This is a genomic window from Shinella sp. 20P9.1.1 (genome assembly GCF_057798995.1).
In genome coordinates this window covers 336412-391812 of record NZ_JBYOLC010000004.1, presented here as the reverse complement: position 1 = coordinate 391812, position 55401 = coordinate 336412, and the positions used below count along the sequence as shown (strand labels likewise).

Genomic DNA, 55401 nt, shown 5'->3' with positions numbered 1-55401 from the left:
GCCGCAAGGGCGGTGCCGCTGGAAGGGGCGAGCTCGCCGCCTTCGCTCTCGTTGTCGTCGTCGCCGCCGTCGTCTTCGCCCGGAGCCGCCTCTTCGGCGTCCTCGTCCTCGATGACATTGATGCCCATGTCGGAGAGCATGGACATCGTGTCCTCGATCTGCTCCGAGGTCACTTCCTCGGACGGCAGAACCGAATTCAGCTCGTCCATGGTCACATAGCCGCGCTTCTTGGCGGCCTTGATCATCTTCTTGACGGCATCATCGGAAAGATCGAGAAGAGGGCCGTCGGATGCGCCTTCGCGTTCGTTTTCGACTTCCTCGTTCTCTTTGACCTTTGTCGCCATTTATTTCGTCGCTTTCTTGAGCATCCAGTTTTCAAGCGGTCAGGGTTTCCGCAGCCGAGCGCCCTTCGGCTTGCGCAATCGCCTCTCGGCGCTCCTGACCTAACGGATTGACAATTAAATCCTGATTAACCACAGCCCGGCCCGCCGGCGTGTGGACGTGTCGCCAAGGCGACACAATTGACATGACTTCCCGATCCGCCGTACCCATTCCTTCTCAGCCAACAATGGTGATTCCCAGAATTTTCGGTTCCGTCAAGCTTTTCCGGTAAAAAAGCCGTAAAAGGCTCCGATTCGGGTTCGCGAACATGAAAGTCGACGGATCCGGGAGATTGAGCCTTCATGTAGGCGTAAATCCCGAAAAGGCAAGAGCCAACCGCGCCTCGCCCCGCACACCCGTCCGCGCCCCGATTCGCACGCCAAGGTTTAAACGGGCCTTTCAGAACGAGCGCCCATCCACCTTGTTGATCGTCAATGTCTCAAGATCGATCGCCGGAATACAGCGCAGATTGACCGCCGCCATCCTGTTCCCCTTGGGATCGGACCCTTCGCCATAGGGCGCAATCCCGCACTTGGCGCAGAAGTGGTGCTGGATGACGTGGCGATTGAACGTGTAAGTCGAGGCGTTCTCCTTCGGCGTCGTCAGCCGCAGGTTTTCCGCCGGCACGAAGGCAAGCAGCCCGCCGCGCCGCCGGCACAGGGAACAGTTGCAGTCGAGCCCGCTGTCGAAGTCGCCCTCCACCTCGAAGGCGATATTTCCGCAATGGCAGCTTCCTTCGTACTTCATACCAAATCCTCCTTTAATGCCAGTCCATCACAACCTTGCCGGAATTGCCCGAGCGCATCGCCTCGAAGCCGTCCCGGAAGTCGTCGATCTTGATGCGATGGGTGATGATCGGCGACAGATCGAGCCCACCCTGCACGAAGGCGATCATCTTGTACCAGGTCTCGAACATCTCGCGGCCATAGATGCCCTTCAGCGTCAGCATCTTGAAGATCACCTTGTTCCAGTCGATACCAAAACCATCGGGCGCGATGCCGAGAATGGCGATCTTGCCGCCATTGTTCATCGTGTCGATCATCGAGCGGAAGGCCGGCGGCGCACCGGACATTTCGAGGCCGACATCAAAACCCTCGGTCATGCCGATCTCGTTCATGACGTCCTTCAGGTCCTGGCTGGAGGCATCGACGACATAATCGATGCCGACCTTACGCGCGAGATCGAGGCGGACGGGATTGATATCGGTGATGACGACCTTGCGCGCCCCGGAGCGCTTGGCGACCATCGCCCCCATGATGCCGATCGGCCCCGCACCGGTGACGAGCACGTCCTCGCCGACGAGATCGAAGGACAGCGCGGTGTGCACGGCATTGCCGAAGGGATCGAAGATCGCCGCCACCTCGTCGGGCACATCATCGGGGATCGGCACGACATTGTATTCGGGGATGCAGACGAACTCGCCGAAGGAGCCCGGCCGGTTGACGCCGACGCCCTTGGTGTAGTGGCAGAGATGCCCGCGCCCGGCGCGGCAGTTGCGGCACTTGCCGCAGACGATATGCCCCTCGCCCGAGACGCGCTCGCCGACCTTGTACTTGGTGACGGACGAGCCGACCTCGGCGATCTCGCCGACGAATTCATGGCCAACGACCATCGGCACCGGAATGGTCTTCTGCGCCCATTGGTCCCAGTTCCAGATATGCACATCCGTGCCGCAGATCGCCGACTTTTTCACCCGGATCAGCACGTCGTTCGGGCCGACCTCCGGCACCGGCACAGTCTCCATCCACAGGCCGACTTCGGGTTTTGCTTTAACCAGCGCGCGCATCATGTTCGACATGACGAAACCTCCGCAAGGGATTCAGAAGACTCAGGCAATCACGCCCAGTTCACGTCCGACTTCAGCAAAGACCTGTATAGCCTTGCGAACATCCGCCTCGCTGTGCGCCGCCGACATCTGGGTGCGGATGCGCGCCTGGCCGCGCGGCACTACGGGGAAAGAAAAGCCGACGACATAGACGCCCTTTGCCAGCATGCGGCTTGCCATGTCCTGCGCGAGCGTTGCGTCGCCGAGCATGACGGGAATGATCGCATGCCCCTCTCCCGCCAGCGTGAAGCCGAGCTTGGTCATCTCGCTGCGGAACAGATCGGCATTGGCATAGAGACGCCGCCGCAGCGCATCGCCATTGTCGATGAGATCGAAGACCTTGAGCGAGGCGGCTGCGATGACCGGGGCCAGCGTGTTCGAAAACAGATAGGGCCGCGAGCGCTGGCGCAGCCATTCGACCACCTCGCGCTTGCCCGACGTATAACCGCCCGAGGCGCCACCGAGCGCCTTGCCGAGCGTGCCGGTGATGATATCGACACGGCCCTCGACGCCGCAATGTTCGGCCGAGCCGCGGCCATGTTTGCCGACGAAGCCGACGGCATGGCTGTCGTCCACCATGACCATCGCGCCGTATTTTTCAGCCAAGTCGCAGACGCCGCCGAGATTAGCGATGATGCCGTCCATCGAGAAGACACCGTCGGTCGCGATCATCTTGAAGCGGCTGCCCTCAGCCTTCTTCAATTCCTCTTCCAGCGCCGCCATGTCGTTGTTGGCATAGCGGAAGCGCTTCGCCTTGGAGAGGCGCACGCCGTCGATGATCGAGGCATGGTTCAGCGCGTCGGAGATGATGGCGTCCTCCTCGGACAGCAGCGTCTCGAAGAGACCGCCGTTTGCATCGAAACAGGAGGAATAGAGGATCGTATCTTCCAGCCCGAGGAACGAGGAGATGCGTGCCTCGAGCTGTTTGTGCTCCTCCTGCGTGCCGCAGATGAAGCGCACCGAGGCCATGCCATAGCCGTAGCGATCGAGTGCCGCCTTGCCGGCCTCGGCCAGTTCCGCATTGTCGGCGAGGCCGAGATAGTTGTTGGCGCAGAAATTCAGCACGCGCTCACCCGATGCGACGGCGATCTCACCCGCCTGCTTGGACGTGATGACGCGCTCCGATTTATAGAGGCCTGATGATTTCAGGCCGGCGATTTCGGATTGCAGATGGGTGATGAAGGCGGAGGTCATGGCGGGCACTCGCAAATACCGGAGGGAACGAAAGGCTTAGGCCGTACGCTGGGCATAGGCGGACAGCAGCGGCTCGAAATCCTCCATCGCGGGGAATTTCTCATAGCTGTGTTCGGCTGGCGTGGCCGCCCAGGCGAGCTTCTCGCTCATATAGGTCTCGACGAAGGGACTGTACCAGCCGGTGTCCTCCAGCATGGTCGGCCGCACATTGACGAAGAAATCGAGGCCCTGCGGCCGGGTGAACATCCAGGTCATGCAGTCAGGGCAGAAATGATGCCCCGCTTCCCGGCTCGCCCCGGCAACGACCGGCTCGCCCTCGACGACGGCAAAACCCTCCGTCGGGATGGCCGCGCTCAGCGAATAGGCGCTGCCGGACATGCGCTGGCAGCCGGTGCAATGACAGGCCATGGTGATGAGCGGCGGCGCGCTGATGCGGATTTTCACCCGCCCGCAGCGACACGCGCCATCAAGCGGCAGTTTCGGTCGGTCCATGGGCTCGGCTCCCCTTCCGATTGCGCCGGCTTGTCTTTTTAGATCGTAATGCCGGCGAATGGCTCCACGATGATAGTTCTAGCGCAGCAAAAGCCGGCGTAAAGGGTTGCCGCCTGCCTTTCCAAACTTTCAGGTCCGTTCGCAGGCGATCAGCAGGAACATCGGCCGGTTGAGCTCGACCTGCCATTCCGGATGCGCGGCAAGCTGCGCTTCGCTCGGCCGCCACTCCTCGACATGGCGGATCACAAAGCCGGCCGCGATCAGCGCATTCAGCGTCGTGCCGAGCGTGCGATGGTGCTTGACGACGCCCTTGGCGAGCCAGTCCGTCGTGCGCGGTCCCTCGACCAGATAACCGTCCACCGGCCAGACCGTGCGCCCGCCGACCTCGGCCCAATCCGGCGTCGACGGCGCCATGTAAAGCGGGTGCTCGATGGTGAAGACGAAGGGCGCCCCCGGCACGAGGGCGGCATGGATAGTGCGAATGAGCCGGTCGAAATCCGCGATGTAGTGAAAGGCGAGCGAGGAATAGGCGAAGTCGAAACTGCGCTGCGGCAGGTCCAGATGATCGAGATCGGCAATCTCGTAACGCACGGCCGGCGACAGCGTCTCAACCTTCGCCCGCGCGATCATGTTTTCCGAGAGGTCGAGGGCCAGAACGCTCTCGGCCCCCTCGCCCGCCGCATAGCGTGCGAACCAGCCGAAGCCGCAGCCGAGATCGACCACCCGCCTGCCTTTCAAATCCGGCAACAGGGCACGCACCGATTCCCACTCCGCAGCACCGGCCAGGCCATGCACCGAACGCGGAAGACTGCTGTAGCCCTCGAAGAAGGCAGGCTGATCGTAGATATTCTGGGCCATGGGATAATTCCTTTCGGCCCCGACATACCCCCGTTCCGTCGATCGGCAAAGCCGCACTTTCTGGCAACCTCTTTTGCGCAGGGTTGACAGGAGCGCCCCGCCGCTATCGGGTGGCACCCGCGAAAGGATGCAGGCGATGACGATACTCGACAGGTTTTCCCAGAGGGACCGCGTGGCGCTGGTAACCGGCGGCGGACGCGGTCTCGGCTTCGAGATCGCCAAGGGCTTGGCGGAGGCCGGCGCCCATGTGGTGGTGACGGGCCGCACACGCGCGACGCTTGAGGAAGCCGTGGCGAAGATCGCGGCGGCCGGCGGCAGCGCCTCGTTTGCGGCCTTCGACATCGCCGACCGCGCCGCCCAGCGCGCGGCCCTTGCCGAAATCGAGGACAATCACGGCCGGCTCGACGTGTTCGTCAACAATGTCGGCGCGCGCGACCGCCGGCCACTCGCCGACATGGACGATGCGGCAATCGACGAACTGATCCGCACCGATCTCTCCGCCGGCGTCAGCCTGTCGCGCGATGCCGCGGCCCTGATGAAGCGCAACGGCCACGGCCGGCTGATCACCATCACCTCGATCGGCGGCCATGTCGCCATGCCGAACGACGGCGTCTATCCGGCCGCCAAACACGGCCTCACCGGCCTGATGCGCAGCATGGCCGTCGAATATGCCCCGCACGGCATTACCAGCAACGCCATCGCCCCCGGCTGGTTCGCCACGGAAACCAATGCCGCGATGGCCGCCAACGACGACCTCATGCCCTTCGTGCGTCAGCGCATTCCCGTCCAGCGCTGGGCGCGTCCCGACGAAATCGCCGGTGCGGCCCTGTTCCTCGCCAGCGACGCCGCCTCCTTCGTCAACGGCCATGTGCTGGTCGTCGATGGTGGCATGACGGTCAGGATGTAACCGGTTATCCCGCCGCCGCGGCCTCCAACGGCGCGATATCCAGCTTGACCATCTTCAGCATCGCCTCGGTGACGCGCCTGACCTTGTCCTGATCGGGATCACTCATCAATTCGCCGAGCCGCGTCGGGGCGATCTGCCAGGAAAGGCCCCAGCGGTCCCGCAGCCAGCCGCATTGCTCCACGGAGCCGCCCTCCTTCAGCGCATCCCAGAGCCGATCGAGATCGCCCTGCGTCTCGCATTCGACCATGATGGAAAAACTGTGGTTGAACGGATCGAGCGGGCCGGCCTCGATGGCCATGTAGCGCTGGTCGCCCAGCGTGAAGCTCGCGATCCTGACACTACCCGGCGGGCCGCTCGGCGTCTCGGCCGGCAGGCCGGAGATCCAATGGATCGAGGAGCCGGGAATGAGCGACGTATAGAAGCCGATCGCCGCTTCCATATCCTTCTCGAACCAGAGATGCTGCGTGACTTTCATCGGAACGTCCTCCTGTGCGCATACTCAAGGACGAACAGGGCGATAACGTTCCGACACCTCCCCGCTAAAAATCCGGCTAACCGGCAAACTCCTCGATGACGGCGAGAAAGGCTTCGCCGAACCGGTCGCGCTTGGACACGCCGATGCCGGGAATGTCGAGCAATTCCTCCAGGTCGCTCGGGCGCTCCTTGGCAAGCGCAATGAGCGTCGTGTCCGGGAAGACCACATAGGGCGGCACGTCGAGGTCCTTGGCGATCGAGAGCCGCTCGGCGCGCAGCAATTCGAACAGCTCGCGGTCCGAACCCGACAGGTTCGAGCGCTCGCGCGCGGCGGGCGAATTGCCGGCCTTCGCCTTGCGTCCTGTCTGCGGGCGGTCCTTCCGGAACAGAACCTCCCGCTCATGGCGGAAGACGGCACGCGCCTCCTCCTCCAGCTTCAGCGCACCGAAGGCCGAATGGTCGACGCTGATCAGGCCCATGGCCAGCAATTGCCGGAAGATCGACTGCCAGATGCGCGGCGCGATGTCCTTGCCGGCGCCGAAGACGGGCATCTCCGTATGGCCGAAACGCTGCGTCTTCTCGTTCTCGACGCCCATGAGCACGTCGATGACATGGCCCGCGCCGAACCGCTCGCCGGTGCGATAGACGGCGGCCAGCGCCTTGATCGCCGCCTCGGTCCCGTCCCAGGTCTCGACCGGGTTGCGGCAGGTGTCGCAATTGCCGCATCCGCCGGCATGCGCCTCGCCGAAATGCGCCAGGATCGCCTTGCGGCGGCAGCCGGCCGTCTCGCAGATGGCAAGCAGCGCCGTCAGCTTGCCGCGCTCGATGCGCTTGACCTCCTCGGCCGCATTGCCCTCGTCGATCATCCGCCGCCGCTGCACGACATCGGCCATGCCATAGGCCATCCAGACCTCCGACGGCAGGCCGTCACGCCCGGCGCGTCCCGTCTCCTGGTAATAGGCCTCCACCGAACCCGGCAAATCAAGATGGGCGACATAGCGCACATCCGGCTTGTCGATACCCATGCCGAAGGCGACGGTGGCCACTAGGCAGAGGTTCTCTTCTTTCAGGAAGGCATCCTGGTTGGCATCACGCACCGCCCGGTCGAAACCCGCATGATAGGGCAGCGCACGCACCCATTGCGTGTTCAGCCATTCGGCCGTGTCCTCCACCTTGGCGCGCGACAGGCAATAGACGATGCCGCTCTCGCCCTCGTGCTTCGACAGGAAACGCAGGAGTTGCTGGCGCGGCTGGTCACGCTCGGCGATCTCATAGGAAATGTTCGGCCGGTCGAAGCTCGTCGTAAAAACCTCGGCGTCCTCAAGCCCCAGACGCTCGATGATATCGTCGCGCGTGTGCGGATCGGCCGTTGCCGTCAGCGCGATGCGCGGCACGCCGGGATAGCGCTCGCCGAGCATGCCGAGCGCCCGGTATTCCGGCCGGAAATCATGCCCCCATTGCGAGACGCAATGGGCCTCGTCGATGGCGAAAAGCGCGATCTTGGCATCCGCGACGAGTTCGGCAAAACCATCGGTGACGATTCGCTCCGGCGTGACATAGAGAAGGTCGAGTTCGCCGGCGCGCATCGCGTCGCGAACGGCAAAGAACTCCTCGCGCGACAGCGACGAATTGAGCCCGGCCGCCCGCACGCCGAGCTGCTTCAGCGCCTCCACCTGGTCGCGCATCAACGCGATCAGCGGCGAGATAACGATGCCGACGCCCTGCCGGCAGAGCGCGGGGATCTGGAAACACAGCGACTTGCCGGCGCCCGTCGGGAACAGCACGACGGCATCACCGCCCTGGGCGACATGCTCCACCACGGCCTGCTGCTTGCCGCGAAAGGCGTCATAGCCATAGACGCGCTTCAGCACGTCGAGCGGCGTGGCAACAGGCGCATCGAAAAGCGCGGCAAGGGAACTGGAGGATCTGGTCTGGGTCATGGTCAGCACGTTTTCCCCCATTCTTGCCAGCCCGTCCACATCGGCAACCTCTTGCCCCCGACTTTTAACGTCAAACACAATGTTCTTTATTTGTTCCAAATTCAAGATAAAGTTGCAGTCGTGGAGGAAAAAGCATGACGGATGTCTATGCAACACTCGGCGCTTCGGACGCCGCCGCGACAGCGACGTTCTACGATGCGGTGCTCGCAACGATCGGATGGGCCGTGCGGGACGATTTTCCCGGATGGCGCAGCTATTCCAAAAACGGTGGGCCGGACGGTTTCACCCTGTGGCTCTGCACGCCCTTCGATGGCGCAGCCCCCAGCGTCGGAAACGGCACGATGATCGGCTTCCCGGCGGCCGCGCAGAGCGTTGTCGATGCATTTCATGCCGCAGCACTCGCCCATGGCGGCACGGACGACGGTCCACCCGGCCCGCGTCCGCACTATGGTCCGGACTGGTATTCCGCCTATGTTCGCGACCCCTCGGGCAATAAGCTGGCCATCGTCTTCAACGGATGAAGGTGGCGGCTGGCCCGCAACGCATGGCTCGACAGCCTGCCTGAACGAACCGATAGGCATTGCCGGCGCTAGAGCCTTTCCGCTTTTCTCCGAATCGCGGAAATGCTCTCTCTCTTTGTTTACACGCAATTCCGGACGCAAAACCGCTGCGCACTTTTGCTGGAATTGCTCTAGCGTGCAGCTGGGCCTTTCACACGGCCGGACATGACGCCAAAACCCTCGATGATCGCTTCCTGGCTTTCCAGGCGGACGGTCTCGTTCTGCACTTCCTGCAGAGCGCGAAGGATTTGCGGCACGCGTTCGCCGTCGCCCTCCTCCGTCGCGAGCGCCAGGTCGCGTTCGAGTTCACGACGCTGCCAGAGCAGGGCGCGGGTGCGCTTGTGCAGGGCGAGGGCCTGCTGGTAGCCTTCGTTCGCATCCTCGGAGGCGGCCTCGGCCGTTGCCGTCCAGAGGCGGGAGTTGCGCACCTGTTGCTCGAGGCCCTTGAGCAGCGCTTCAAAACCGGCGGCCTCCAGCTCCTCGATCAACCGGGCGCGGTCAAGCCGCGCACCGACGGCACCGGCAATGCCGATCAGCGACGACCAGAGGCGTTGCAGGTCGCGGTTCTCATATTCGATGATGGCGATCTCGTCATAATGACTGAAGAGAAGGTCGGGATGATTGACCACCGTGAGCGCCAGCACGCTTTCGCGAAGTGCCGGCAGTTCCTGCGCACCGCGCACCAGCGCCGAACGGGCAAGCCGGTCGGAGATGCCTGACGGCATCGCATTGCCCTGCGCAGCACCCCGGCCTCCGCCACCCCTCGGCTGCCGGTTGCCGGAAAAGCTTCCGCCGCTATTGTTGCCGCCCTGCCGCTGGACGGGACGGAAGAAGGTGTTCAGCCGGTCGCGCATGTCCTGCTGGTAGTGGCGGCGCACGTCCTCGTCGGCAATGACCGCCGTGATCTGGCGCAGGCGCGCCTCCAGCGCCGCGCGGCTTTCCGGCGTCTCGAAATTCGCGCCCTGCACCTCGCGGTTCCAGATCATCTCCGCCAGCGGGCGGGCACTCGCCATCACCTTGTCGAAGGGCGCCCGGCCCTCATGGCGCACGAGATCGTCCGGGTCCTTGCCATCGGGCAGCAGGGCGAAGCGCACGGTGCGCTCCGGCTTGATGAAGGGCAGCGCGAGATCGGCGGCGCGATTGGCCGCGCGGATGCCGGCGCCATCGCCGTCGAAACACAGCACCGGCTCCGGCGTCATCTTCCAAAGCAGGTCCAGCTGGTTTTCGGTGAGCGCGGTGCCGAGCGGTGCCACGGCGTTTTCGATGCCGGCCTGGTAGAGCGCGATCACGTCCATATAGCCTTCGACGGCAATGATGGTGCCGGTGGTTCTTTCGTCTTGCGCGGCATTGCCGGCGCGGCCTGCCCCTTGCATGCTCTTGCGGGCGCGGGCGTGATTATAGAGAACATTGCCCTTGTGGAAGAGTTCCGTCTCGTTGGAATTCAGATACTTGGCCGGCGCATCCGGCGACATGGCGCGCCCACCGAAGGCGATGACCTTTTCGCGGATCGACAGGATCGGGAACATGATGCGATCGCGGAAACGGTCATAGGACACCGGGATTTCCGGCCCATGAACGACAAGACCGCAGGCCTCGATCGCTTCCTTCGGCACGCCCTTGCCGGCGAGGTGCTCCTTCAGCGCGTTGCGGCTGTCCGTGGCAAAGCCCAGGCGGAAGGTCTCGATGGTGCGACCCGTCAGGCCGCGGTCGCGCAGATAGGCGCGCGCCTTGGCGCCCGCGGGCGTCTGGAGCTGGTCTTCGAAGAAGCGGGTCGCCATTTCCATGACCTCGACGAGGCCCATGCGCTCCTTTTCACGCTGTTCGGCCTGCACGTCCGGCTGGGGCATGGCGACGCCCGCCATGTCGGCGATCTGCTGCACGGCCTCGGGGAAGGACAGCCCGTCGAGATCGGTGAGGAAGCGGAAATGATCGCCCGAAACGCCGCAGCCGAAACAATGGTAGCGGCCCTTGCGGTTCTCGCAGTGAAAGCTCGGCGACTTCTCGCCGTGGAACGGGCAGCACGCCCAGTAGTCGCCGCGCGAGACATTGGTCTTCTTGCGGTCGAAGGTCACGCGCCGGCCGATCACGTCCGAAATGGGGACGCGGTCACGGATCTCGTCTAGAAAAGCGTTGGAAAAGCGCATGGCAACCTCGGTTGGGGTTCATATAACCATCCATGGGGCCAGCCGCCAGCGATAGTCGCCCGCCCACAGCAATTCACAGGCCCACGGTCACCGTTGCGCCAACCTGCCAGAAGGCATGCCGAAAACAAAAAGGGCGGCTTCAAGCCGCCCTTCCCACTCGACACCCATTGCCCGTTACTTCAACAGGTCCTTGACCACGCCCGAGGCCTTGGCGAAATCCATCTGGCCAGGGAAACGCTCCTTGAGCACGGCCATGACCTTGCCCATGTCGCGCAGGCCCTGTGCGCCGATCTCGGCGATGACGCCGGAAATCAGCTCGCGCACCTTCTCGTCGGAGAGCTGCTCGGGCAGGAAGCCCTTGATCACGGCAATTTCCTGCTGCTCCTGGGCGGCAAGCTCCGGGCGGCCGTTATCGGCAAAGATCTTTGCCGATTCCTCGCGCTGCTTGATCATCTTGGCGAGGATCTGCAGCACTTCGTCGTCCTCGACCGGGCCCTTGCCCACGCCGCGGTTGGCGATGTCGCGGTCCTTCAGCGTCGCCTGGATCAGGCGCAGCGTGGAAACACGGCAGGCGTCCTTTGCCTTGAGGGCTTCCTTCAGGTCGTTTGCGAAGATTTCGCGCATTCTTTTCTCCATGAAAGGCGGTCGGCGCGGGATGCGCGACCAAGCCTTGTCGTCGTTTACGTGTGCATGCTCATAGACCGGCAAAGGCCACATCCGCAAACGGATTGCGCAAGCGGTTGATTCCAAACGCTTTATAATTCAACGCAATCCACAGGCGGCGGTTGACCCCGTCATCCGCTTTGTCTATTTTCCGGCACCTGCACGAAATTTGGCAATCAGGGCGAACCAACGCGGGTTTCCGCGCGCCTTTGCCTGCGACCTCAAATGGTGCCTGGTCCCCCGGCTTTCAAGCCGGTGGTGCTCGGTGCCGGAAACGGGATGAACATGACCTCGACCCCCGCATGGACCACTGAAAAGCCGACCGCCCTGCTCGTCCTCGCCGACGGCACGGTCATCGAAGGCAAGGGCATCGGCGCCACCGGCAAGGTGACCGCGGAAGTCTGCTTCAACACGGCGCTGACGGGCTACCAGGAAATCCTGACCGACCCCTCCTATCTCGGCCAGATCGTCACCTTCACCTTCCCGCATATCGGCAATATCGGCGCAAATGACGAGGACATCGAAGACCTGACGCCCGCCGCCCGCCACGGCGCCGTCGGCACAATCTTCAAGGCCGATATCACGGATCCCTCGAACTACCGCTCGGCAAAACATCTCGATGCCTGGCTGAAGGCCCGCGGCATCATCGGCCTTTCTGGCATCGACACACGCGCGCTGACCGCCTGGATCCGCGAAAACGGTGCACCGAACGCCGTCATCGCGCATGACCCGAACGGCGTCTTCGACATCGATACGCTGAAGGCGGAAGCGAAGGCCTGGAGCGGCCTCGTCGGTCTCGACCTCGCCAAGGTCGCCACCTCCGGCCAGTCCTCGCGCTGGAGCGAAAAGCCCTGGGTGTGGAATGAAGGCGCCGAAGACCTCGCGGACGGCGACGTGAAGTACCACATCGTCGCGCTCGACTATGGTGTGAAGCGCAACATCCTGCGCCTCTTTGCCGGCCTCGGCTGCAAGGTCACCGTCATGCCGGCAACGACCAGCGCCGAAGACGTGCTGGCGCAGAAGCCGGACGGCGTCTTCCTGTCAAACGGCCCGGGGGACCCCGCCGCAACCGGCGAATATGCCGTCCCGGTCATCAAAAAGCTGATCGAAAGCGGCCTGCCGATCTTCGGCATCTGCCTCGGCCACCAGATGCTCGGCCTCGCCGTCGGCGCTACCACCGAAAAGATGCACCAGGGCCACCATGGCGCAAACCACCCGGTGAAGGACCACACGACCGGCAAGGTAGAAATCGTCTCGATGAACCACGGCTTCGCCGTCGCCTCGACCTCGCTCCCCGAGGGTGTGGAAGAGACCCACGTCTCGCTGTTTGACGGCACGAATTGCGGCCTGCGCATCGTCGGCAAGCCGGTCTTCTCCGTGCAGCACCACCCGGAAGCCTCCCCCGGCCCGCAGGACAGCCACTACCTCTTCCGCCGCTTCATCAATCTGGTGCGCGAGAAGAAGGGCGAGGACGCCCTGCCGGAAAGGGCATAAGCGGTCTCGATCCATCGACATTCAAAAGGCCCCGGAGATCATCTCCGGGGCCTTCTTCATTGGGCAATTTCGTTTGGTGGTTACGCTCTCTGCCGCACCAGCCGGTAGAAGCGCCAGTTGAGCAGGACTGCTGCTGCGGCAAGCCCACCGACAAAGCCGAACCAGATGCCGACGCCGCCGAAGCCGCCCGGGAAGGCGAAGAACCAGGCGCAGAAGAAGCCGATCGGCCAATAGGAGATCAGCGCCATGACCATCGGGATACGGGTATCCTTGAGGCCGCGCAGCAGGCCGGCGGCGATGGCCTGGAGGCCGTCGACCAGCTGGAAAATGCCGGCGATGACGACGAAGGGGCCGGCGATCGCCAGAACCGCCGCCGAATCCTTGCCTGCCTCGTCGAGGAAGATTGCGGCGAGCGTCGTGGGGATGCTGGCAAAGAGCACGCCGCCGCTTATGGAAATGACCACCGCAACAGCAAGCACGGCCAAGGAAGCTCGTACAACGGCGAGATGATCGGCGCGGCCATGGGCGACGCCGACGCGCACCGTGCCTGCCTGCGCCAGGCCGAGCGGAATCATGAAGGCGATGGAGGCCAGCTGCAGCGCGATGCCGTGGGCTGCGAGTTCCAGCGTGCCGATATTGCCCATCAGCAGCGACGCACCGGTGAAGAGGCCGACTTCCGCCAGCATGGTGAAGCCGATCGGCAGACCGAGATGCACGACCTCGCGGAACGCCGGCCAGTCCGGCCGCCAGAAGCGCACGAAGAGTTCGTAGCGGCGCATCTCCGGCCGCCACTGGATATAGGCGGTCAGAAGCAGGAAGCTCAGGATATTGACCGCGACCGAGACGATGGCCGCACCCTGGATGCCCAGGGTCGGGAAGCCGAAACGGCCAAGCACCAGCGCATAGGCGAAGAAGGCGTTGATCGACAGGATCGTGATGGTGACATAGAGCACGATGCCAGCGCGGCCGACCGCGCTGACGAGGCCGCGCAGCGTCATGAACAGCAGCGCAGGCGCCATACCCCATTGCACGATCTTCAAGTAGCCGCCGGCAAGGGCGGCCACTTCCGGCTTCTGGCCGGCATAGAGCAGGATGCGTTCCGCATTGTAGAAGATCGGCGCCGTCAGTGCCGAATAGAGGAGCACGACCCACATGCCCATGCGGACTGCCCGGCGCACCGCGACCGGGTCACCGCGCCCATAGGCCTGCGCGACCATCGGCATCACGGCATTGGCAAAGCCGGAGCCGAAAATGAACAGCGTGAAGAAGAACTGGCTGGACAGGACCAGGGCCGCGAGAGGAACAGCACCGAGGCGGCCGACGATGACGACGTCGGTCGTATGAATGCCGAGCTGGGCCAGCTGGGCGCCGATCAGCGGCACACCCAAGGCGAAGGTCGCCCGGAAATGGGCGCGCCAGCTGTTGTCCGCGCGATGCGTTGCCATGTGCATAATAGTTCTCACTTTCGCATCGCTTCCGATCACAAGTTTCGGCCGCGATCAATCGAATAGGATTGATGATCTCATCAAAAATGCGCGATTGCGGTCAAAACGACCGCGTTTTCTCGAAAATTTCGTCGAAATGTCACGTTTGAAAGCGGTTCAAGCCCCTTCCCGCGTCAATTTCTCCGTCGGACCTGTTCCTGCCCCACGCAGCCTGATTATGAAGATCAGGAGGCCGACGAAGAGGATCGCGGCCGCCACCGCATAGGGCGCACCGGCAAAGACGACGGGTGCCTGGGGTCCGGTGAAGTGGCTGAATGCCTGGGTGAAGATCAACGGCCCGATGATGGTGGTGATGCTGGAGACGCTGGTCAGCGCGCCCTGCAACTCGCCCTGTGCCGAGGGCGGCACGCGGGCCGAGGCGATGGAGCGCAGCGGCGGATCGGCAAGGCTTTCGAGCGCCGTCAGCAGGATCACGGCATAGACCATCCAGCCCTGATAGGCGGCGGCGTAGCCCGAAAGCCCCAGCACCGAGAAACAGAGGCCGATGACGGCCGTGCGGTATTCCCCGAGTTTCGGCACGACGCGCGGCAGAACGAAGCCCATAACAATCGCCCCGCCGATGCCGAAAACACCGAGCGACAGGCCGATCTGCCCTTCGCTCCAGCCATAACGCAGCGCCGCAACGAAGGGCCAGACGGCGGGATAGACCGCGTGCGACAGGTTATAGCAGAAGAAGACGAGGCCGACCCAGAGCACGCCTTTATAATTGCGCATCTGCAGGAGCGCGCCGAGCGGATTGGCGCGCGACAGCTCGAAGCGGCGGCGGTTCTTCATGTCGAGGGTCTCGGGCAGCAGGATCCAGGCTGCGATGAAATTGAGAAAGGCGATGGCCGCCGCGCCATAGAAGGGAACGCGCGGACCGAACTCGCCGAGCACGCCGCCGATGACAGGCCCGATGACGAAGCCCGTGCCGAAGGCGATGCCCATCAGCCCGAAGTTTTTCGCCCGCGTTTCGTCGTTCGAGATATCCGCGATATAGGCGGCCGCGGTGGAAAAACTCGCGCCGCTGATGCCCGCCAGGATGCGCCCGATGAACAGCATCCAATAGCTGGTCGCCAGAGCGCAGATGAGATTGTCGATGGCGAAAGTCAGGACACAGGCCAGCAGCACCGGCCGCCGCCCGAAACGATCCGACAGGTTGCCGATGAAGGGTGCGAAGAGAAACTGCATGCCGGCATAGACCAGCAGCAGCCAGCCGCCGTCGATTGCCGCCTGGCTGAGATCGTCGCCCGTCAGTTCGCGCAAATAGGCCGGCAGGACCGGCATGATGATGGCGATGCCGATCACATCGAGGAACATGATCATGAAGACGAGAAAGAGCCCCCGCCGGGTGGACCTGGCATCGATCATGGAAAGACCTCGAAAAGAATGGCGCCCACGCCGCGGGCAAAATGTCAGGTGCCGACTTCTAATTAAGTTTTCACAGCGAAACAATCCGTGAACATTGCAAATCTTTTGATGATTGCGATGCGTTTCCTTGAGGGATCGGCGGCAAATGCCCTGGCCGCGCCGACCGTCAGCGTATTGTCAGCTTTCTCGTGGAAAGTTGCGGCTCGGACCGGATTTCCCCTCGGGAAGGCCGAGGCCGGCATTCCTCGCGAGGTCACCATGACGCCCCAGACCTACCCTTCGGTCTTTCCGAGACCGGTTTTGGCAAGCCAGTCCGTCAGCATCGTCACAGGCCTCTATCTCTTTTTTCTCATCATCCGGGATTTCTGGCCCGAGACCCTGGCGCGGCTTGGCGAGCGGCCCGGCACACTCGCTCTCCTGACGGCGGGACTGGCCTGCCTCTTCGTCGGGACATGCGTGATCGTGTCTTGGAAGAAAATGATGATGAAGCCGCTACTCGTCGCGCTGGTGCTTCTTACTGCCGGTGCGGTCTGGCTTTTGGATCGGGATAGCCCCTTCCGGGCCTTTGGCGGCGATATCGCCAGCTTCGCCACGCATATGGCGCTGTTCGGCCTCCTGCCGGTGGCGCTGCTCCTGTGGATCCGCATCCGGCACGGCTCGTTCTTTTGGCAGATGCGCGGCAATCTCGCGGTCGCCATTCCTGCCATCGCCATCGCACTATCAGTGATGACGATCCACCTGACGGACTATGTTGCGATTGCCGGAGAGGAAATTGCCGGCGTCGGAGACGCCGGCTCGGCGGTTACGGCTCACCCTTGAACGTATCGCAGGCATCGACCCGGCCGGTATCGAAGCCGCGCTTGAACCAGCGGCGGCGCTGGTCCGAGGTGCCGTGGTTGAAGCTTTCGGGAACGACATAGCCCTGCATGCGCTTCTGCAGCGTATCGTCACCGATCTGCGTTGCGGCGTTCAGCGCCTCCTCAAGGTCGCCGCTCTCAAGCAAGCCCTTCTGCTGGGTGTACTTGCCCCAGATGCCGGCATAACAATCGGCCTGAAGCTCGACGCGGATCGACATCTGGTTGGCCTCGACCTCGCTCATGCGCTGGCGCTGCTGGTTGAAGCGCGGCAGCACGCCGGTGAGGTTCTGCACATGGTGGCCGACTTCATGCGCGACGACATAAGCCTGTGCGAAGTCGCCCGCCGCATCGAACTTGTTGGCAAGCTCGTCGAAGAAGCTCATGTCGAGATAGACCTTGCGGTCACCCGGGCAATAAAACGGGCCGGAGGCCGCGGAGGCAAAGCCGCAGGCCGATTTGACGGAGCCGGAGAACAGCACCATCTTCGGCTCCTCGTAACGCTCGCCGGCCGCCTGGAAAATGCCGTTCCAGGTGTCTTCCGTCTCGGCGAGAACCGTTGCCATGAAGGCCTTGGTTTCCTCTTCCTTCGGCGACGAGCGCTGGCTGGCATTGTCGGTCTGCTCGAAGCCGGGGCGGCTCGGCTGCCCGCCGCCGTCACCCATCACCTGCAACAGGTCGATGCCCATCGCCTTGAAAATGAAGTAGATGACGACGAGGAAGATGATGGTGCCGATGCTCATGCCGCCGCCGGCGCTGCGTCCGCCACCCATCGGGATGCGGAAGCCGCCATTGCCGCGACCGAACGGATTGCCTCCCCCCATCGAGGGGCCGGGACCGGGTCCGCGCTGGTCCTCGATATTGTCCGACTGGCGACGACCTTTCCATTCCATGGCGCATTTCCCCGCATTGATTGCCGACGAACGTCCACGGCGTGAATTCGTTCCTCAGCAAAAACTTATAGGGCCAGCCGCGCCGCCTTGCAAAACGAAAAGCAGCGTTTCAACGGCGCCGGAAGATCGCATTGAAACGCTGTCCCCAGCCCGCCTCGCGGATGGCCAGCGCGCCGGCCGCCACGAAGATCATGCTGACGAGGGCAGCCGCAAGCCCGCTCGCAAGGCCGGACGTACCGTCGAAGATCATCATGCCCATCACCCGGTGCGGAACAAGCGTGAAAAGCCCCGCCACCACGATGCCGCCAAAATACATGCCGGCGACATGGGCACGGTGGGCGCGGATATTGTGCTGGCGTGCCGTCTGGATCGCCCGGACGCTGCTCGCGATGACATAGATGGAAAGAAGATGGATGGGACTGAAGCCGCCCACCGTGTTGATGCCGTGAATGAAAAAGGTCGAAAAGCTCGTGAGCACCATCAGCACCAGCCAGATTTTTCCGAGCAGCCGATGGGCCGGCCTGCCCTTGGGACGGGCAAGCAGGATGGCACCGAGCACGGCGGCCGGCAGCACCGTCGCGACATGAAACTGAATGGCGAAGGAGGCGTTGAGGAGCGGTTCGAAGGTCATGGCAAACTCGGTGGTTCGGTGGAAAGGGGCGGTTGAATTCGCCGCCGTCTTCGGCCAATGATCGGCCCGCCTCAAACGCTTTGGCCCGAATGGACGGAATACTTCGTGGAACGCCCCTTCCTGCAATCCGCGCTTCGTGAGCTGCAGGTCTTCCTGCGCGCGCCGCGCTTCTGGGCGACCTTCGGCGCGGTCGTGCTGATCTTCTGGGTGACCGGTCCCTATGGTACCGCCGAGCGTCTGGCCACTGCGCCGCGCCTCGGCTTCTGGCTCGTCCAGCACGCCGCCGCCTGGAGTATCGCGGTCGTCACCATCGTGCTGGTCAACACGCTTCTTCTTCAGCGCGTGCCGAGCCTTCTCGGACGCATGGCGATCGGCACGCTCATCGCCGGCGCGCCCGTCGGGCTCGCCACGGAGGCGATCAGCCTGGCCACCTTCGGCGGCACGCCCACCGTGGCAACCATCGTTCAAAGCATCGCCAGTGGCTTGCTCCTCTCCGCCCTTTTCTGCGGCCTCACCTTCATGACGATGAGCAGCAAGCAGGCCGAGGCGCTTTCGCCACCACCACTGCCTGCTTCCGACGCAACGGAGGAGCGCGCCGAGGTGCTGCTGTTGCGCCGGCTGAAGCAGGAGAACCGCGGCCCGGTCCTGCACATGACCGTCGCCGATCACTATACCGAGGTGACGACGAGCCGCGGGCGGGAGTTGGTGCTGCTGCGTTTTTCCGATGCGCTTGAGGAGTTGGGGGCGACGGCCGGCTTGCAGGTGCACCGCTCGCATTTCGTCGCCGATGTGCATGTCGATAGATTGCTGCGCTCCGAGGGCCGGCTGTCGATCCTGATGAAGGACGGGCGGGAAATCCCGGTCAGCCGCAGCCGCATGGAGGCGGTGCGCAGCCGCTGGGGCTGATGGATTTTTTCAAGGGCGGTGTCGGATCGACCTTTCGCCTTTCGTCTCTAGGTATGCATTCAACACATCGGCCAGGAGAACCCCATGAGAAAGATCATTGTCGGCGCCTTTATCAGCCTTGACGGCGTCATGCAGGCACCGGGCGGTCCGGAGGAAGATCCGATCGGCGGTTTCACGTTCGGCGGCTGGGTTGCGCCGCTCTTCGACGAGAAGATGGGCGCTGCGATCGGCGAGATGTTTTCACATCCCTTCGATCTGCTGCTCGGCCGCAAGACCTATGACATCTTCGCCGCCCACTGGCCCTATGCCGACAAGAACGACCCGATCGGCCCGCTCTTCGACCGCATCAACAAATATGTCGCCACCCGCAATCCGGGCTTCAAAACCACCTGGCAGAACAGCCATGTGCTGGGCACCGACACGGTCGCCGCGGTGAAGGCGCTGAAGAGTGAAGACGGGCCGGATCTCCTGACGCAGGGATCGACGGACTTCCTCAAGACGCTGTTCGAACATGACCTCATCGACGAGATCAACGTCTTCACCTTCCCGGTCATTCTCGGCAAGGGCAAGCGGCTGTTCGGCGAAACCTCCTTCCCGCGGGCGCTGACGCTGGTGGCGTCGAGCACCAGCGAAAACGGCATCGTCATCAGCAAATATGCCCGCGCCGGCGACGTCACCACCGGCTCCTTCGAATTCGAAACGCCGACAGACGCCGAACTGGAGCGCCGCCGTAACCTCACCTGAGCGCGTGCGGCCTTGACCGCCACCTCCGTTGCAGTTCCTATTCCCCGGCGGAAAACGGGAGGATGGTATGAAAGCGGCACGGCTGGAGGCGATCGGCGGTTTTATCGTTCGCGACGTGGAAAAGCCGGTGCCCGGCCCGGACGATCTTCTCGTGCGGGTGGAGGCCGCAGGCATCTGCGGCACCGACCGTCATCTCTTCCACGGCGCGTTTCCCTGCCGTCCGCCGGTGACGCTCGGCCATGAATTTTCCGGCATCGTCGAGGGCATCGGCGATGCCGTCCTCGATTTCCGCCCGGGTATGCGCATCACCGGCGACCCGAACATTCCCTGTGGCCGCTGCGCGCAATGTCGGCGCGGGCGCATCAATCTCTGCGAAAACCTCCAGGCCATCGGCATCCACCGCGACGGCGGCTTTGCCGACTATGTGCTGGTGCCGCAGCGGCAGGCCTATGAACTGCCGCTGTCGCTGCCGCCGGAACATGGCGCCTTCTGCGAGCCGCTGGCTTGCTGCCTACACGGTATCGACATGGCGGGCATCGAGCCGGGCAGCTCCGTGGTGGTACTCGGCGGCGGGGTGATCGGCATGCTCACGGTCCAGCTCGCCCGCCTTGCCGGCGCGACCTCCGTCGTGCTCGTCACGCGCCAGGCCGTGCGCCGGCAGCTGGCCGAGGAAATCGGCGCCACCCACTCCTTCGACCCCGGTGCCGGCGATGCAATCGCGGGAATTGCCGGCCAATCCGGCCTCATTCCCGGCGGTGCCGACGTCGTCATCGAATGTGCGGGTGTGGCGGAAACCATGGCGCAAGCGCCGAAACTTGCCCGGAATGGCGGCACCGTGGTCATCCTGGGCGTGATGCCGAAGGGGGAGAAGGTCGAGATCGAACCCTTCGACCTGCTGTTCCGCGAGGTGAAAATCCTCACCTCCTTCCTCAACCCGCATGCCCATGGCCGTGCCGCGGCACTGATCGCGTCTGATACGATCAAGGTCGATAGGCTGATCTCGCGCCGCATCGGCATAGACGATCTGCCGGATGCCGTGGCGAACCCGCCACGCACCAGCGAGGTGAAGGTGCTCGTCATGCCCGGTCTGTAAGAGGAGTCAGGCCAGCCCCTCCTCCGCCACCATTTCCCGAAGCCATGCCGAAAAGGCCGCCATGGCCGGCGTGACGCTGCGCGATTGCAGCGATGTCAGCCAATAACTGCCGAGCGCGACGCTCGTCTTGAACGGCTGCACGACGGCACCGGAGGACAGCAGCCGCGAAAACATCAGCGGCGGGGCAAGCCCGACGCCAAGTCCCTGCAACACCGCCTCGATCATGGCGAGCGAGGTATCGAAGACGATGGCATTCTGAGGTGGCGGCGTGCGCGGCAGACCGGCAGCCTCGAACCAGCGGGTCCACTCGTCGCGGCGGTAAGAACGCAGTAGCGTCAGGCCAAGCAAGTCTTCCGGCGCCTTCAGATCGCGCGCGACATTCGGGATCGCCAGCACCGAAAGCGGCGCATCGAAAAGCCTGGCGGCATCCGTGCCGTGCCAGGCGCCGGCACCGAAACGCACGGCGAAGTCGAGCCCTTCGGCGGCGAGATCGACGCGGTTGTTGTTGGTGGAAAGCCTGACCTCAACGAAGGGATGGCGCTCGCGAAAACGTGCAAGCCGCGGCAGCAGCCAGCCGACCGCGAAGGTGCCGACCGCACCGACCGTCAGGATTTCCCGCACATGGCCGCCGCGAAAACGCTCCACCACATCGGCCATGCGGTCAAAACTGTCGCGCAGCACCGGCAGCAGGCTCTCGCCCTCCGCAGTGATCATCAGCCCGCGCGGCAAGCGCTTGAACAGCACGACCCCGAGCTGGTCCTCGAGGCTCTTCACCTGATGGCTGACGGCGGCCTGCGTGACGTTCAGCTCGATGGCCGCGCGGGTGAAACTCAAATGCCGCGCGGAGGCCTCGAAGGCGCGAAAGGCGTTCAGCGGAAGATATGGCCGGACCATGGCAATGCCCTAGTTTTCCTCATGGCTAAGACCAGTATTGATCTTTTGTCAGCCCATCAAGCGGTTGCTATCAAGGCGGCACAAACCACTCGAAATCAGAGGAAACGGGATGGACAAACGTCTTTTCGCCGCCGGCGCCCTGCTGGCTGCAAGCTTCGCGGCGCCGGCCGAAGCCCGCATTATTTGTACCATCGTTGCGGATGCCGGCAGCAATGAGGTCATCATGGAAAAGGGTGACTGCAAAAGCCGCGTCACCCCCGCCTCCACCTTCAAGGTGCCGCTCGCGGTGATGGGCTACGATTCCGGCTTTCTGGAAAATGCCGACGAGCCGGAACTACCTTTCATGAAAGGCGATCCGGACTGGCTGGGCGATGTCTGGCGCCAGCCGACCGGACCGCGGCGCTGGATGAAATATTCCGTCGTCTGGTATTCACAGCAGATCGCGAAATTCCTGGGCTACGAGAAGCTGCGCGACTATGCCGAGGCCTTCGGCTACGGCAATGCCGATGTGACCGGCGATCCCGGCAAGAACAATGGGCTGGAACGGTCCTGGATCGCCTCGTCCCTGAAAATCTCGCCGCGCGAGCAGGTCGCGTTCCTGAAGCAGCTGGTCAATCACGAACTGCCCGTCTCCGCCGACGCCATGGACGCCGCGATGGAGATCGTCGAGGGCCAGGAAATCGGCGGCGGCTGGCACGCGAAGGGCAAGACCGGCATGGCCTTCCCGCGCCAGGCCGACGGCAGCTTCAACTATAATACGCCCTGGGGCTGGTATGTCGGCTGGGCGAGCCGCGGCGAGCAGACCGTGGTTTTCGCGCGGCTGATCCAGGATGAGAAGAAGCAGGAGCAGCGCACGAGCTTGAGGGCACGCGACAGCATTCTCGCGGAACTGCCGGGCATTCTCGCCACGGAATGATCTAGCGCGGCGGCACCATGCCCATACCCTTGCGGGCGAGGCCAGAGACGTTGAGCGCGAGCTTGCGCCGGAACACCGGGGACGCGCCGATGACGCGCAAGGCGAGATTGCGCAGGATGCGGCCGAAGACGCTGCGCACCATCGCCATCCGCGTCAGACGGTCGGCGAGCGCCAGCACCTCCACCGCAGCCGGGCGGCGCTTCTCCTCATAGAGGTCGAGCGTCGTCTCCGGCGCCTTGCCGTTCAGGACATCGGCCAGCAGCTGCCCCAGCACCACGGCATCGACGATCCCGGTGTTCATGCCCTGCCCGCCGGCCGGGCTGTGCACATGTGCGGCATCGCCCATGACGAAAACAGGGCCGGAGCGATAGTGCGCGGCGACGCGGTGATGCACACGGAAGCGCGAACTCCAGATCACATCCCGCACACGACCCGGCACCGTGCGCGGCCCGCGCGCATCCAGCAGCGCCTGCACGAAAGCGGCATCCGGTTCGGGCGGCGCCTCCTCGACCGGTGCGACGATGCGAAAGTGGCCGCCCGGCAGCGGCGCGACGACACCCATGCCTTCCGGCGAGAAGAGCAAGGTCACCTCGTCGCTGAACCCCCAATCCATATGGACATCCGCCAGCACGAAGGAGCCCGCATAGGCCTCGCCATCGAACGCGATGCCGGCCGCCTCGCGCACCACGCTGTGCATGCCGTCACCGCCAACAAGGTAGCGGGCTTGGATCACCTGTTCACCGTCCTCCGTTGCAAGGTAAACGGTCGCGCCGCCCGCGTCCGTTTCCACTTTCGTCGCCGTCACGCCGCGGGCGACGCTGCCGCCGAGCACCGCCAGCCGCTCCGTCAGGATCGCCTCCGTCTCGTCCTGGGGAATCATCAGGACCTCCGCATAGCGCGAGGGCAGCATGGAGAAATCGAGTTCGAGCAGCGCCTTGTCATGGTCGCGCAGCGCAAAGCGCGTCAGCGGCAGGCCGCGGCGCTCCAGTTCATCCGTGACGCCGATGCGCTCCAGCACTTCCAGCGTGTGCGCATGGATGACGGCGGCGCGCGAGGTGTTCTGGCCGGCGGCGAGCCGGTCGATGATGACGGGGCGAAGGCCGGCCTGTTGCAGGGTGACGGCAAGCGCAAGGCCCGTCGGCCCCGCCCCGACGATCAGCACATCGGTTTCCTGCGGCAGCATGCTTCCCCTCCCGGAATCGATCTTGAAAAGCCCCGACAGGTCCTTAATAAGCGGGTTACAGGGCCGCCTGTTATATCGCCGGCATGCGGCTGGGGAACACCCCCTGCACTTTTCCTGTCGATTGCGCGATTTTCGGGGTTCCGCTCCCCCTGTCATTTGCCTATAAGCCGCTTCTAGCCTTGAAAGACCATTTTTGCGCGCCCGGCCCGGTGAACCCATCACCATGCCGGTTTTTCGCGCACGCGGAAGATTGGATAGAGAGATGCCCAAGCGCCAAGATTTGAAATCGATCCTCATCATCGGCGCGGGGCCGATCGTCATCGGCCAGGCCTGCGAGTTCGACTATTCCGGCACCCAGGCCTGCAAGGCGCTGAAGGAGGAAGGCTACCGCGTCATCCTCGTCAACTCCAACCCGGCGACGATCATGACGGATCCGGGCCTCGCCGACGCCACCTATGTCGAGCCGATCACGCCTGAAGTCGTCGCCAAGATCATCGCCAAGGAGCGCCCGGACGCGCTCTTGCCCACCATGGGCGGCCAGACGGCGCTCAACACGGCGCTTTCGCTGAAGCGCATGGGCGTGCTCGACCGCTACAATGTCGAGATGATCGGCGCCAAGCCCGCCGCCATCGACATGGCCGAGGACCGCGCCCTCTTCCGCGAGGCCATGGCCCGCATCGGCCTGGAAACGCCGAAGTCGCTGCTCGCCAACGCGACCGAAATCAAGGACGTCGACCGCAAGGCGCATGAGGCCGAGCGCGCCAAGGTGAAGGCGCAGCTTTCCGGCGATGCGCTCGACAAGGCGCTGGACGAACTGGAAAACCAGTGGAACCTCGGCGAGACCGACCGCAAGCAGCGCTACATGAGCCACGCCATGGCGATCGGCGCGCAGGCGCTGGACACGATCGGCCTTCCCGCCATCATCCGCCCGTCCTTTACGATGGGCGGTACCGGCGGCGGCATCGCCTACAACCGCTCGGAATTCTTCGAGATCGTCAATTCCGGCCTCGATGCCTCGCCGACCACCGAAGTGCTGATCGAAGAGTCGGTGCTCGGCTGGAAGGAATATGAGATGGAGGTCGTCCGCGACAAGGCGGACAACTGCATCATCATCTGCTCCATCGAGAACATCGACCCGATGGGCGTGCATACGGGCGACAGCATCACCGTCGCCCCGGCCTTGACCCTGACGGACAAGGAATACCAGATCATGCGCAACGCCTCGATCGCGGTGCTGCGCGAGATCGGCGTCGAGACCGGCGGCTCGAATGTGCAGTTCGCCGTCAATCCGGAGAACGGCCGCCTCGTCGTCATCGAGATGAACCCGCGCGTCTCGCGTTCCTCCGCGCTTGCCTCGAAGGCCACCGGCTTCCCGATCGCCAAGATCGCCGCCAAGCTCGCCATCGGCTATACGCTGGACGAACTGGAAAACGACATCACCGGCGGCGCGACCCCGGCCTCCTTCGAGCCGTCCATCGACTACGTCGTCACGAAGATCCCGCGTTTCGCCTTCGAAAAGTTCCCCGGCGCCGAGCCGACGCTGACCACCGCCATGAAGTCGGTCGGTGAAGTCATGGCCATCGGTCGTACCTTCGCCGAATCGCTACAGAAGGCGCTGCGCGGCCTCGAAACGGGCCTGACCGGCCTCGACGAGATCGAAATCCCCGGCCTCGGCGACGGCAACGACAAGAACGCCATCCGTGCCGCCATCTCCACGCCGACGCCGGACCGCCTGCGCATGGTCGCTCAGGCGCTCCGCCTCGGCCTGACGCCGGAAGAAGCGCACGAAGGCTCCAAGATCGACCCGTGGTTCCTCGATCAGCTCAAGGCCATCGTCGACATGGAAGCCCGCATCCGCGAGCACGGCCTGCCGGCTGATGCCGAAAACCTGCGCATGCTGAAGGCTATGGGCTTCTCCGACGCCCGCCTCGCCACCCTCTCCGGCAAGCGCCCGAAGGAAGTCGCGGAACTGCGCAACGGCCTGAACGTCCGCCCGGTCTTCAAGCGCATCGATACCTGCGCGGCCGAATTCGCTTCGCCCACCGCCTACATGTACTCGACCTACGAAACCCCGTTTGCCGGCGCGACGCGCTCGGAAGCCGAGATTTCCGACCGCAAGAAGGTCGTCATCCTCGGCGGCGGGCCAAACCGTATCGGCCAGGGTATCGAGTTCGACTATTGCTGCTGCCACGCCGCCTTCGCGCTGAAGGATGCAGGCTATGAAGCCATCATGGTCAACTGCAATCCGGAAACCGTCTCGACCGACTACGACACCTCCGACCGCCTGTATTTTGAGCCGCTGACGGCCGAAGACGTCATCGAGATCCTGAAGGCCGAGCAGACCAACGGCGAACTCGTCGGCGTCATCGTGCAGTTCGGCGGCCAGACGCCGTTGAAGCTCGCCGAAGCGCTGGAAAAGAACGGCATCCCGATCCTCGGCACCGCGCCCGACATGATCGACCTTGCCGAAGACCGCGACCGCTTCCAGAAGCTCCTGCAGAAGCTCGACCTCAACCAGCCGAACAACGGCATCGCCTATTCCGTCGAACAGGCCCGCCTCGTTGCCGGCGAGATCGGCTTCCCGCTCGTCGTGCGCCCGTCCTACGTGCTCGGTGGCCGCGCCATGCAGATCATCCATTCGGAATCGATGCTGCAAACCTACCTGCTCGACACGGTGCCGGAACTGGTGCCCGAGGACATCAAGCAGCGCTACCCGAACGACAAGACCGGCCAGATCAACACCCTGCTCGGCAAGAACCCGCTGCTCTTCGACAGCTACCTGTCGAACGCGGTCGAAGTCGACGTCGATGCGCTCTGCGACGGAAAAGACGTCTTCGTCTCCGGCATCATGGAGCATATCGAGGAAGCCGGCATCCATTCCGGCGACAGTGCCTGCTCGCTGCCCGTCCATACGCTGTCCACCGAGATCGTCGATGAGCTGGAGCGCCAGACCAAGGCTCTGGCCAAGGCGCTGAACGTCGGCGGCCTGATGAACGTGCAGTACGCCATCAAGGACGGCACGATCTATGTGCTCGAAGTGAACCCGCGCGCCTCGCGCACGGTGCCCTTCGTCGCAAAAACCATCGGCGCGCCGATCGCCAAGATCGCCGCCCGCGTCATGGCGGGCGAAGGCCTCGATGCGGCAATCGCCGCCTATGGCAAGAAGCCCGATCCGCGCAACCTCAAGCACATCGCCGTCAAGGAAGCCGTATTCCCGTTCGCCCGCTTCCCCGGCGTCGATACGCTGCTCGGCCCGGAAATGCGCTCGACCGGCGAGGTCATCGGCCTCGACACGGACTTTGCGCTGGCCTTCGCCAAGTCGCAGCTTGGCGCCGGCGTCGACCTGCCGCGCGAAGGCACGGTCTTCGTGTCGGTACGCGACGGCGACAAGGATCGCGTGCTGACGGCCGTGCGCCTGCTCACCGAGATCGGCTTCAAGGTCATGGCGACCTCCGGCACCGCCCGCTTCCTTGCCGAAAACGGCATCGCGGCGATCAAGGTCAACAAGGTGCAGGAGGGACGTCCGCATGTCGAGGACGCCATCCGCAACCGCCAGGTCCAGCTGGTCATCAACACGACCGACGGCAACAAGGCGATCTCGGACTCGAAATCGCTGCGCCGCGCCGCGCTGATGCAGAAGGTGCCCTACTACACGACCATGGCCGGCGCGCTTGCCGCCGCCCAGGCGATCAAGGCCCTCAAGCAGGGCCAGCTCGAAGTGCGCCCGTTGCAGTCCTACTTCTGAGCCATAGGGTTTCTGATCTTTTGAGAGCCGGGCGGTCCCACCGCCCGGCTTTTTTCATGTTGAGGCACCGGAACAGACGGGGTTGATTTCGAATACGCCGGCCGGCTTTGCCGTCAGAGGCTTGTGTGCGAACGCGATTTCAGAGACGTTAGGAAGACGGGGATCCGGGGTATCCGATGATTGGGACGGCATGGCGATTGCTGCGCTTTGCGGTCATGGCTTTGGTCATGGCCGGGCTTGGCGCGTCGATTGCGGTCGCCGCCGCGCAACGCGTTGCCCTCGTCATCGGAAATTCAAGCTACGATCACGCCTCCGTCCTTCCCAATCCCGGCACCGACGCCAAGGCGATCGCGGCATCGCTGGAACGGCTTGGTTTCGAGGTAAGCCTGCGCACCGACCTGTCGAAGGCAACCTTCGAGCGGGAGCTTGCCGACTTCAGCGAACGCGCTGCCGATTCGGAGCTTGCCCTCGTCTATTATGCCGGCCACGGTATGGAGATGCAGGGCCGGAACTACCTGATCCCAACCGACGCACGCCTCAAATCCGATCTCCGGGTGAAATTCGAGACGATCTCGCTGGAAGACGTTCTGTCCGCCGTCGAAAGTGCGAAGGGTCTGAAGCTCGTTCTGCTCGATGCCTGCCGCGACAATCCGTTCCTTCAAACCATGTCGCGTCAGAACAAAACCCGCTCGACGAGTCGTGGCCTCGCGAAGGTCGAGACCTATCCGGGCGTGCTCGTCAGCTACGCCGCCGCCGCCGGCACGGTCGCTGAAGACGGTCAGGGAGAGCACAGCCCCTATGCGGCAGCCCTGCTCGATCATCTGGAAACGCCGGGCCTGGAGCTCAGCCTGCTCTTCCGCAAGGTCGCCGACGACGTGCAGCAAAGGACCGACGGGCGCCAGACACCTTTCGAATACGGCCGCCTTCCCGGCACGAGCATTTATCTCAAGGCACCGCAGGAGATCGTGGTGCCGGAGAAGAAGGAGCCGGTGGTCGACGCCTGCCGCGATGCGGCGGCCCATTGGGCTGCCATCGCCGACAAGGGCGACGAGGACCTTTTCAACGATCACCTGACCCGCTTCGGCACCTGCGCCTTCTCCACGCTTGCCAAGCTCGCTCTCGCCGATCTTCGCGCGGAAAAGGCGCAGCAGGTGGCCAATGCGAAGGCCAAGGCTGAGGCCGATGCCAAAGCGGAAGCCGACGCCAAGGCCGCTGCTGCCGCAAAGGCCGATGTGGACGCACAGGCCGCGGCCGTGGCGAAGGCAGAAGCGGATGCACGGGCCAAGGCGGCTGCGAAAGCGGAGGCGTATGCAAAGGCGCAAGCCGCGGCCAAGGCCGAGGCCGACGCAAAAGCCGCCGCTGCCGCGAAGGCCGAAGCAAACGCTAGGGCACAGGCAATTGCAAAAGCTGAAGCAGACGCTCTGGCCGAGGCCGCAGCCAAGGCGGAAGCGGATGCGAGAGCAGCGGCCGCCAAGGCAGAAGCCGACGCGCAGGCCGCCATCGCCAAGGCCGAGGCTGAAGCGAAGGCCGCGGCCAAGGCGGAGGCAGAGCGGCTGGAAAAGCAGGCGCAGATCGAGGTCGCCGCCCTTCCCGTGGAAACCGAGAAGAAGCCGGCCCTGCTGCTTGATCAAAAGCGCGACGATGCGCTGCAGGTCACGACCGAACCCGCGCCGACGCAAGAGGAACTGGCGCTCGCCCAGCAGAAGGAACTCGACCGTCTCGGCTGCGAGCCCGGAACGCCCGATGGCAAATGGGGTCGGAGGACGCGCACGGCGATGGAAATCTTCAATCGCGAAACCAAGCTCTCATTCGAAACCACGGCTGCGACCATCGCAGCGCTCGACGCGATGAAGGTTCGCGACGGGCGCGTTTGTCCGCTCGTCTGCTCCCCTCTCGAGGACAAGGTCGGCGAGCAGTGCATGGCGAAGACGTGCCCGGAAGGTCAGGACCTCAACAGCAGCGGCATCTGCTTCACGCCGAAAAAGGCCTTGCCGATGAAGATCGTGCGTGAAAAGAAGGAAAAGCCGGCGAAGGCCCGCACCGCGACCCGCGAAAAGCCCACTAAGGAGCGCCCGGCCGCCCGTACCCCGAAGACGAAGCAGCGCGCCGTCGCCGAGAAGCAGCCGACCGTCGTGGAAAAGAAGCCGGTGCAGCGGAAAACGGCCACGGCGACAGGCAATTGCATCGTCATAACCTTCTGCGATCACTGACGCGAATTGCCTGTCTCGAACATCTGTCGGGTCGAGCTTCGTAACCGCGGATGATCGGCAACCCCTTGCCAGCGATATAGCTGGAGCATTGCGGCCCGCTAAGGCTTATCACTCCCAGCCTTTTCGTCGGCTTGCGCCACCTCGTCCTGGATGTCCCGCTGCTTGGCGGCGGCAGTGCGGGCGGATTAGCTGCGGCTCATGAAAGCCTCCTCAGAGTTCGGTCGGTCGGATGTTATCGACGCGGACGGTTCCGGCGACCACTTCGCGCGGGCCGTCAAGCGGATAGGTGCCGTTCGTCTCATCGACGACGGTGTAGAGTTTCTCGTTTCGGAAGGCGCTCGACGAGGTCGTTGAATTGCCGTCGCCGGGCAGCGCGTCGATCTCCATAAAATCCAGCTCTGCTTCCGCCGCGACGACGCGCGCATCGCCGCTGGAGCGTGCCCGCACCACGACCTCACCCTGTTTGGGCGCAAGATCCCAGTTCGTATCCGTTTCGGCGGCGATAGGAATGAGACGGTAAAGCTTCAGCTGCTCGGGGTTTGAATAATCGGCGACAGGCGTCGGCGTATCCTGCCGCGGCGCGTTTTCATCGAAGCCGACCGACCAGTCGCGGGCACGTGCCGCCATGCCCAGTGGGGTAGGATGAAGGGGGGTATCGTCGCTGCCGGTGACAAAGCGCGGCTCGGCGCTCGCGACACCGTCATTGCTGCGGCCGGCTTTCGACACCGCAAATTGTGGCACAGCGTCCGCCTCGATGATTTCCTTGCGTCCCGTCTGAGCGGAGACGACGCTTCCAGTGTCCGGGACCGTGCGGGGTTCGACGGGCACAACCTGCTCGTCTTTTTCCTCGTAGCCAACCTCACGGCGTCCCGCGTCATGCATCGCCTGATCGCCGGTCACCTCGCCGGCAAGCTGTTTGAAGTAGCCGGAAATCGTGTTCATCACGCCCATGATCTATCCTCACAGTTTGGTTTCGAGGCGGGCCATCGCCGCTCTCAGGATGCCGCGAAGCTCATCGTCGGCGATCTGCTGGGCGGCGAAGGCGGCGTCGGGCTCGATGCCCGGATCCTCCTCGTGGTCGTTGACCGTTTCGTTGTCGCGCGCCATCGCAATGAGCGCCGCACGTGCCTCGGGAACGGTCGCGACCACGGATAAGAGTTCAACCAGCAGCCGCCGATGGGCGTTGATCCTGCCTTCGAGATCGATCGAATTGCCGATGGTCATGCCACGCGTCTCCCACGATGTTTTGCTAACGGCAGCATCCAGGGATTGTTCCAAGCCCTGTGGGTGCCAAGCTACCTGCGGCAAAAAAACTGGCTTTTTGCGGCCGCAATCTGCTATAAGGATCGTTCAAACGCTTTCGACGGTTCCGGAGATTCTTCTCCGGAGACCGTTTTCTTTTGCGTTCTTGCAGGCGGGAGCCTGCGCGGCGCGCTCTGAAGGACGGGATAAAATGGTTGAAAAGGTACCGATGACTCACGGCGGTTTCGTCAAGCTGCAGGAAGAACTGCGTTGGCGTCAGCAGGAAGAGCGTCCGCGAATCATTGAGGCGATCGCAGAAGCGCGCGCCCACGGCGACCTATCGGAAAATGCCGAGTACCATGCTGCCAAGGAAGCCCAGAGTCACAACGAGGGCCGCATCACGGAAGTCGAGGACTACGTTGCGCGCGCCGAGGTCATCGACCTCTCGAAGATGTCCGGCACGAAGATCATGTTCGGCGCCAAGGTGAAGCTCACCGACGAGGATACCGGAGAAGAGAAGGTCTATCAGATCGTCGGCGACCAGGAAGCCGACGTGAAGCAGGGCCGCATCTCGATCTCCTCGCCCATCGCCCGCGCCCTCATCGGCAAGGAAGTCGGCGATTCGATCGAAGTGAACGCGCCCGGCGGTTCCAAGGCCTACGAGATCCTTGCCGTCACCTGGGGATAAAAGCCGCCTCATGCCGTTTGTAGAGGACATGCGGGACGTCGAAGTCATCGCACCGAATTTCAAACGCCGCCTGTCGGGCGTAACCTCCACGATCATCCAGCTCGTCCCGGTGCAAAATGCACTGGGACAGAAGGTCGTGACGCTCGGACCCGGATTGCCGGCGATATTGCCGGCAATGCCCTACCGCGATCTCGTCCGCCTCTGGAGCCTACCGCGCAACGGTACACGCCGCGTCTGGCACGCCCGCCGCAATGTCGAGATGCTGTTTGCCCTGCTGCTGCGCGACGTGCTGCGCATGCCGTTACGCATCCTCTTCACCTCGGCCTCGCAGCGCCAGCACAGCAAATGGACGAAGTGGCTGGTCTCGCGCATGGATGCCGTCGTCGCCACCTCCGCCAAGACCGCCACCTATCTCGACGTGCCCTCGACCGTCGTCATGCATGGCATCGATGCCGAACGCTTCTCCCCTGCCCCCGACAAGGCCGCCTTGCAGGGAAGGCTCGGCCTCGAACCGAACCGGCGATATGCCGGCTGCTTCGGCCGGGTCCGCCACCAGAAAGGCACCGACCTTTTCGTCGACACGATGATGCGCCTGCTGCCGGACCGCCCGGACTGGTCGGCGATCGTCGCCGGGCGTGCAACACCGCAACATGTCGAATTCGAAAACGTCCTGAAGGAAAAGGTGCGGCAGGCCGGACTGGCCGATCGCATTCTCTTCGTCGGCGAACACACCAATATCAACGACTGGTACCGCACGCTCGACCTGTTCATCGCGCCGCAGCGCTGGGAAGGTTTCGGCCTGACGCCGCTCGAAGCCATGGCAACCGCCGTGCCGGTCGTCGCAACCGATGTCGGCGCCTTCTCGCAGCTGCTCGACAGCGACGGAGAAACCGGCATTCTCATCCCGGCGGATAATCTTGAGGCAATGGTCGAGGCGGCAGCGCCCCTGATGGACGACGACGCGCGACGCCAGCAGGCCGGCGACAACGCCCTTCGTCACGCACTCGAGCATTTCTCGATTGCCGGCGAAGCAGAAAAACTCGGCGCAATCTATGCCCGTCTTCTCGGCAAGAAGGCCTGAGACCGACCGCGATCAATCGGCCCGCCACATCGGCAAGGTTCAGGGCCTGTCTTTTTCCCGCGCGAAGCGATCGTCATAGCCAAAACCCTCGGCAGCGAGCGCCGAAACAGCAGAATGGTTGTGGATCGTGATCCCGCGCCGCGCACAGATTTCTTTTGCCAGCCGGAAATGCGCCATGATACGGCTCCGCGCCCGCACGATGCCGGATCCCGCGACCTGTCCGGCCCGCTCGTAAAAGCGTGGCTGGTCGGCATTGACGATGTCGATGCCCAAAAGGCCGATTTCGCGCGGCTCGCAGAACATCGCGAACTGCAGCGCCGATATCGCGACGGAACCGCCCTGGAAAACCCCCTTATCAGGATCGAGCGACAAACCCGTCTCGCGCTCGCCGTCAAGGACGACAAAGGGCAGAGCCGAGAGGCTGTCGGGCGACTGAAGCATCTTCCGATAGGGTTTTCGGATATTGTCGATGAGGATAATCTTTCTGCCGTCGAGGAAGGCTGGTTCGATCTCACAGATAGCTCTGATAACCTCGGTCGAAAGAAGCAGGATGGTTTCGGGCGAAACATGTGCGCGCACGAGCGCAAAATGGCGCCAGATAAAGCGCTCGTCCTCGATCGCTATGGCCAGCGGCTCGGTGATCGCCTGTCCGATCAGCCCGATCGCGCCATTCAGCAGGATGCCGCTCCGTTTCTCCATAGTGACGAGATCGTTGTCGTTGATCGACGGCCCCGATCCCACGATGAAGATCGACGGGCCGGCGCGCTCGCGCAGAGCCGTCGCAGGCAACAGGCTCCCTACCAACTTTCCGTGATAGACGATGGCGCGGTGGCCTTCCGCATCTGGCGCCTGCAATGCCAAATAGGGCAACCAGGCATGAGCGTGGCGCCTGCTCTTACCGAGCAGCGCCGCAGCCATCTTAACCACCGAACGCCAAGGCGGTCGTTCCGACCACAGTTTCATCGTCAGCCCCTCACGCAATATAGAGAGCGTTTCCCTTCGCTATAGCCAGCTGCGCCCATCTGCGGCAACCGCCAATACGACGGGAGCGCGCTACGGCGGCTACTTGATCAAGGCGGCGCGCTTCCCGTATGGACATAATTCCGATGAACTCCTGACCGGCGCAGCCCCATGACCCTCAAAGCCGTCATCATGAACGACACTCGGTCCGACAACCATTTCGGCTGTTTCCGGGTGATGCGGATCATCGAGGAGAACCTTGCCGCGCGCGGCATCCTTGTCACGGCGCGCAGCCCTGTTCGTCACGAATGGATGAAGGATGCGGCCTTCCTAGCCGCCCTTACTGAAAGCGACGTCGTTGTCATCAATGGTGAGGGCACGCTTCATCACGGTGCACGGCGGGGAGAGATGGTGCTGCGCGTGGTGGATCATCCCGCCTGCGCCGGCAAGCCGGTCGCCCTCATCAACGCCCTCTACCAGGACAATCCGGACGCCTGGGGCCGCTATCTTGAGAAGATCGCGCTGATTTCGACACGGGATTCCCGCAGCGCCGCCTCTGCCGCAAGGCAAAGCGGAAAAGCGGTGGGCTTCGTGCCCGACCTGTCCCTTTGCGAAGCCTTCGCCATGCCGGCCGTCCCCGTCGAGCGAAACCGCCTGCTCGTCGGCGACTCCATCTCGAAGGAAATCTCGCGGACGCTCCTGCAAATCGTCGAGGATCGGCCCGATGCCTATCTTCTGCCGATCACGAAGGCGCTTAAGGCGAGCAAGGCGCATCTCCCGCTTCCGCTGCGCGCTTTCCGCGAGGGCTATATTCGCCTCCACGCGGCGGCATTCCAGCTGAAACAGCCGAGAGTGCTGTTCAACAAGACCGAAGCGGGCTTCATGCAGGACCTGCTTACCGGCTATCTACATGTGACCGGGCGCTTCCACTCGGTCTGCCTGTGCCTTGTGGCGCGAACGCCCTTCCTCGCGGTGGACTCGAATTCCTGGAAGATCAGCGCACTTCTGGAAGACTTCGGCCTCGGCAAGGAAAGACTGCTTTCCCTGCAGGATTTGAAGAGCCAAGCCGGCAGACCACAGGATGCGGCCTATTCCGAAGACGAGCTCGCGACAATCGAGGCAGGACTTCGCCAGTGTCAACAGAAGGCCAGCCACCTCTTCGACGAGATCGCTCGGCTGGCGGCAGGAGCTATAACGGCTTGAAAAGCCAGTCGATCCCCTCGCTGCCGATCTTCTCCACGAGCGTGTAGCCGTTTTTCGCAAGGAAGCGCTGGGCCGGTGTTCCGAAGATCTTTTCGAGGAAGCTGCGCTTGTTTTCGATCAGGATCCACGGCCGGTAGCGCCGGATCGTCTCGATGGCGCCGGTAAGCGCCTGCGCCTCATAACCCTCGAGATCCAGTTTCAGAAGCGAACAGGCTTCCAGTCCTAGACTGTCGATCGGCACACATTCGATATCGCCCTGCCCGACAATGCGACCTGTCACGGTCCGCGCACCATCCTTCGTACCGATGGCCACACGTTCATGGCGGTCCGACAGGCCTTTCGGATACGCAATGGCGACATCGGAGGCATTCCATTCCTCGATATTTCGCGCAAGGCAGGCAAATACATCCGGGTTGGGTTCGAAGCTGTGTACCCGCCGGAACTGTTGCGCCATCAGTTTGGTCCAGGCGCCGACATTCGCCCCGCCGTCTATCGCAAGCTCCCGTCCCGGAACGAGTTCAAGGGTTCTCACCAGATGCGCGATCTGGATGCCCGCCCGGCCTTCAAATCCGCGCCGACTTTTCTCGAGGTTCTCACCGGGAGCCGCGTCGATATCCGGAACCCAGAATTCGCCAATTTTCTGCATCTCACCTACACGCTCACCGGACCGGTCCTGGTTGAATGTCAATTGAGGGAGAACTTCGGATCGTTCCGCAGCAGATCCGTGATGTAGCGTTCTTCCGTCACATAGTCATGCGGCATCGTCGCCTTGCGCCATTCTCCCGAAAGCGACTGGCTGCGAAAGAAGTCGAAGCCGAAGAGGCTCGCCTTGGAGCAATCGGAGCGGGCCAGGAGATCCACGACCATGAGACCCGTCGTCGGGCGCGAGCCCACCGCGTTGAAAAGCGTCAGATAGCTCGCATTCGGGTAGAGGAAGAATCCCGGCCATTTGAGCACCCAACCCGGCAGGGCATCCCGGCGCGGCGACATCCAGAAGAGATAGCGCGCCTTCCTGGCTTCCATCACCTGAAACGAGAAATCGATGCTTGTCGCGATGATATCCGTTTTAGCGCCATGCGACCGGAAGTCGGGAACCGGAGCCGCGTTGCAACGGATGACGATATCATGCGCATCTATGGCGGCACCCTGGGCCCGTTCGGAGAGGCTTCGGGCATTCCCGACAAGGGCAATGGATTTGCCGCGCAGCAGATCGAAAACATCGACCTCAACGAGCGGGGAGACATAGGCGATGCCCAGAAGACGCCGGCTCTTGCCGATCAGTCGCCTCGTCTTCTTTTCCAGCTTGTGGCGGATGCGCTGGAAAATTCCATCACCATGCGCTGAGGCCATATGGCGCTTCCTCATATCCGGACCGGATCAGCCGACCGTCGTCAGGGGCTATACACTATTTTCAGAAGCAGCTCCCATCAACCGTTACAGCTCCACCAGCCCGACCTTCTTGACCTGCCGGATCGTCAGCATCGTGCGCACGGTATCGACCTGTGCGTTGGCGGTCAGTTCCTCGATGACGAAATCCTGGAAGCGGGTCAGGTTCTCGGCGACGCAGTGCAGCAGGAAATCGCTGTCGCCGGAGACCATCCAGGCCTGGCGGACCATCGGCCATTCCCCCGTTGCGGCGGCGAAGGCCTTGAGGTTGGCTTCGGACTGGTGCTTGAGGCCGACCATGCAGAAGGCGACGAGATCGTATCCGAGTGCTGGCGCATTCAGCATCGCGGTATAGCCCTCGATGATGCCGGCCTCTTCCAGCTTGCGCACCCGGCGCAGGCAGGGCGGCGCGGAGATGCCGGCGCGCGCGGCCAGCTCCACATTGGTCATCCGGCCGTCGGCTTGAAGCTCCTTCAGGATGCGGATGTCGATGGCGTCGAGTTCGGCGCGAAACATGGAAGTGTACAGACCTTTCGGGAAGGCGACCGGAAGTGACCCGAATCGCCGCATCAGCGCAACATTGTTACCGCAAGCGGCACAAATATGTCACGCGCCTTCGCTTGCCTGTTGGCAAAGCACCCACAACACTTGAAACTGGGCGCACTCCCCTCATAAATGAGCATTGAAGAGTTACACGCTGGCCCGAACCCTGACGCTTGCGCGCGGGCGGGCCGATTGAGGGGCCTTTTTGCCCTGGAAGGAACGACCATGTCCACCCCCTCCGCCTCCAAGCGGCACGTCAAAGTCCTGATCATCGGATCCGGTCCCGCTGGCTACACCGCCGCCATCTATACCGCCCGCGCCATGCTGGAGCCGGTGCTGATCGCCGGCATGGAACAGGGCGGCCAGCTGATGATCACCACCGACGTTGAAAACTATCCGGGTTATGCCGATCCGGTTCAGGGTCCTTGGATGATGGAGCAGATGCTCAAGCAGGCTGAACATGTCGGCGCCGAGATCGTCAACGACCTCGTCACAAATGTCGACCTCGACGTGCGTCCCTTCCGCATCTCCACCGACAGCGGCACCGAATGGACGGCCGACGCGCTGATCATCGCCACCGGCGCCAAGGCCAAGTGGCTCGGCATCGACACCGAACAAAAGTTCATGGGCTTCGGTGTCTCGGCCTGCGCCACCTGCGACGGCTTCTTCTATCGCAATAAGGACGTCATCGTCGTCGGCGGCGGCAATTCGGCCGTGGAAGAGGCGCTTTACCTCTCCAACCTCGCCAAGACCGTGACGGTCGTGCACCGCCGCGACGGTTTTCGCGCTGAAAAGATTCTTCAGGAACGCCTGTTCGCCAAGGAGAACGTCAAGATCGTCTGGGACCATGAGGTCGTGGAATATCTCGGCGCCGATCCGAAGCCGCCGATGCCGGCCTCGGTCAACGGCGTGAAGTTGCGCAACGTCAAGACCGGCGAGACGCGCGACGTGGTGACGGACGGCGTGTTCGTCGCCATCGGCCATGCGCCAGCCGTAGACCTCTTCAAGGGCAAGCTGCGCCAGAAGCCGAACGGCTACCTGTGGACGGCGGCCGATTCCACGGCGACGGACGTGCCGGGCGTTTTTGCCGCAGGCGACGTCACCGACGACATCTATCGCCAGGCGGTCACGGCTGCCGGCATGGGCTGCATGGCAGCGCTGGAAACCGAAAAATACCTTGCAGGTCATATGCCTGTCGCAATTGCGGCCGAGTAGAAGCCGCCAACAAAGGGCGGCGGCATCGTCCGACCGCCCACGTGGGAACAGCAAGATCAGCGACCGGGCGGGAAGCAAGCGCTCCCCGCCTTAGAGACCTATGGGGGATAGAATGGCGCTCGACTGGGACAAGCTGCGGATTTTTCATGCCGCGGCCGAGGCCGGCTCCTTCACGCATGCGGCCGACAAGCTGCATCTTTCGCAATCGGCGATCAGCCGCCAGGTGAGCGCGCTCGAGCAGGATGTCGGCATCAAGCTCTTCCACCGCCATGCCCGCGGCCTGATCCTCACCGAACAGGGCGAAATCCTCTATCGCACCGCCCATGACGTGCTGATGAAGCTCGAAGGGGTGCGCGTCCAGCTGACAGAAAACACCGAGAAGCCGAGTGGCAAGCTGCGTATCACCACCACGGTCGGCCTCGGCCAGGGCTGGCTGACGGACAAGGTGCAGGAATTCCTGGCGCTCTATCCCGACATGCAGGTCCAGCTCATCCTCGACAACGAGGAGTTGGACGTGAACATGCGCCATGCCGACTGCGCCATCCGCCTGCGCGAACCGCAGCAATCGGATCTCATCCAGCGCCGGCTGTTCACCGTGCACATGCACATCTACGCCGCGCCCTCCTACATCAACCGCTACGGCGAGCCGCAGTCGATCGACGATCTCGACAACCACAAGATCATCACCTTCGGCGAACCCGCGCCGAACTATCTGCTGGATGTGAACTGGCTGGAGATCGCCGGGCGCGATTCCGACAATCCTCGCCCCTCGGTCCTGCAAATCAACAGCCAGACCTCGATCAAGCGCGCGGCCTTGCTCGGCATCGGCATCGCGATGCTGCCGGACTATATTGTCGGGCGCGATCCGGGACTTATCCAGCTGCCCGTCAGCGCCGATATCCCATCCTTCGACACCTATTTCTGCTATCCGAGCGAGATGAAGAACTCCGCGAAACTGAAGGTTTTCAGAGACTTCATCGTGGCGAAAGCGCGCAACTGGAACTTCTGAGAAAGGCGTTTTGAGAGGCCTGCGCTTCATGCATGGCTGGCATGCACATTAAAAGATTGATGTATGCCCAAAAAACCATCATATCGCCCGCAGCTGATGCATTTCGGTGGCTTTTTCCTCCCAGTGCCACCGCACCAGCTGTTCCCCTCTGGAGGTTTTATTACCTTCAAAACTATAAAGGGCCCAAGTTCATCTTGCGGCCCTCTTTTTTTGCCTTGGGACAGGTGAAACAGATTTTCAACCTTGCTGCGAAAGTTGGCACGCGCTTCTCTTGAAGAAACGCAAGCCCTGCCCCATATCTTAGTCAGTCAATGCACATGCGGTCTTTCTCCTCCCAGTGCCGCGCGTTGGCTGTTCCCCTCTGGAGGTTCTAAAACCTTCAACCTTGCAGGGCCCAAGCTTCGCTTGTGGCCCTCTTTTTTTGCCGATTTTTCTTTTTCAGATTTTTCGGGGCACCCCTTGTATCGGCAAAGCGCGAACCCAATATCGGTATTATCCGATATATAAATCGCCGAGCGCCGATAGACATGACCGAACCAGATGCCGACGAAATCCTCAAGGCGCTTGCCCATCCGAAACGGCTGGAGATTCTGGCTTGGCTGAAGGAGCCGCAGATCCATTTCGCCGGTCAGGAACATCCGCTGGAATTCGGCGTTTGCGCCGGTCAGATCGAAAAACGCTGCGACCTTTCGCAGTCCACCGTTTCCGCCCATCTCGCCACCCTGCAGCGTGCCGGTCTCGTGACGACGCGCAAGGTCGGCCAATGGGTGTTCTTCAAACGCGACGAAGACAAGATCGCGGCCTTTCTCCACCACATCAACAGCGCCTTGTAAGCGCCTAAACTCTCCCAGCCAGAAGAAGGACTTCCCATGACCTCGCTCTTCGACCCCATCAAGATCGGCGATATCCAGCTTGCCAACCGCATCGTCATGGCGCCGCTGACGCGCAACCGCTCGCCGGGTGCCGTGCCGAACACGCTGAACGCCGCCTATTACGAACAGCGCGCCTCCGCCGGCCTGCTGATCACCGAAGCCACGGCCATCTCCCACCAGGGCCAGGGCTATGCCGACGTGCCGGGCCTCTACAAGCCGGAAGCGCTCGAAGGCTGGAAGCAGGTGACGGATGCGGTGCACAAGGCCGGCGGCAAGATCGTCGTGCAGATGTGGCATGTGGGCCGGATTTCGCATGACACGCTGCAGCCGAACGGCGGCAAGCCGGTCGCCCCCTCGGCGATCCGCGCCAAGTCGAAAACCTACCTGATCAATGCCGACGGCACCGGCAGCTTCGCCGAAACCTCCGAGCCGCGCGCGCTGGAAAAGGACGAGCTGCCCGGTATCCTCGAGGATTATCGACGCGCCGCCCGCGCGGCCATCGATGCCGGCTTCGACGGCGTCGAGATCCACGCCGCCAACGGCTACCTGGTCGACCAGTTCCTGAGGTCGGGCAGCAATCAGCGCACGGACGAATACGGTGGCTCGATCGAAAACCGTGCCCGCCTGCTGTTCCAGGTCGTCGATGTCATCACCAAGGAAATCGGCGCCGGGCGCACCGCCATCCGCATCTCCCCGGTCACCCCGGCCAACGATGCCTTCGACCCGAATCCGCAGCCGCTCTTCACCCATGTGGTCGAAGGCCTGGCCAAATACGACCTCGCCTATGTGCACATCATCGAAGGCGCCACCGGCGGTTCGCGAGAGCACCAGCAGGGCGATACGCCCTTCGACTATGCGGCACTCCGCGCAGCCTACCAGGCGGCCGGCGGCAAGGCGGCCTGGATGGTCAACAACGGCTACAACCGGGAACTGGCCATCGACGCCGTGGAGGAAGGCAAGGCCGACCTCGTCGCCTTCGGCAAGCTCTTCATCGCCAACCCCGACCTCGTGGAGCGCCTGAAGAACGACACCGTGCTGAACGCCCCGGATCAGGCGACCTTCTACGGCGGCGGCGCCAAGGGCTACACCGACTATCCGGTGCTGGAAAACGTCGCCTGACGCTTTGCACCTTTGCGGTGGCCGTTAGCCCTTCCGATCGGCCTCGCCTCACGAGGGCCGGATAGGAAAGGCGCGATAGCCACCGGACGCCCGCGGAATCCTGCTCCGCGGGCGTTTTCTTTTTGCGCGCCTCGTCTACATCTACACGAAGATAGTCGAGGACCCGCCACCCATGCTTTCCAGCCTCCTGAAGGAACGTTTCCTGTTCGTCGGCCTCGCCGCCGCCATCGTCGCCTATGCGACGGAGCATAATCTGCTCGATATGGGACGCCTTCCTGTATTGATTGCCGCCTTCGCGCTGGTCGCCGCCATCATCCTCGTTTCGACGCGCATCGCCCATCATGCGGAAATCCTCGCCTCCAAGGTCGGGGATCCCTATGGCACGATGATCCTCACGCTGGCCGCTGTTCTGGTGGAGGTCGTGGTTCTCGCGATCATGATGCAGGGCGAGAGTTCGCCGACGCTGGTGCGCGACACGATCTATGCCGCCGTCATGCTGGATATCAACGGCATCCTCGGGCTTGCCGCCCTGCTCGGCGGCATACGCCACGGCGAGCAGCCCTATAACGACGATTCGGGAAAGACCTATGGCGTGATGATCCTGACGGCTATGGGCATTTCCATGGTTGTGCCGGAATTCGTGCCGCGCGAGAGCTGGCATGTCTATTCCGCCTTCACCATCGGCGCGATGATCGCGCTCTACGGCGTCTTCCTGCGCATGCAGGTCGGGCCGCACAGCTATTTCTTCAGCTATGCCTATCCCCGCGCGGAGCGAAAGGAAGGCCTGCCGAGCAAGTCGCCGGATGAAAGCGAGCCCGCCACCCTCTCCATCGGCATCATCGTCATCGGCGTGGCGCTGATCGGCGCACTGGCCGAAGTCATGTCCGTGCTGCTCGGCGCCGGCCTCAAGGGGACGGGCGCACCGCCGGCGCTGATGGCCATCGTCGTCGCCGCGATCTCCGCCGCACCGGAAATCCTGACGGCCCTCCGCGCAGCACTCGCCAACCGCATGCAGTCCGTCGTCAACATCGCCATGGGCGCATCGCTCTCGACGGTCATCCTCACGGTTCCCGTCATGGAAGCGATCGCGCTCTATACCGGCCAGCCCTTCGTCATGGCCATGTCGCCGACCCAGACGGTGATGGTGACGATCACCCTGATCGCCGCAGCCATCAACCTCAATGACGGCGAGACCAACGCCATCGAGGGCATGACGCACTTCATCCTCTTCGCCACCTTCGTCATGCTGACGATGATCGGGCTTTGAAAAGGGCCGCGACAGTGAAAGCCCTGAACGAGACGCCGTTGCCTCCTCACCACCCCTCATCCTCGGGCTTGACCCGAGGATCCACGCGGCAAACTCAGTGGGTGTGGATGGATCCTCGGGTCAAGCCCGAGGATGACGGAGGATAGCTTGGCGGCCTTGGAGGCTTACTTGCAGGCGGCGCAGAAGCGCTGAATGCGCTTGCCGGCTTCCTCAAGCTGGGCTTCCGAGGTGGCATAGGAGATGCGGAAGTTCGGGCCGAGGCCGAAGGCGGAACCGTGCACGACGGCCACACCTTCCGCTTCGAGCAGTTCCGACACGAAGTCCTCGTCGGTCTCGATGACCTTGCCCGACGGCGCGGTCTTGCCGATCAGGCCCTTGCAGGACGGATAGACGTAGAAAGCGCCTTCCGGCGACGGGCACTCGATGCCCTTGGCCTGGTTGAGCATGGAGACGATGAGGTCGCGGCGACCTTCGAAGATCTTCTTGTTTTCCGGAATGAAGTCCTGCGTGCCATTGAGCGCCTCGACGGCGGCCCATTGAGCGACCGAGCAGGCACCCGAGGTCTGCTGGCCCTGGATCATGTCCATGGCCTTGATGAGGTTCAAGGGACCTGCCGCATAGCCGATACGCCAGCCGGTCATCGCATAGGCCTTGGAAACGCCGTTCATCGTCAGCGTACGGTCATAGAGGCCGGGCTCGACTTCGACCGGGGTGGCGAACTTGAAGTCGCCATAGGTCAGGTGCTCGTACATGTCGTCCGTCAGCACCCAGACATGCGGATGGCGCATCAGCACGTCGGTCAGCGCCTTCAGCTCGTCGTGGCTGTAGGCCGCACCCGAAGGGTTGGACGGCGAGTTGAAGATGAACCACTTGGTCTTCGGCGTGATCGCCTTTTCCAGGTCTTCGGCCTTCAGCTTGAACTTGTTTTCCTGGGTCGTCGCGACGAAGACCGGCGTACCGCCGCACAGCGACACCATTTCCGGATAGGAAACCCAATAAGGTGTCGGGATAACGACTTCATCGCCCGGATTCATCGTCGCCATGAAGGCGTTGAAAAGAATCTGCTTTCCGCCGGTGCCGACAATGGTCTGGGCGGCGGTGTAGTCGAGGCCGTTTTCGCGCTTGAACTTCTTGACGATGGCTTCGCGCAGTTCCGGGATGCCTGATACCGGCGTGTATTTCGTCTCGCCGCGGTTGATCGCGTCGATGGCGGCCTGCTTGATATTGTCGGGCGTGTCGAAGTCGGGTTCACCCGCGCCAAGCCCGATGACGTCGCGGCCCTTGGCTTTCAGTTCGCGCGCTTTCTGGGAAACGGCGATGGTGGCGGAAGGCTTCACACGGGAAAGGGCGTCGGCAAGAAAGGCCATGATGGAGATGTCCTCATCGGGTTCAAAGGCGGCTCAGGCCATGGACCCGGAGCGCCAGGCTCCATAGCGGTTAGGTCTATGTCGAATGTGCGCAGGTCTTGCAAGCGCGGCGGGCGAAAAAAGCGGGAAATGCGGGCTTGGGCGCAAAATATCATGAACGCCATCAACGGATCGAATGGATCGGGCCACGACCAGAAAACGAAAACACCAATAGGTTGAAGGAGCGCGCAATCATCAAGATTTTTACGCGAAAGATTAAGCCGGCATTAACGGATGCGGCGTAGGGTTGGGAAGTCGGGATCGTCAAGCTGATGGTGGCGCATGAGCATCTTTTCCAATCTCGTCCGGCAGCCGGACGGCGCCTTCAGTGCCCGCTTCGGGCCTTATCTCCTGCAATCCGCCCTCCAGCCGATCTTTGCCGAGCGCGCCGATGGCCGTTTGCAGATCGCCGCGCTGAAGGGGCTTGTCCGCGCCAGCATCAACGATGTGCTCTGCTCGCCGGCCGACTTCTTTCACTATGTGCCGGAGGAAGAGCGGGCCGCCGTCGACGGCCTCTGCCGCAGCCTGCACATCCTGAACGCCGGCGCTCTTGCGCGTCGCGACGTCTCGCTGATCGTCAATTTCAACGGCGGGCTCTATATGACACCGGAAGCGATCCGCCACGAGGTCGAGCGGCTGCGGCTTGCAGCGCACCAGGCGGGCATGCCGCCGGCGTGCATTGCCTGCGAAATCCGCGAGCACCCGGAAGACGCCCCTGACGGGCTCGCCCATTTTGCAGAGCGGCTGCACGAGGGCGGCTTCTCCATTGCCATCGATGATTACACCGGTGAAGACCATGACCTCGGGCGGCTTCAACGCCTCCAGCCGCAATTCGTGACCTTCGATACGGTCTGGCTTCAGGAATTCTCGGAAAACTCCGCGGGCCTTGCGCTGCTCAGGGTTCTTGTCAGTCAGTTCGCCCACAAGAACATTCACGCCATCGTCACGGGCATCGAGGATGCCGACATGATCGCCCGCTGCCGCGACATGGGCGGCCCGTTGATGCAGGGCTATCTGCTGGCCCGCCCCGAACTCGCCCCGACGAACTTCAATCTCACCTTCCCGCAGCTTGACGACGACGCGCTCGAAGCGGTCGGTGACACGCCCGTTGCAAGCCCCGTGACGGCACCTGAACCGCGTGCCCTGCGGCCCGTCCGGCAGTTCGGCAGAAGAGGTGTCTAAGACGGGAAACGGGACCGGTCTATTCGACGGAAGAGGCTGAAAATCCCGCTTTTTCGACCTGCCCTCTTTTCGCCATAATAAATGTCGGGCCTTGCCGCAATTCGGTCCTTGTCACGCCGATTTCGGCGGGCTTTTTCATCATCACGAGAACAGAGAAAATTGGGGGACGCGATGTTTCTGGATGACGAAAAAGTGGGCAACAGGCCCAAGGCGCGCGAGTCACGCGCGCTGTTCCTGATCGCCATGACGGCCCTTGTTGCCTGCGCCATCATGGTCGTCGGCCTGATGTCGCCGCCGACGGCCGGACCCGGGCTCGATGCCATCACCACGTCGGGCATCCCGGCCGCCGCCTCGCAGGTCGATCCCACGCAAAAGTGAGCCGCCGCGCCGGCATCGCCCTTGAAAGCCGCCCGCCTCTGGGCCAGTTAACGGCAAAGGGCGGGAGAATGCGATGCGACGGCACGGACGAAACTGGAACGGCATTTTTGCAGGCGCGGGGATTCCCCTCCTCCTCGCCGTTATGATCGGCACAGCAAACGCCGAAGATGCTATCGAAATCCCCAGCAAGAAAATCCCACTCGTCGTCGAGACCCTGGCCACGGGTCTCAAGCAGCCTTGGTCCGTCGAGGTCCTGCCCGACGGCAGCCCCATCGTCTCGGAAAAGCAGGGCACGCTGCGTATCGTGAAGGACGGCAAGGTCTCCGCACCGATCGCCGGCGTGCCGCCGGTCTCGACCGAGGGTCAGGGCGGCCTGCTCGACATCGCGCTCGCACCGGATTTCGCCACCAGCCGCACCCTCTATTTCACCTATAGCGCGCGCGGCGACGGCGGTGCCGGAACCGCGCTTGCCAAGGCGCGGCTCTCGCAGGACAGCACGCGGCTCGAGGACGAAACGCGCCTGTTCCTGATGAACCGCCTCACCACCCGCGGCCAGCATTTCGGCTCGCGCATCGCCATTGCCAAGGACGGCAGCCTGTTCTTCGGCATCGGCGACCGGGGCGAGGAAACGCGCGCGCAGGATCCGCGCGATCATGCCGGCTCCATCCTGCACATCAATCCGGACGGCACCCCGCATGCCGACAACCCCTTTGTCGGCACCGCCAACGGCCTTCCGGAAATCTGGTCCAAGGGGCACCGCAACCCACAGGGCCTGACCATCGACGCCAAGGACGGCACGCTGCTGACCGCCGAGCACGGCGCCCGCGGCGGCGACGAGGTGAACACACCGCAGCCGGGCCGCAACTACGGCTGGCCGCGCGTTTCCTATGGCCGTCATTATTCCGGCGCGGAATTCGAGCTCGGCTCGACGGCCGAAGGGTTCGAACAGCCGCTTTATTATTGGGATCCGTCGATCGCACCCGCCGCCATCGCCGTCTATCACGGCGCGATGTTCCCGGAATGGGACGGTAACCTCTTGGTCGCCGCGCTGAAATTCCAGCTGCTCGCCCGGCTGGAGCGGGATGAAAGCGGCGCGGTGGTTTCCGAGGAGCGGCTGTTCGATGGTGAGTTCGGCCGTATCCGCGACGTCGTCGTCGCCCCCGACGGCGCACTCCTGCTCCTCACCGACGACCAGGGCACGCTGTTGCGCGTGTCCCGCGCGACCGCAACGGAGTAACCCGCTCCTGTTAAACCTCGCCTATCGGCTATACTGGCTGCGCCGTCATCTTCGGCGCAATGCTTGCCGTAGAACTCCTCCCGGAACTACTCAACGGAGACCGTCGCGCCCACACGATCGAAGTATGACACAGTCGCTGCACCGCCACATGTCCTTTGGCACCGCAATATAAAATCATACAAAATCAGGCAAAGCCCCGTAAAATCTGCGGGATTTTTCGGCAATCGCCTGGAAATTGGCCAAAGTGAGGCATGTCCGGCGCATGATAAAACTTTTGCTTGCCAATTCAACACAAACACATCAATCTTGCGCCGTTCGGGCAATTTGCGAACACGGGAAGACCTTGAATAAAAGCGCGCCGGAGACGCGAAATAATTCCGGGCAGCCAAGATCTGGACGGTTCCCCAGGGAGCGGTGCGGTTGGCTGGCTGCGGTGAAAACAGGACCCTTTCCTCAACCTCGAGAACTGCCTGCCTAACGCCCCCTGGGGCAAAACTATATGCTGCCCGCCGCCAATATACGGGCAGAGAGAAAAGGACCTGACGCATGGCCGAGACTGGCACTGTAAAATTCTTCAACACCGAGAAGGGCTTTGGCTTCATCAAGCCCGACAATGGTGGTGCGGACATCTTCGTACATATTTCCGCTGTACAGGCTTCCGGCCTGAACGGCCTTTCCGAAAACCAGAAGGTAAGCTTCGACACGGAACCCGATCGCCGCGGCAAGGGCCCGAAGGCGGTTAACCTGCAGATCGACGGCTGAGCCGGAACAATCTCAGGATTTTCAAGTTGAAGCCCGGCAGCGATGCCGGGTTTTTTCGTTCAGCCTCCGTTCAGCCTCAGTCATCTAGTTTGCTACCTATCGAACCGGCAGAGGGCCGGATCAAAAGGATCGACGTCATGAACAAAGTCCTCAAGACAATCGTGCTTTCGCTTGCCGTTGCCGCAACGACGCTCACCGCCACGGCCGGCGTCGTCGAAGCGCGCGATCGCAACCGGGATGGTTACTGGCGTGAAGGTGACAGCGGCTATCGCGAATACCGCCCGCGCCGTCATCACCGCGGCCATGGCGACCGCGACGCCCTCGTCGGCGGCGCGCTCGGCCTTGCCACCGGCGTCATCATCGGTGGTGCGCTGGCTTCGCAGCCGCGCTATGTGGAACCGGATTATTACCCGGAGCCCGAGCCCCGCGTGATCTATCGCCGCCAGCCGGTCTATGATGCTCCGAGCTACGAGCCGTGGACCCAGTCCTGGTTCGACTACTGCTCGCAGCGTTACCGCTCGTTCAACCCGCGCAGCGGCACCTATGTCGGCTATGACGGCCGCGAGCACTTCTGCACCGCCGGCTGATTCCGGCCCGCAGTCCATCAAAAAAGGCGGACGCCACACGGCGCCCGCCTTTTTGTTTCCGGCGTTTAGATCAAAGCCCCTTCAGATAGGGGTTCGTTCGCCGCTCCTCGCCGATCCTTCCGCCCGGCCCGTGGCCGCAGAGGAAGCCGACCTCGTCGCCCAGCGGGAAAACCTTGTCACGGATTGAGTCCAGCAGTTGCTGATGGTTGCCGCCCGGCAGATCGGTGCGGCCGATCGAGCCCTGGAAGAGCACGTCGCCAAGATGGGCGAAACTCTGGTTGCGGTTGAAATAGATGACGTGGCCGGGCGCATGGCCCGGTGTGTGGTAAACCTCGAATTCGTGCTCGCCGAACGAGACAGTATCGCCGTCTTCGAGCCAGCGATCCGGCACGACATTGCTGACCTTCATCGGCACGCCGAACATCGAGGCCTGCGCTTCCAGCCGCTGGAGCAGCGAAAGATCGTCCTTGTGCGGGCCGATGATGTCGATGCCGAGCGCGTCCTTCAATTCCTTCGCGCCGCCGGCATGGTCGATATGGCCGTGCGTCAGCCAGATCGCCTTCAGCGTAATGCCGTTCTGCTTGTTGGTATCGAGGATCACCTCGACGTCGCCGCCGGGATCGACGACCACGCCTTCCTTCGTCTCCGTATCGAAGAGAATGGTGCAGTTCTGCTGGAAGGGAGTGACGGGAATGATGCCCGCCTGAAGCATGCCCATGGGGTCCTCGCTCGATTGCCGCGTTGCGACCGGTATAGCCGCTGCGGCGCGCGAAGACCAAGATGAATCAACGCAGGCTCGCCATCTCCTGCGTACCGGCAGTGTGAGCCGGACCGGTCGCCAGCGTGGGCGAGACGGTGGAGATGAGCAGCGCGACGACGGCAAGGTTGATCGCGATATAAACGAAAGCCACCGGGCGGAGGCTCGCGGCGACGGTGTTCTGCTGTTGCTTCGAATTGCGCTGCATCGGTCTGTTCCCTGAACCCTGCGTGGCGGCGATACGCGCCATCTGTTGTCTGGTGTTTACAACGGATCAGGAGTCCAGGCTGTTCCGGCAGGAACAGCTAATGCAGGCGATTGTGGCATGAATGCCACAATGTTCAGAGCGGCAAGGCCGTCGTCTCCTTCAGCGTGTCGAGCACGATCGCGGTCTTCACATGCGAGACGGATTCATGCGGCAGCAGCACATCGTTGACGAAGGCCGAGAGTGCCTTGAGGTTCGGCACCACCACCTTGATGATGTAGTCCATCTCGCCCGTCAGCGAGTAGGCCTCCAGAACCTCCGGCAGGTTGGAGATGAGCTTCGCGAACCGCACGGCATTGTCGCGGTTGTGCGTCGCCAGCGTCACCGTCACGACGATGACGATGCCGAGATCGAGCTTTTCGCGGTCGAGCTCCGCCCGGTAGGCGCGGATGATGCCCTCCTCCTCCAGCCGGATGCGCCGACGCGAGCATTGCGAGGGCGAGAGGTTGATGCGCTCGGAAAGCTCGTTGTTCGTCAGGCGCGCATCCTCCTGCAGATGCGCGAGCAGCTTACGGTCGAAAGCGTCAATCTGCACGGATCGCCCTCCAAACAATCATTTCATGCATGATCATCGCACGGATTTATCAAAGCGCAAACACTATGCACACACATTGCATGGCAAACGCGCCATACTGCCTTCCATAGATTTCGTGGAGGACGAACGATGGGCCCTTTCCCGCATGACGCACTGACGGCAGTGATCTCGGCCGACAACCCGGCCGGCACCGATGGCTTCGAGTTCGTCGAATTCGCCCATCCCGAGCCGGAAAAGCTCGAAGAGCTGTTCTCCCGCATGGGCTACAGCAAGGTTGCCACGCACCGCACCAAGGCGATCTCGGTCTGGCGCCAGGGCGACATCAATTACATCGTCAATGCCGAGCCGGGCTCGCATGCCATGACATTCGCCGGGGAGCATGGCCCCTGCGCCGCATCGATGGCCTGGCGCGTGGTCGATGCCAAGCATGCCTTCGAGCACGCCGTCTCCAAGGGCGCGACGCCCTATGAAGGTAACGACAAGGCGCTCGACGTGCCCGCCATCGTCGGCATCGGCGGCTCGCTGCTTTATTTCGTCGAGAAATATGGCGCCAAGGGCTCCGCCTATGACGCGGAATTCGAATGGACGGGCGAGCGCAATCCGAAGCCCGCGGGTGTCGGCTTCTATTTCCTCGATCACCTCACGCACAATGTCTATCGCGGCAACATGGACACGTGGTGGGATTTCTACCGCGAGCTCTTCGGCTTCAAGCAGATCCACTTCTTCGACATCGACGGCCGCATCACCGGCCTCGTGTCGCGCGCCATCACCTCGCCCTGCGGCAAGATCCGCATTCCGCTCAACGAATCCAAGGATGAGACGAGCCAGATCGTCGAGTACCTGAAGAAGTACAAGGGCGAAGGCATCCAGCATATCGCCGTCGGCACGGACGCGATCTACGACGCTACCGACAGGCTCGCCGCCAACGGTATGAAATTTATGCCTGGTCCGCCGGATAACTATTACGACCGTTCCTATGTCCGCGTCGTCGGCCATGAAGAGCCGGTCGAGCGCATGAAGAAGCACGGCATCCTCATCGATGGCGAAGGCGTCGTCGATGGCGGCATGACGAAGATCCTGTTGCAGATCTTCTCCAAGACCGTTATCGGGCCGATCTTCTTCGAATTCATCCAGCGCAAGGGTGACGAAGGTTTTGGCGAAGGTAATTTCCGCGCGCTCTTCGAATCGATCGAGGAAGACCAGATCCGCCGGGGCGTCATCGCAGCAGAATAAAAACCGCGGCAACCAAGCCATGCGGGGAAGGAAGAGGCGGCCGTTTTGCGGCCGCCTCTTTACATTTGAGGCACTTGAAGAACTCCAGTGTACTTCGCACACGGGCAAATTGACTTATCCCAAATTTATCCGCACGTTGCAGATGCCGAATTTTTCGGCGACGGGTGCGCGGGCTCCAGACCGCGCCCCGGTAGCGAGGCAAGTGTTCGGCCCGGCCACTCTCATTCCGGGCGGACCTTTCGGAGGGGAAGTCATGGAAGCATTGATGCCCATCATCACGCAGATCATCGCCGGCGCCGTCGGCGGCAATGTGGCGGGTGCGGCCCTGAAACAGGCGGCCGTAAGCGTGATCGTCCGCACCATCGTCGGCGCCATCGGCGGTATCGGCGGCGGTTTTCTTCTCCAGATGCTGGGCGGTGAAGCCGGCCTTTCCGGCCTGGTGGCCAACGGCATCGGCGGCCTCGTTGGCGGCGGCGTGCTGACCGGCATCGTCGGCGCGGTGCTCGGCAAGAAATAAACGGCGGGCTTCACAAACAAAAGGCGGCCCTTTCGGGCCGCCCATTTATTTCGTTCGCTATCGTGAAAACCGCTTATTCGGCAGCGGCCGCGACCGGATAGACTTCCTTCATGTAGTCGTTCATCAGGTTTTCTGAGATCGTGCCCGGCGTGAAGCGATACGGTCCGATTTCCGAGACCGGCGTCACCTCGGCGGCCGAACCCGTCAGGAAGCACTCGGAGAAATCCGACAGTTCCTCCGGCATGATCACCCGCTCGACGACCTGGTAACCGCGGCGCTTGGCGAGCTCGATCACCGTGCGACGCGTGATGCCGTCGAGGAAACAATCCGGCACCGGCGTGTGGATGACGCCGTCCTTCACGAAGAACACGTTCGCCCCGGTCGCTTCCGCCACCTGGCCGCGATAGTCGAGCATCAGCGCATCCGCATAGCCCTTGGCTTCGGCGGCGTGTTTGGAGATCGTGCAGATCATGTAGAGGCCGGCGGCCTTCGATTTGGACGGCGCGGTCTTCGGATCGGGCCGGCGATACTCGGCGATGTCGAGGCGGATGCCCTTCAGCTTTTCGGCCGGGTTGAAATAGCTGCCCCACTGCCAGATGGCGATGGCGACGTTGATACGGTTGTTCTGTGCCGAAACGCCCATCATTTCCGAGCCGCGCCAGGCGATCGGCCGCGCATAGGCTTCGGAGAAGCCCTGACGCTTCAGCAGTTCGACGGTCGCCGCATCCAGCTCCTCGACGGAATAGGGAATCTTGAAGCCGAGGATTTCGGCCGATTTGTGCAGGCGCTGGTTATGCTCGGTGAGCTTGAAGATGCGCCCGCCATAGGCGCGCTCGCCTTCGAACACCGCACTCGCATAATGCAGGCCGTGCGTCAGCACGTGGATCTTCGCGTCCTTCCAGTCGACGAATTCACCGTTGAACCAGATTTGTCCGTCCAGCTGATCGAAAGGAACTGCCATCGTGTCATCCTCCGGCGCTCGCACGCCATTCTTTCTGTTGATTGTTTCGCCAGTTGCGGTCTAACCAGAAACAGGCAGGATTACCTGCGTATAGGATAATCCGGATTGGTAGCCGGGAAAACATCTGACAACGGCGCCCGGGACCGCAATTTACGGTGCGGACCCTAACAACGATGGAAAAATATGTCAACAATGCTGACGTATTTTTCCATAAATTACGCGGGGACGGCAAGGCATGAAAGGAAATGACAACGCGGCCCGACAGACGCCGGACAAACATGGCGCAAACGAGCTGCACCACGACGTGATGACAGGCGATGGGCGCATCGACTTCGAGATCATCGAAGGCCTGTTCTTCGCCTATCGCGACTTCATTTCCGATCCGGACGCCATTCTGGCGACGAGCGGTTTCGGCCGCGCGCATCACCGCGTCGTGCACTTCGTCAACCGTGAGCCGGGCATGACGGTGGCGGACCTGCTCGATACGCTGAAGATCACCAAGCAGAGCCTGGCGCGCGTCTTGAAGGAGCTGATCGATTCCGGCTATATCCAGCAGGTGGCAGGCCCCGAGGATCGCCGCCAGCGCAAGCTCTACCCGACCAAGGCGGGACGTGAACTGGCGCTAGCACTCGCCGAGCCGCAATCCCGCCGCATCGCCCGTGCATTCGAGGACATGAATGCCGGCGACCGCCGGGCGGTGGTGAAATTCCTCGCCGGCATGCAGAACGCCAAGAGCGAATGAGAAACGGACAGGAGGACAAGACGATGACCGCTGCCGGCGCGCCCTCCGACGATGCATCCCATCTGCTCGTCGTCGACGACGACACCCGTATCCGCGAACTCCTGAACCGTTATCTCAAGGAGCAGGGTTTTCGCGTGACCGTCGCGGGCGACGCAGACGAGGCACGGCGCAAGCTGCGCGGCCTGGATTTCGACCTCATCATCATGGACGTGATGATGCCGGGCGAGAGCGGCCTGTCGCTGACCAAGAGCCTGCGCGATATCCGCCCCGTGCCCATCCTCATGCTGACGGCGCTCGCCGAATCCAAAGCCCGCATCGAGGGGCTGGAGGCCGGCGCGGACGACTATCTCTCCAAGCCCTTCGAGCCGCGCGAACTGGTGCTGCGCATCAACAACATCCTGAAGCGCAACGCGCCACCGACCACGCCGAAGATCGAGCAGGTGATGTTCGGCCCCTATACCTTCTCCATCGTGCGCAAGGAACTGAAGCGCGGCGGCGACGCCATCCGCCTCACCGACCGCGAGCAGGAAATCATGCTGCTGTTTTCTCTGCGCGCCGGTGAAACCATCCCGCGCCATGAATTGATCGGCGAAGAAACAGAAGTGGGTGAACGTACTATAGACGTGCAGATCAACCGCCTGAGGCGTAAGATCGAGGACGATCCATCCAATCCGGTGTGGCTGCAGACGGTGCGCGGCATCGGCTACCGACTGAGCGTAGAGCAGGGCTGACCGTGTGCAATCCGATGCATGTCCAGGAACAGTGTGAAGCGGTTTTCCGTTCGCAACCGTCTATGCGCACGATTTTGGAAAACCCAGTCCGATGACGACCTTCGAGACGTTCAAGCGCGATATCGAGCGCGCGCCCGCTGCCGGCTGGAAGCGCGTGGTGCGCTGGCTGCGCCGGCAGCTGCCCACGGGCCTCTATGCCCGCTCGCTGCTCATCATCATCATCCCGATGGTCCTGCTCCAGTCGGTCGTCGCCTTCGTGTTCATGGAGCGCCACTGGCAACTCGTCACCCAGCGCCTCTCGGCCGCCGTCACGCGCGACATCGCTGGCGTCATCGATCTCATCGAGACCTATCCGCAGGATGCCGACTATTCCGAGATCACCCGCATCGCGCGGGAGCGGCTGGACCTGATCATCTCCGTCGAACCGGGCGTCGACCTGCCGCCGCCGCGCTCGAAGCCGTTCTTCAACATTCTCGATGAAATCCTCAGCGAGGAGATCGTCCGGCAAATCCGCCGGCCGTTCTGGATCGACACGGTGGGCGAGAGCAACCTCGTCGAAATCCGCATCCAGCTCGACAACAAGATCCTGCGGGTCTATGCGCGGCGCAGCCAGGCCTATGCGTCGAACACCCATATCTTCCTGCTCTGGATGGTCGGCACGTCGCTGGTGCTGATCACCATCTCCATCCTCTTCCTGCGCGGCCAGATCCGCCCGATCCTGACGCTGGCCAAGGCGGCCGAAAGTTTCGGCAAGGGCCAGAAGATGCCCGACGATTTCGCGCCCCGCGGCGCCGACGAAGTGCGGCGTGCCGGCCTTGCCTTCATCCTCATGCGCGAGCGCATCGAGCGGCAGATGGAACAGCGCACGGCGATGCTGACCGGCGTCAGCCATGACCTGCGCACCATCCTGACCCGCTTCAAGCTGCAGCTGGCGCTCGCCGGCGACAATCCCGACCTACAAGGCCTCAACAAGGACGTCGAGGACATGCAGACCATGCTGGAGGGCTATCTCGCCTTCGCGCGCGGCGACGTGGAAGAAGACGTCCGCGAAATGCGCCTCTCGGATTTCTTCGACAAGCTGGCGATGGAAGCGGAGCTGCACGAGCGCGCCTTTTCCAGCGATATCGACGGCGACGACGAGATCATGGTGCGGCCCAACGCCTTCGGCCGGCTTGTCGGCAATCTCGTGTCGAACGCGCTGCGCTATGCCAAGACCGTGCATGTCGAGGCGCGCCACCGGGCCAAATGGCTGACGATCACCGTCGACGACGACGGGCCGGGCATTCCCGAACGCTCGCGCGACGACGTCTTCAAGCCGTTCTTCCGCCTCGACGAGGCGCGCAATCTCGACGCCTCCGGCACCGGCCTCGGCCTCGCCATCGCCCGCGACATCGCCCGCAGCCACGGCGGCAACGTCACCCTGTCGGACAGCCCGATGGGCGGCCTGCGCGCCACCATCCGCATTCCCGCCTGACGGATTTTTTGATGAGCACTTTCAGCCTCGACGACCTGACCTGGCTCAACCCGCCGCTCGCCAGCGAACTGCGGGATGGTCATCTGCATGTGAAAACCGCGCTCAAGAGCGACTTCTGGCAGCGCACCTATTACGGCTTCCAGCCTGATAACGGCCACTTCCTAAATCGAACTTGGACGGGCGACTTCACGCT

The 55401-nt window shown here is 62.8% G+C and carries 56 protein-coding genes (2 of these 56 cut by a window edge); 29 read left to right on the top strand and 27 right to left on the bottom strand.

Annotated features, from left to right (window positions below; all coding sequences use genetic code 11):
- The 6 genes from rpoD to AC27VQ_RS09895 all read right to left on the bottom strand — a co-directional run.
- Window positions 1–344, bottom strand: the 5' end (the start) of a protein-coding gene (gene rpoD, locus AC27VQ_RS09920; protein WP_313522922.1) for an RNA polymerase sigma factor RpoD. It extends 1708 nt beyond the left edge of the window; 344 of the gene's 2052 nt are visible here — the first part of the coding sequence; its start codon is at window positions 342–344; its stop codon lies beyond the left edge, outside the window.
- Window positions 345–780: 436 nt separating this feature from the next.
- On the bottom strand, window positions 781–1128 hold the full coding sequence (locus AC27VQ_RS09915) for a GFA family protein (RefSeq protein ID WP_488716149.1): 348 nt from the start codon (window positions 1126–1128) through the stop codon (window positions 781–783).
- A gap of 13 nt (window positions 1129–1141) precedes the next feature.
- Complete coding sequence (tdh, locus tag AC27VQ_RS09910) at window positions 1142–2179, bottom strand: L-threonine 3-dehydrogenase (protein ID WP_488716148.1); 1038 nt, start codon at window positions 2177–2179, stop codon at window positions 1142–1144.
- A gap of 30 nt (window positions 2180–2209) precedes the next feature.
- Window positions 2210–3400 (bottom strand): glycine C-acetyltransferase, encoded by a 1191-nt coding sequence (locus tag AC27VQ_RS09905; RefSeq protein ID WP_488716147.1) that lies wholly within the window; start codon window positions 3398–3400, stop codon window positions 2210–2212.
- Window positions 3401–3436: 36 nt separating this feature from the next.
- Complete coding sequence (locus tag AC27VQ_RS09900) at window positions 3437–3892, bottom strand: GFA family protein (protein ID WP_488716146.1); 456 nt, start codon at window positions 3890–3892, stop codon at window positions 3437–3439.
- A gap of 129 nt (window positions 3893–4021) precedes the next feature.
- Window positions 4022–4750, bottom strand: a complete 729-nt coding sequence (locus AC27VQ_RS09895) for a class I SAM-dependent methyltransferase (protein WP_488716145.1) — start codon at window positions 4748–4750, stop codon at window positions 4022–4024.
- Window positions 4751–4886: 136 nt separating this feature from the next.
- Here AC27VQ_RS09895 and AC27VQ_RS09890 point away from each other — a divergent pair, with 136 nt between their 5' ends.
- Window positions 4887–5657, top strand: coding sequence for an SDR family oxidoreductase (locus AC27VQ_RS09890; RefSeq protein WP_488716144.1), 771 nt, complete (start codon window positions 4887–4889; stop codon window positions 5655–5657).
- Window positions 5658–5661: 4 nt separating this feature from the next.
- On the opposite strand, the gene AC27VQ_RS09885 is transcribed toward AC27VQ_RS09890, so the two are convergent.
- Together AC27VQ_RS09885 and recQ are read right to left on the bottom strand one after the other, a co-directional pair.
- A complete protein-coding gene (locus AC27VQ_RS09885) occupies window positions 5662–6132 on the bottom strand; it encodes a VOC family protein (RefSeq protein ID WP_488716143.1) in 471 nt (156 codons plus the stop codon).
- 76 nt (window positions 6133–6208) lie between these two features.
- A complete protein-coding gene (gene recQ, locus AC27VQ_RS09880) occupies window positions 6209–8071 on the bottom strand; it encodes a DNA helicase RecQ (RefSeq protein WP_488716142.1) in 1863 nt (620 codons plus the stop codon).
- Window positions 8072–8205: 134 nt separating this feature from the next.
- On the opposite strand from recQ, the gene AC27VQ_RS09875 reads away from it, so the two are divergent.
- Window positions 8206–8592 carry a VOC family protein gene (locus AC27VQ_RS09875; RefSeq protein ID WP_488716141.1) on the top strand — a complete coding sequence of 129 codons (387 nt, stop codon included), beginning with the start codon at window positions 8206–8208 and terminating at the stop codon, window positions 8590–8592.
- Between the two features lie 170 nt (window positions 8593–8762).
- Here AC27VQ_RS09875 and dnaG read toward each other — a convergent pair whose 3' ends face one another.
- Complete coding sequence (dnaG, locus tag AC27VQ_RS09870; protein WP_488716140.1) at window positions 8763–10775, bottom strand: DNA primase; 2013 nt, start codon at window positions 10773–10775, stop codon at window positions 8763–8765.
- Window positions 10776–10949: 174 nt separating this feature from the next.
- Complete coding sequence (locus AC27VQ_RS09865) at window positions 10950–11399, bottom strand: GatB/YqeY domain-containing protein (protein WP_313522902.1); 450 nt, start codon at window positions 11397–11399, stop codon at window positions 10950–10952.
- Window positions 11400–11723: 324 nt separating this feature from the next.
- Here AC27VQ_RS09865 and carA point away from each other — a divergent pair, with 324 nt between their 5' ends.
- A complete protein-coding gene (gene carA / locus AC27VQ_RS09860) occupies window positions 11724–12932 on the top strand; it encodes a glutamine-hydrolyzing carbamoyl-phosphate synthase small subunit (protein ID WP_488716139.1) in 1209 nt (402 codons plus the stop codon).
- 80 nt (window positions 12933–13012) lie between these two features.
- Here carA and AC27VQ_RS09855 read toward each other — a convergent pair whose 3' ends face one another.
- Window positions 13013–14383, bottom strand: coding sequence for an MATE family efflux transporter (locus tag AC27VQ_RS09855; protein WP_409530325.1), 1371 nt, complete (start codon window positions 14381–14383; stop codon window positions 13013–13015).
- Between the two features lie 150 nt (window positions 14384–14533).
- Complete coding sequence (locus AC27VQ_RS09850; protein ID WP_488716138.1) at window positions 14534–15787, bottom strand: TCR/Tet family MFS transporter; 1254 nt, start codon at window positions 15785–15787, stop codon at window positions 14534–14536.
- Window positions 15788–15874: 87 nt separating this feature from the next.
- Here AC27VQ_RS09850 and AC27VQ_RS09845 point away from each other — a divergent pair, with 87 nt between their 5' ends.
- Complete coding sequence (locus AC27VQ_RS09845) at window positions 15875–16606, top strand: phosphoethanolamine transferase domain-containing protein (protein WP_488716137.1); 732 nt, start codon at window positions 15875–15877, stop codon at window positions 16604–16606.
- On the opposite strand, the gene ypfJ is transcribed toward AC27VQ_RS09845, so the two are convergent.
- Entirely contained in the window at window positions 16590–17534 is a 945-nt protein-coding gene (gene ypfJ, locus AC27VQ_RS09840; protein ID WP_488716136.1) for a KPN_02809 family neutral zinc metallopeptidase, read from the bottom strand. The genes AC27VQ_RS09845 and ypfJ overlap by 17 nt on opposite strands.
- 109 nt (window positions 17535–17643) lie before the next feature.
- Window positions 17644–18165 carry a DUF2306 domain-containing protein gene (locus tag AC27VQ_RS09835; RefSeq protein WP_488716135.1) on the bottom strand — a complete coding sequence of 174 codons (522 nt, stop codon included), beginning with the start codon at window positions 18163–18165 and terminating at the stop codon, window positions 17644–17646.
- A gap of 57 nt (window positions 18166–18222) precedes the next feature.
- Here AC27VQ_RS09835 and AC27VQ_RS09830 point away from each other — a divergent pair, with 57 nt between their 5' ends.
- The 3 genes from AC27VQ_RS09830 to AC27VQ_RS09820 all read left to right on the top strand — a co-directional run bounded on the left by AC27VQ_RS09830 (window position 18223) and on the right by AC27VQ_RS09820 (window position 20908).
- Complete coding sequence (locus AC27VQ_RS09830; protein WP_488716134.1) at window positions 18223–19071, top strand: LytTR family DNA-binding domain-containing protein; 849 nt, start codon at window positions 18223–18225, stop codon at window positions 19069–19071.
- Between the two features lie 84 nt (window positions 19072–19155).
- Entirely contained in the window at window positions 19156–19815 is a 660-nt protein-coding gene (locus AC27VQ_RS09825) for a dihydrofolate reductase family protein (RefSeq protein ID WP_488716133.1), read from the top strand.
- 67 nt (window positions 19816–19882) lie between these two features.
- Window positions 19883–20908: a zinc-dependent alcohol dehydrogenase family protein gene (locus tag AC27VQ_RS09820; protein ID WP_488716132.1), complete on the top strand. Its 1026-nt coding sequence runs from the start codon at window positions 19883–19885 to the stop codon at window positions 20906–20908.
- Window positions 20909–20914: 6 nt separating this feature from the next.
- Here AC27VQ_RS09820 and AC27VQ_RS09815 read toward each other — a convergent pair whose 3' ends face one another.
- The gene (locus tag AC27VQ_RS09815; RefSeq protein WP_488716131.1) at window positions 20915–21802 is read right to left on the bottom strand and encodes a LysR family transcriptional regulator; all 888 of its coding nucleotides are present in this window, start codon (window positions 21800–21802) and stop codon (window positions 20915–20917) included.
- Window positions 21803–21911: 109 nt separating this feature from the next.
- On the opposite strand from AC27VQ_RS09815, the gene blaOXA reads away from it, so the two are divergent.
- The gene (blaOXA, locus tag AC27VQ_RS09810) at window positions 21912–22718 is read left to right on the top strand and encodes a class D beta-lactamase (RefSeq protein ID WP_488716130.1); all 807 of its coding nucleotides are present in this window, start codon (window positions 21912–21914) and stop codon (window positions 22716–22718) included.
- A gap of 1 nt (window position 22719) precedes the next feature.
- Here the strand turns inward: blaOXA and AC27VQ_RS09805 are convergent, their stop codons facing one another.
- Complete coding sequence (locus tag AC27VQ_RS09805; RefSeq protein ID WP_488716129.1) at window positions 22720–23901, bottom strand: FAD-dependent oxidoreductase; 1182 nt, start codon at window positions 23899–23901, stop codon at window positions 22720–22722.
- A gap of 262 nt (window positions 23902–24163) precedes the next feature.
- Here AC27VQ_RS09805 and carB point away from each other — a divergent pair, with 262 nt between their 5' ends.
- Window positions 24164–27646, top strand: coding sequence for a carbamoyl-phosphate synthase large subunit (gene carB / locus AC27VQ_RS09800; RefSeq protein ID WP_488716128.1), 3483 nt, complete (start codon window positions 24164–24166; stop codon window positions 27644–27646).
- 176 nt (window positions 27647–27822) lie between these two features.
- The gene (locus AC27VQ_RS09795; protein WP_488716127.1) at window positions 27823–29856 is read left to right on the top strand and encodes a caspase family protein; all 2034 of its coding nucleotides are present in this window, start codon (window positions 27823–27825) and stop codon (window positions 29854–29856) included.
- A gap of 210 nt (window positions 29857–30066) precedes the next feature.
- On the opposite strand, the gene AC27VQ_RS09790 is transcribed toward AC27VQ_RS09795, so the two are convergent.
- Together AC27VQ_RS09790 and AC27VQ_RS09785 are read right to left on the bottom strand one after the other, a co-directional pair.
- Window positions 30067–30384 carry a hypothetical protein gene (locus AC27VQ_RS09790; RefSeq protein WP_488716169.1) on the bottom strand — a complete coding sequence of 106 codons (318 nt, stop codon included), beginning with the start codon at window positions 30382–30384 and terminating at the stop codon, window positions 30067–30069.
- A 432-nt stretch (window positions 30385–30816) separates the two neighbouring features.
- Window positions 30817–31080, bottom strand: coding sequence for a hypothetical protein (locus AC27VQ_RS09785; RefSeq protein ID WP_488716126.1), 264 nt, complete (start codon window positions 31078–31080; stop codon window positions 30817–30819).
- A 229-nt stretch (window positions 31081–31309) separates the two neighbouring features.
- Here AC27VQ_RS09785 and greA point away from each other — a divergent pair, with 229 nt between their 5' ends.
- Window positions 31310–31786, top strand: a complete 477-nt coding sequence (gene greA, locus AC27VQ_RS09780) for a transcription elongation factor GreA (RefSeq protein ID WP_313522872.1) — start codon at window positions 31310–31312, stop codon at window positions 31784–31786.
- Window positions 31787–31814: 28 nt separating this feature from the next.
- Window positions 31815–32867, top strand: a complete 1053-nt coding sequence (locus tag AC27VQ_RS09775; RefSeq protein ID WP_488716125.1) for a glycosyltransferase family 4 protein — start codon at window positions 31815–31817, stop codon at window positions 32865–32867.
- Between the two features lie 39 nt (window positions 32868–32906).
- Here AC27VQ_RS09775 and AC27VQ_RS09770 read toward each other — a convergent pair whose 3' ends face one another.
- Window positions 32907–33785, bottom strand: coding sequence for a glycosyl transferase (locus tag AC27VQ_RS09770; protein ID WP_488716124.1), 879 nt, complete (start codon window positions 33783–33785; stop codon window positions 32907–32909).
- A 213-nt stretch (window positions 33786–33998) separates the two neighbouring features.
- Here AC27VQ_RS09770 and AC27VQ_RS09765 point away from each other — a divergent pair, with 213 nt between their 5' ends.
- A complete protein-coding gene (locus AC27VQ_RS09765) occupies window positions 33999–35030 on the top strand; it encodes a polysaccharide pyruvyl transferase family protein (RefSeq protein WP_421592958.1) in 1032 nt (343 codons plus the stop codon).
- Here AC27VQ_RS09765 and AC27VQ_RS09760 read toward each other — a convergent pair.
- The 3 genes from AC27VQ_RS09760 to AC27VQ_RS09750 all read right to left on the bottom strand — a co-directional run bounded on the left by AC27VQ_RS09760 (window position 35017) and on the right by AC27VQ_RS09750 (window position 36932).
- The gene (locus AC27VQ_RS09760; protein ID WP_488716123.1) at window positions 35017–35676 is read right to left on the bottom strand and encodes an FkbM family methyltransferase; all 660 of its coding nucleotides are present in this window, start codon (window positions 35674–35676) and stop codon (window positions 35017–35019) included. The genes AC27VQ_RS09765 and AC27VQ_RS09760 overlap by 14 nt on opposite strands.
- A gap of 38 nt (window positions 35677–35714) precedes the next feature.
- Window positions 35715–36380 carry a glycosyltransferase family 29 protein gene (locus AC27VQ_RS09755; protein ID WP_488716122.1) on the bottom strand — a complete coding sequence of 222 codons (666 nt, stop codon included), beginning with the start codon at window positions 36378–36380 and terminating at the stop codon, window positions 35715–35717.
- 84 nt (window positions 36381–36464) lie between these two features.
- Complete coding sequence (locus tag AC27VQ_RS09750; protein ID WP_023516337.1) at window positions 36465–36932, bottom strand: Lrp/AsnC family transcriptional regulator; 468 nt, start codon at window positions 36930–36932, stop codon at window positions 36465–36467.
- 252 nt (window positions 36933–37184) lie between these two features.
- Between AC27VQ_RS09750 and trxB the strand changes: the two genes are divergently transcribed.
- From trxB to AC27VQ_RS09725, 5 genes are all read left to right on the top strand, one after another.
- Complete coding sequence (gene trxB / locus AC27VQ_RS09745) at window positions 37185–38174, top strand: thioredoxin-disulfide reductase (protein ID WP_488716121.1); 990 nt, start codon at window positions 37185–37187, stop codon at window positions 38172–38174.
- Window positions 38175–38286: 112 nt separating this feature from the next.
- Window positions 38287–39183 carry a LysR family transcriptional regulator VtlR gene (locus AC27VQ_RS09740; protein WP_117366706.1) on the top strand — a complete coding sequence of 299 codons (897 nt, stop codon included), beginning with the start codon at window positions 38287–38289 and terminating at the stop codon, window positions 39181–39183.
- 527 nt (window positions 39184–39710) lie between these two features.
- Complete coding sequence (locus AC27VQ_RS09735) at window positions 39711–40016, top strand: ArsR/SmtB family transcription factor (RefSeq protein ID WP_488716120.1); 306 nt, start codon at window positions 39711–39713, stop codon at window positions 40014–40016.
- A 36-nt stretch (window positions 40017–40052) separates the two neighbouring features.
- Entirely contained in the window at window positions 40053–41174 is a 1122-nt protein-coding gene (locus AC27VQ_RS09730; RefSeq protein ID WP_488716119.1) for an alkene reductase, read from the top strand.
- Window positions 41175–41346: 172 nt separating this feature from the next.
- Window positions 41347–42441: a calcium:cation antiporter gene (locus AC27VQ_RS09725; RefSeq protein WP_488716118.1), complete on the top strand. Its 1095-nt coding sequence runs from the start codon at window positions 41347–41349 to the stop codon at window positions 42439–42441.
- A gap of 164 nt (window positions 42442–42605) precedes the next feature.
- On the opposite strand, the gene AC27VQ_RS09720 is transcribed toward AC27VQ_RS09725, so the two are convergent.
- Window positions 42606–43808, bottom strand: coding sequence for a pyridoxal phosphate-dependent aminotransferase (locus tag AC27VQ_RS09720; protein WP_488716117.1), 1203 nt, complete (start codon window positions 43806–43808; stop codon window positions 42606–42608).
- Window positions 43809–44129: 321 nt separating this feature from the next.
- Here AC27VQ_RS09720 and AC27VQ_RS09715 point away from each other — a divergent pair, with 321 nt between their 5' ends.
- The 5 genes from AC27VQ_RS09715 to AC27VQ_RS09695 all read left to right on the top strand — a co-directional run bounded on the left by AC27VQ_RS09715 (window position 44130) and on the right by AC27VQ_RS09695 (window position 47993).
- Window positions 44130–45029, top strand: coding sequence for an EAL domain-containing protein (locus AC27VQ_RS09715; protein WP_488716116.1), 900 nt, complete (start codon window positions 44130–44132; stop codon window positions 45027–45029).
- A gap of 171 nt (window positions 45030–45200) precedes the next feature.
- The gene (locus tag AC27VQ_RS09710) at window positions 45201–45407 is read left to right on the top strand and encodes a hypothetical protein (protein WP_488716115.1); all 207 of its coding nucleotides are present in this window, start codon (window positions 45201–45203) and stop codon (window positions 45405–45407) included.
- A gap of 73 nt (window positions 45408–45480) precedes the next feature.
- Window positions 45481–46644 (top strand): PQQ-dependent sugar dehydrogenase, encoded by a 1164-nt coding sequence (locus AC27VQ_RS09705; RefSeq protein ID WP_488716114.1) that lies wholly within the window; start codon window positions 45481–45483, stop codon window positions 46642–46644.
- A 546-nt stretch (window positions 46645–47190) separates the two neighbouring features.
- On the top strand, window positions 47191–47406 hold the full coding sequence (locus AC27VQ_RS09700) for a cold-shock protein (protein WP_069058105.1): 216 nt from the start codon (window positions 47191–47193) through the stop codon (window positions 47404–47406).
- Window positions 47407–47543: 137 nt separating this feature from the next.
- On the top strand, window positions 47544–47993 hold the full coding sequence (locus tag AC27VQ_RS09695) for a BA14K family protein (RefSeq protein WP_488716113.1): 450 nt from the start codon (window positions 47544–47546) through the stop codon (window positions 47991–47993).
- Between the two features lie 70 nt (window positions 47994–48063).
- Here the strand turns inward: AC27VQ_RS09695 and AC27VQ_RS09690 are convergent, their stop codons facing one another.
- From AC27VQ_RS09690 to AC27VQ_RS09680, 3 genes are all read right to left on the bottom strand, one after another.
- Window positions 48064–48705, bottom strand: a complete 642-nt coding sequence (locus tag AC27VQ_RS09690) for an MBL fold metallo-hydrolase (protein ID WP_488716168.1) — start codon at window positions 48703–48705, stop codon at window positions 48064–48066.
- 73 nt (window positions 48706–48778) lie between these two features.
- Window positions 48779–48958 (bottom strand): hypothetical protein, encoded by a 180-nt coding sequence (locus AC27VQ_RS09685; protein WP_488716112.1) that lies wholly within the window; start codon window positions 48956–48958, stop codon window positions 48779–48781.
- Between the two features lie 133 nt (window positions 48959–49091).
- Entirely contained in the window at window positions 49092–49550 is a 459-nt protein-coding gene (locus tag AC27VQ_RS09680; protein WP_313522837.1) for an Lrp/AsnC family transcriptional regulator, read from the bottom strand.
- 129 nt (window positions 49551–49679) lie between these two features.
- Here AC27VQ_RS09680 and hppD point away from each other — a divergent pair, with 129 nt between their 5' ends.
- Window positions 49680–50783: a 4-hydroxyphenylpyruvate dioxygenase gene (hppD, locus tag AC27VQ_RS09675; RefSeq protein WP_488716111.1), complete on the top strand. Its 1104-nt coding sequence runs from the start codon at window positions 49680–49682 to the stop codon at window positions 50781–50783.
- A 253-nt stretch (window positions 50784–51036) separates the two neighbouring features.
- Window positions 51037–51300 (top strand): hypothetical protein, encoded by a 264-nt coding sequence (locus AC27VQ_RS09670; protein ID WP_117366721.1) that lies wholly within the window; start codon window positions 51037–51039, stop codon window positions 51298–51300.
- A gap of 73 nt (window positions 51301–51373) precedes the next feature.
- Here AC27VQ_RS09670 and AC27VQ_RS09665 read toward each other — a convergent pair whose 3' ends face one another.
- The gene (locus tag AC27VQ_RS09665; protein WP_313522833.1) at window positions 51374–52261 is read right to left on the bottom strand and encodes a branched-chain amino acid aminotransferase; all 888 of its coding nucleotides are present in this window, start codon (window positions 52259–52261) and stop codon (window positions 51374–51376) included.
- Window positions 52262–52496: 235 nt separating this feature from the next.
- Here AC27VQ_RS09665 and AC27VQ_RS09660 point away from each other — a divergent pair, with 235 nt between their 5' ends.
- The 4 genes from AC27VQ_RS09660 to AC27VQ_RS09645 all read left to right on the top strand — a co-directional run.
- On the top strand, window positions 52497–53003 hold the full coding sequence (locus AC27VQ_RS09660) for a MarR family winged helix-turn-helix transcriptional regulator (protein WP_488716110.1): 507 nt from the start codon (window positions 52497–52499) through the stop codon (window positions 53001–53003).
- 23 nt (window positions 53004–53026) lie between these two features.
- Window positions 53027–53734 carry a response regulator gene (locus AC27VQ_RS09655; RefSeq protein ID WP_298101316.1) on the top strand — a complete coding sequence of 236 codons (708 nt, stop codon included), beginning with the start codon at window positions 53027–53029 and terminating at the stop codon, window positions 53732–53734.
- A 91-nt stretch (window positions 53735–53825) separates the two neighbouring features.
- Window positions 53826–55208 carry an ATP-binding protein gene (locus AC27VQ_RS09650; RefSeq protein WP_488716109.1) on the top strand — a complete coding sequence of 461 codons (1383 nt, stop codon included), beginning with the start codon at window positions 53826–53828 and terminating at the stop codon, window positions 55206–55208.
- An 11-nt stretch (window positions 55209–55219) separates the two neighbouring features.
- Window positions 55220–55401: the 5' portion of a DUF1349 domain-containing protein gene (locus AC27VQ_RS09645; protein ID WP_488716108.1), read on the top strand. It continues 403 nt past the right edge of the window; the window shows 182 of its 585 coding nt (coding positions 1–182); its start codon is at window positions 55220–55222; its stop codon lies off the right edge, out of view.

Excerpts from the sequence above, each read along its gene's own strand:
- AC27VQ_RS09915 (WP_488716149.1), bottom strand. The coding sequence starts at position 1,128 with ATGAAGTACGAAGGAAGCTGCCATTGCGGAAATATCGCCTTCGAGGTG.
- tdh (WP_488716148.1), bottom strand. The coding sequence starts at position 2,179 with ATGTCGAACATGATGCGCGCGCTGGTTAAAGCAAAACCCGAAGTCGGC.
- AC27VQ_RS09905 (WP_488716147.1), bottom strand. The coding sequence starts at position 3,400 with ATGACCTCCGCCTTCATCACCCATCTGCAATCCGAAATCGCCGGCCTG.
- AC27VQ_RS09900 (WP_488716146.1), bottom strand. The coding sequence starts at position 3,892 with ATGGACCGACCGAAACTGCCGCTTGATGGCGCGTGTCGCTGCGGGCGG.
- AC27VQ_RS09895 (WP_488716145.1), bottom strand. The coding sequence starts at position 4,750 with ATGGCCCAGAATATCTACGATCAGCCTGCCTTCTTCGAGGGCTACAGC.
- AC27VQ_RS09890 (WP_488716144.1), top strand. The coding sequence starts at position 4,887 with ATGACGATACTCGACAGGTTTTCCCAGAGGGACCGCGTGGCGCTGGTA.
- AC27VQ_RS09885 (WP_488716143.1), bottom strand. The coding sequence starts at position 6,132 with ATGAAAGTCACGCAGCATCTCTGGTTCGAGAAGGATATGGAAGCGGCG.
- recQ (WP_488716142.1), bottom strand. The coding sequence starts at position 8,071 with ATGACCCAGACCAGATCCTCCAGTTCCCTTGCCGCGCTTTTCGATGCG.
- AC27VQ_RS09875 (WP_488716141.1), top strand. The coding sequence starts at position 8,206 with ATGACGGATGTCTATGCAACACTCGGCGCTTCGGACGCCGCCGCGACA.
- dnaG (WP_488716140.1), bottom strand. The coding sequence starts at position 10,775 with ATGCGCTTTTCCAACGCTTTTCTAGACGAGATCCGTGACCGCGTCCCC.
- AC27VQ_RS09865 (WP_313522902.1), bottom strand. The coding sequence starts at position 11,399 with ATGCGCGAAATCTTCGCAAACGACCTGAAGGAAGCCCTCAAGGCAAAG.
- carA (WP_488716139.1), top strand. The coding sequence starts at position 11,724 with ATGACCTCGACCCCCGCATGGACCACTGAAAAGCCGACCGCCCTGCTC.
- AC27VQ_RS09855 (WP_409530325.1), bottom strand. The coding sequence starts at position 14,383 with ATGCACATGGCAACGCATCGCGCGGACAACAGCTGGCGCGCCCATTTC.
- AC27VQ_RS09850 (WP_488716138.1), bottom strand. The coding sequence starts at position 15,787 with ATGATCGATGCCAGGTCCACCCGGCGGGGGCTCTTTCTCGTCTTCATG.
- ypfJ (WP_488716136.1), bottom strand. The coding sequence starts at position 17,534 with ATGGAATGGAAAGGTCGTCGCCAGTCGGACAATATCGAGGACCAGCGC.
- AC27VQ_RS09835 (WP_488716135.1), bottom strand. The coding sequence starts at position 18,165 with ATGACCTTCGAACCGCTCCTCAACGCCTCCTTCGCCATTCAGTTTCAT.
- AC27VQ_RS09830 (WP_488716134.1), top strand. The coding sequence starts at position 18,223 with ATGATCGGCCCGCCTCAAACGCTTTGGCCCGAATGGACGGAATACTTC.
- AC27VQ_RS09825 (WP_488716133.1), top strand. The coding sequence starts at position 19,156 with ATGAGAAAGATCATTGTCGGCGCCTTTATCAGCCTTGACGGCGTCATG.
- AC27VQ_RS09820 (WP_488716132.1), top strand. The coding sequence starts at position 19,883 with ATGAAAGCGGCACGGCTGGAGGCGATCGGCGGTTTTATCGTTCGCGAC.
- AC27VQ_RS09815 (WP_488716131.1), bottom strand. The coding sequence starts at position 21,802 with ATGGTCCGGCCATATCTTCCGCTGAACGCCTTTCGCGCCTTCGAGGCC.
- blaOXA (WP_488716130.1), top strand. The coding sequence starts at position 21,912 with ATGGACAAACGTCTTTTCGCCGCCGGCGCCCTGCTGGCTGCAAGCTTC.
- AC27VQ_RS09805 (WP_488716129.1), bottom strand. The coding sequence starts at position 23,901 with ATGCTGCCGCAGGAAACCGATGTGCTGATCGTCGGGGCGGGGCCGACG.
- carB (WP_488716128.1), top strand. The coding sequence starts at position 24,164 with ATGCCCAAGCGCCAAGATTTGAAATCGATCCTCATCATCGGCGCGGGG.
- AC27VQ_RS09795 (WP_488716127.1), top strand. The coding sequence starts at position 27,823 with ATGATTGGGACGGCATGGCGATTGCTGCGCTTTGCGGTCATGGCTTTG.
- AC27VQ_RS09785 (WP_488716126.1), bottom strand. The coding sequence starts at position 31,080 with ATGACCATCGGCAATTCGATCGATCTCGAAGGCAGGATCAACGCCCAT.
- greA (WP_313522872.1), top strand. The coding sequence starts at position 31,310 with ATGGTTGAAAAGGTACCGATGACTCACGGCGGTTTCGTCAAGCTGCAG.
- AC27VQ_RS09775 (WP_488716125.1), top strand. The coding sequence starts at position 31,815 with ATGCGGGACGTCGAAGTCATCGCACCGAATTTCAAACGCCGCCTGTCG.
- AC27VQ_RS09770 (WP_488716124.1), bottom strand. The coding sequence starts at position 33,785 with ATGGCTGCGGCGCTGCTCGGTAAGAGCAGGCGCCACGCTCATGCCTGG.
- AC27VQ_RS09765 (WP_421592958.1), top strand. The coding sequence starts at position 33,999 with ATGACCCTCAAAGCCGTCATCATGAACGACACTCGGTCCGACAACCAT.
- AC27VQ_RS09760 (WP_488716123.1), bottom strand. The coding sequence starts at position 35,676 with ATGCAGAAAATTGGCGAATTCTGGGTTCCGGATATCGACGCGGCTCCC.
- AC27VQ_RS09755 (WP_488716122.1), bottom strand. The coding sequence starts at position 36,380 with ATGGCCTCAGCGCATGGTGATGGAATTTTCCAGCGCATCCGCCACAAG.
- AC27VQ_RS09750 (WP_023516337.1), bottom strand. The coding sequence starts at position 36,932 with ATGTTTCGCGCCGAACTCGACGCCATCGACATCCGCATCCTGAAGGAG.
- trxB (WP_488716121.1), top strand. The coding sequence starts at position 37,185 with ATGTCCACCCCCTCCGCCTCCAAGCGGCACGTCAAAGTCCTGATCATC.
- AC27VQ_RS09740 (WP_117366706.1), top strand. The coding sequence starts at position 38,287 with ATGGCGCTCGACTGGGACAAGCTGCGGATTTTTCATGCCGCGGCCGAG.
- AC27VQ_RS09735 (WP_488716120.1), top strand. The coding sequence starts at position 39,711 with ATGACCGAACCAGATGCCGACGAAATCCTCAAGGCGCTTGCCCATCCG.
- AC27VQ_RS09730 (WP_488716119.1), top strand. The coding sequence starts at position 40,053 with ATGACCTCGCTCTTCGACCCCATCAAGATCGGCGATATCCAGCTTGCC.
- AC27VQ_RS09725 (WP_488716118.1), top strand. The coding sequence starts at position 41,347 with ATGCTTTCCAGCCTCCTGAAGGAACGTTTCCTGTTCGTCGGCCTCGCC.
- AC27VQ_RS09720 (WP_488716117.1), bottom strand. The coding sequence starts at position 43,808 with ATGGCCTTTCTTGCCGACGCCCTTTCCCGTGTGAAGCCTTCCGCCACC.
- AC27VQ_RS09715 (WP_488716116.1), top strand. The coding sequence starts at position 44,130 with ATGAGCATCTTTTCCAATCTCGTCCGGCAGCCGGACGGCGCCTTCAGT.
- AC27VQ_RS09710 (WP_488716115.1), top strand. The coding sequence starts at position 45,201 with ATGTTTCTGGATGACGAAAAAGTGGGCAACAGGCCCAAGGCGCGCGAG.
- AC27VQ_RS09705 (WP_488716114.1), top strand. The coding sequence starts at position 45,481 with ATGCGACGGCACGGACGAAACTGGAACGGCATTTTTGCAGGCGCGGGG.
- AC27VQ_RS09700 (WP_069058105.1), top strand. The coding sequence starts at position 47,191 with ATGGCCGAGACTGGCACTGTAAAATTCTTCAACACCGAGAAGGGCTTT.
- AC27VQ_RS09695 (WP_488716113.1), top strand. The coding sequence starts at position 47,544 with ATGAACAAAGTCCTCAAGACAATCGTGCTTTCGCTTGCCGTTGCCGCA.
- AC27VQ_RS09690 (WP_488716168.1), bottom strand. The coding sequence starts at position 48,705 with ATGCTTCAGGCGGGCATCATTCCCGTCACTCCCTTCCAGCAGAACTGC.
- AC27VQ_RS09685 (WP_488716112.1), bottom strand. The coding sequence starts at position 48,958 with ATGCAGCGCAATTCGAAGCAACAGCAGAACACCGTCGCCGCGAGCCTC.
- hppD (WP_488716111.1), top strand. The coding sequence starts at position 49,680 with ATGGGCCCTTTCCCGCATGACGCACTGACGGCAGTGATCTCGGCCGAC.
- AC27VQ_RS09670 (WP_117366721.1), top strand. The coding sequence starts at position 51,037 with ATGGAAGCATTGATGCCCATCATCACGCAGATCATCGCCGGCGCCGTC.
- AC27VQ_RS09665 (WP_313522833.1), bottom strand. The coding sequence starts at position 52,261 with ATGGCAGTTCCTTTCGATCAGCTGGACGGACAAATCTGGTTCAACGGT.
- AC27VQ_RS09660 (WP_488716110.1), top strand. The coding sequence starts at position 52,497 with ATGAAAGGAAATGACAACGCGGCCCGACAGACGCCGGACAAACATGGC.
- AC27VQ_RS09655 (WP_298101316.1), top strand. The coding sequence starts at position 53,027 with ATGACCGCTGCCGGCGCGCCCTCCGACGATGCATCCCATCTGCTCGTC.
- AC27VQ_RS09650 (WP_488716109.1), top strand. The coding sequence starts at position 53,826 with ATGACGACCTTCGAGACGTTCAAGCGCGATATCGAGCGCGCGCCCGCT.